Genomic DNA, 55,786 nt, shown 5'->3' on the forward strand with positions numbered 1-55,786 from the left:
ACCAGGACCCGGGATTCGCCCGGCGTCCTGCGTTCAGCCCAGCGCCAGGCGTCGGCCAGAACGGCGCCGACGTCTTCTCCCGCCAGTTCCGGCGTCTCGTCCTCGGCGTAGTCTTCCCAGGCCTGGGTGACGAAGGACTGCTCCAGCCCGTCCAGGGTCCCTCCGCCCCCCAGAGCCTCCGCGAAGGTCCGTTGCAGCGCCTCCGGGCTGGAGGGCTGGGAGGAGGTGCGGAGGTCGCCAGGCATGGGCAGGGTCTCGAAAGGCGCGGCAGGGCCGCCAGGATCTGGACCGGACGCTATCGATCGACTGTTACTGCGGTATCACCAAGACGACGCGTCCCGTCCCTGATGGCTGGATAGGCTGGTCCGTGCGGCCGGGGAAGGCCGGAAACGACAAACGCCGGGTCCTCTTTCGAGAACCCGGCGTCTGATCACCGTTTACTGATCGAGGGGAAGATCAGAAACGGTAGTTCATGCCGATCCGGACGGCATGCAGGCCGAAGCGGCCGTTGGAACGTCGCATGTCCGTACCCGTGGTGTTGGGGGTCAGGACGAAGGGATTGGTTGCGATTGCATTGCCCCGCCCGACGCGGATGTCGAAATCGGGCGCTTCCAGCGAGGTGTAGAGATACTCGCCGGTCACGCTGAGGTTTGGAGCCAGCCTGTATTCAACGCCGCCGCCGGCTTGGTAGCCGTCGGCCTGGTCGTCATCCGTAGTGGCGGTGAAGCTGTTCTGGGTGTTCGACGAGTAGAACTGGTTCGACATCTCGCCGGTCGCGCCGCCTGCCGTGCCGTAGATCAAGGCCGGACCCAAGGCGTAGCCGACCCGGGCGCGCAGGGCGGCCAGGTTCTGCAGCTTGCGCTCGAAGGTGTAGGAGGCCGGCGTGGTCGAATAGGAGGTCACGCTGTCTTCAGCGCCCGCAAAGCCCGAGTATTCCGCCACGGCTCCGACCACGAAAGAGCCGAACTGGAAGTCCCAGCCCGCGCGAATGCCGCCTTCGGAGCCGCTGGCGTCGTCATCACAGCCGGCGGTCGGCACATTGCCGTTGGCCGAGCCGCCGCACGAACCGGCGCTGAAGGCGTCGGCGCCGGCCGTAGTGACGACCGTATCGCCGAAGTTTCCGTCCAGGTTTCGGTCGAACCGGAGACGCTCGTCGTCCTGGTGGTTGGCCTTTGTGGCGCTGCCGTAGACGCCGACATAGGGGCCCGACCAGTCGGGCATGGCGGTCCCGTTCGGCATCCAGCTCTGGGCCATGGCCGGCGCGGCGACACCCGTGAGAAGCAGCGCCGTGGCGGCCGTGGAGATGATTTTGATCATGTTTTTCCGTCCTTGGTCGAACGCGACGCAGAAGCGCGGCGGGGCAACCCTTCCGGCGAGCCTAACGACAGGGACGTCCGCGCGTTCCTCACAGATGCAGTGCGCGCGTGGATTTCAAGGAGGGCGGGGTGCTCACCGAATCGCTGATTCGGCAAAGAAAAAGGCCGTCGGACGGGCGTCCGACGGCCTCTCTTGGACCGGCGCTGGAGGGGGGAACGGGCGCCGGTCGATGCCGCCGCGGCCTTGGGGAGGGGAGGGGGCCGCGACGTCTGGATGGCAGATGGGATCGACGGAACCGGGCCGCAAGGGGTCGGGTTTCAGGGCTCTGCGGCTCCGGCGCGCGGCGGTTTGACGCGGGCCGGACGGCGGGCCGGGGGCTTGTGCGCGGGCTCTGCGTCCTCGTCGGCATAGGGGCGGCCGTCGCCGGACAGCAGGATGGCGATCCACATCGATCCCTTGAACTCGGCCAGGATGGCCATGGCCATGACCGCCAGAGGCGTCGACAGGAACATGCCGACCACGCCCCACATCTTGCCCCACAGGGCCAGGGCCAGAAGAACCGCGACCGGGTCGATGTTCTGGTTTTCGCCCTGCATGCGCGGCTGGATCGCGTTGCCGACCACGAACAGGATCAGCTGCAGCCCCACCAGCAGGATCAGGGCCGGCCAGTAGGTGGGAAACTGGACCAGGGCGAACAGGGGCGGCGCGAGACCGGCGATCGCCCCGCCCAGCACCGGAATGAAGCCGACCACGAAGATCACGAAGGTCCAGAACTCGGCGTTCTGCAGGCCTACCAGACGCATCAGGATCCAGGCGGCGACGCAGATGATGCCCCCGGTCACGGTCTGGACCCACAGATAGCCCTCGACCCCGCTTCGCACGCGTTCGAATACCTCGCTGGCCTCCTGGCGCGCCTCCCGGTTGGGGAACAGATTGACCAGCTTGCGCCGGAAGCCCGTCTGGGCCGCCAGCAGGAAGGCCAGATAGACCATGACGAAGAAGGCGCCGGAGACAACCCCCTGCACCTGGAAGGCCAGGGTGGTCAGGTAGCCGCGGATATCCAGCCCGGCGAACAACTCATGGGCCGTCGGGGGCGTCGCCATGCCGAACAGCCGCCCGCCGTCGGCGATGATAGCGTCGATCCGGGGCCCAATGCCGCTGGACACCCCCGAGGCGTCGGTGAAGAACCCGGCCGCCCCGTTCACGATGAAGGCGATAGAGGCCAGGAAAGCCAGGACCACGACAGCCAGGGCCGCCGTCCCGGCCAGGTGACGAGGCAGACGAGTCCGGTCCTCGATGAACCGCTTCACCCCGTCGATCATGATCAACAGGAAGATCGCCATCGCCAGCGGCGTCAGGATGTCCCGCAGCCAGTAAAGCGCCGCTCCCCCAGCCACCACGGCCAGGGTCACCAGGGCGTTGCGGGCCACAGTCGATGTCGGAACGGCGATCGGTGGTTTCATGACTGGTCTTTTCGGGGGCGTCGCGGCGCCGGTCAATCGCCGATTGGCGCGCGAGCCGGCCACGGCTAAGCATCGGACAAGGAGATTTGCATGACCGACGCCGCCGCCAGCCCCGGCCTGTTCCTGGGCCAATCCTCGAACGGGGCCGCCGATGGGGAGACGCCACAGCGCGAGATCCTGCTGTGGAATCGGGCCAACCGGCACGGTGTGATCGCGGGTGCGACCGGCACCGGCAAGACCGTCACGCTGCAGATCATGGCCCAGGGTTTTTCGGAAATGGGCGTCCCGGTCTTCTGCGCCGACGTGAAGGGAGATCTCTCGGGAATCAGCCAGGTCGGAACCCCGAACGAGAAGCTGCTGGCCCGCGCCGCCGGGATGAACCTGACCCTGGCGCCGAAGGCCGCGCCGACGGTGTTCTGGGATCTGTACGGGCAGAAGGGGCACCCGGTCCGGGCGACCGTATCGGAGATCGGGCCGCTGCTGATGGCGCGGATGCTGGACCTCAATGACGTGCAGGAAGGCGTCCTGACCGTCGCCTTCCACGTCGCCGACAAGGAGGGCCTGCTGCTGCTCGATCTCGACGACCTGAGATCCATGCTGACCTATGTCGCCGAGAACGCCGCCCGCATCGGCCGCGAGGTCGGCAATGTGGCGCCCGCCTCGATCGCCTCGATCCAGCGCGCCCTGCTGCAGCTGGAACAGGACGGCGGCGACGCCTTCTTCGGCGAACCGGCGCTGAAACTGACCGACATGATGCGGACGTCGCTGGACGGCCAAGGACGTGTTTTGGGTCAGGTCAATGTGCTCGACTCGACTCGGCTGATGAACAGCCCGCGCCTGTACGGCGCCTTCCTGCTGTGGCTGATGTCCGAGCTGTTCGAACAACTGCCCGAGATCGGAGACCCCGAGAAACCGCGTCTCGTCTTCTTCTTCGACGAGGCCCACCTGCTGTTCAGGGACGCGCCCAAACCCCTGCTGGAGAAGGTCGAACAGGTCGTGCGCCTGATCCGGTCCAAGGGGGTCGGGGTCTATTTCATCACCCAGAACCCGGCCGACATCCCCGACAGCGTCCTGGCCCAGCTCGGCAACCGCATCCAGCATGCGCTGCGCGCCTACACCCCGTCCGATCAGCGCGGGCTGAAGGCGGCGTCGGACAGTTTCCGGGTCAATCCGGCCTTCGATACGGCCGAGGCCATCCAGGGGCTGGGCACCGGCGAGGCCCTGGTCTCGACGCTGGACGAGAAGGGGGCGCCCCGCGTCGTGGCCCGGACCCTGATCCGGCCGCCGGACAGCCGTCTGGGGCCGGCCACCGATGCCGAACGCGCCGCCGTCATGGCGGCCAGCCCGGTGAAGGGGGTCTATGACACCGTGGCGGACCGCGAGTCCGCCGAGGAAATCCTCGCCGCCCGCCACGCGCAAACGGAGGCCGCAACAGCGCCGGCCGGGAAACCCGCGCCACAGGGTCGGGCTCCGGCGGCTCCGAAGGCGCCGCCTGCGCCCAGGGCGCCGCGCAAATCAAATCGTCAGACTCCGATGGAGGCCCTGACCAAGTCGGTGCTGCGCACGGCGGGATCGACCCTGACCCGGGAACTGCTGCGCGGCATTCTGGGGGGCTTGCGCCGCTAGAGCGTTCGGCGGTCAAGGGGAATGAAAGGAGCGCGGACCTCCAGGTCCGCGCTCCAACGGCGCCGCAACTCACCCGTCGAAAGCTCCAGGCTAGACCATCGAGCCCAGACGGGCGTTGGCGAGATCGGCGATCACGCCGGTGACCTGGGCGCCCGACCCCGTCTGGGACAGGAGTTTGGACAGGTGGGGCGACAGTTTGCGGGTGTCGACCAGCACCATGGCCCAGCCGAGGAACAGCTGGGCCTGGACCGGCCAGCGGGCCAGGACGCGCACATTGCGATGCCGCGCGTCGGCCTCGATGTCCGCCATCAGGGCGGTCAGCGCTTCGGGATCACCCTCCAGCACCTGGACGAAGGTTCCTGCCTGATAGGCCAGGGCGCCGGTGATCCGGCGTCGGCCGTTGTTGCGCACCGAGGTCGCCACGATCTCGGACAGGTCCATAGGACCTTCGGCCGTGCTGACCGCGTCGCTGCGATACACGAGGCGTTCGAGCACGCGCTCCGTGAGGGGCTGCGGCGTGCGAACGGTCGGGGATGTCATGGGAGGATGGCCAGGCGGCGAATCCGCCGCCCATCTAGGCGCTTTTCACCAGAAACCCTAACGGCGCGGGAATTCAGCGGGGCGGCTCAGGGTCTCGGAAGCAGCCGCCACATGCGCAGGGGGTGCCGCACCGCCCCGGCCTCCGCCCCCGCCGCCTCGCCCCGGCCCATGTAGAGATCGGCGCGCACCGGGCCGCGAATGGCCGAGCCGGTGTCCAGCGCCATGACCAGACCGGTGTAGCCATGCCGCGCCCCGACCAGGTTTCCGGCGCCGGCCGAGATCCACACCAGATCGCCATAGGTCCAGCTAGCCGGATCCACCGCGATGGCCCGCCGGGCCTGCAGGGGTACACCGGCCGCGCCCGCCGGATGTCCGCCGTCGTCGGGGTCCAGCGAGAAATAGATGTAGCGGGGGTTCAGGGCCGTGATCGCCCGCGCCTCCGGCCCGCGATGGGCCGCCAGCCAGGCGCGGATCGCCTCGCCTGAGGTTCCGTTCGTCGGCAGGAGGCCGCGCTCCGCCATCGGCCGGGCGATGCCGACGAAGGTCCGGCCGTTGTCGGCGGCATAGGCGGCGCGCGCCTTCGATCCGTCCTCGAACGTCAGATAGCCGGACCCCTGGATCTGGAGGAAGAACAGGTCCTCGGCGCGCATCCAGGCCAGGGGCGGCGAGAGCGTGGGCCCGGCCTCGATCACGGCGCGCTCGTCCAGAACCTGGCCGCGCGACCAGCCGGAGGGGCGGCCGAGAACGGGGGTGTCGAACTCCCGGTCCGCGGTGCGCCGGGCCGGGTACTCCGGAGCGAAATAGGCGGTCAGCAGGGGTGACCGGCCCTCAGCGGGTTGGGCCTCCACGATCCGGAAGCCGTCCTCGAAGAAGGCCCTGGCCATGGAAGGCGTCACCGGGCGTGATGTCTGCTTGATGTGCTGGGATCGCTCGCACTGACGCACGGCAGCCGCCTCACGCGCGACGCGGCAGGTCTCGGCATAGGCCTGGAAGGCGGCGAGGTGGTCTTCATCGGCCCAGCCGGGAAGGCTCTGCGGGCCCGGCAGGCTGGAAACCTGCGGCGGAGCGGTCGGTGTGGGACGCGTCGGCGAGACCGGAGGCTCGGGCCGGGGCGTCGCACACCCCGCCAGGAGCAGGAGCGCGCCCGCCAGTCCGAGCCTCAGGCCGAGTCCCAAGGCGCGGCCGCCCCTAGGCGTTGGCGGGTTCGACGCGGGCGAGGACCCAGTTGGGGTCTGCGGCGCCCAGGGAGCGTTCGAAGGTCCAGTGCTCGGCCGTGCGACGCTCTTCGATGCGGGGCTCGGCCGGAGCGCCCGGAGTCGCCTCGCCCTCGGGCGGAAGGACCCTGGAGCGGATCTCGGCCAGAAACCGGACCTTGGCGACGGCGCGGTCGCCCTCGGCCGAGGCCAGTTCCAGGTCGGCGCGCGGCGCGTGCAGGAATTCGACCTGCTCGGTCTCGCCCCGGGTCTCGCGGGCGGCGATGCCGGTCTCGAACGAGGCGAGGACTGCGGGGGTCAGCAGCGGCTTCAGAGCCGCGCGGTCGCCGGAGGCGTAGCCCCGCACGATGGTTTCATAGGCCTGGCGGGCGCCGTCGATGAACTTGGCCGGATCGAAGGCCGGGTCGCGGGCGCGCAGCGAGGCGGCGGCAGCCAGGGTGGCGGCGTCGAGCGCAGGCACGCGGGCCTGGGCTTCGGGACCCGTCACGCCCGTAGCGGGCAGGGCTGGCGTCTTGGCGTCCTCCTGCGGCTGACGGCCGACCTTCTTGCCCAGCACATTGTAGAGCTGGAACAGGACGACCGCGGCGATCACGGCGAAGATGACGAGCTGGAACTGTACCGGCACGGGGTATCCCTGGGATGGCGTCCTGATCCCGGCCATGAGGGCCGGGCGCGTCGGACAGGACGATTACGGTCTGATATGGGCGTGCGCAAGCCGCGACGCACCCCGGGCGAGTTGTGACATGCCGCCGCTACCCCGCAGCGCGCCCCGAACACGCTCAGGCAGGGAGCCGCCGCACGGCGGTGCGGTCGCGCCCCTGGCAGAGGGAAAGTTGCGGGACGTCCGGGCGAATGCTAGTCGCGGCGCCTCGCTTTTCCGCCATATTGAACGGCTTCGCCTCCATGACCGACGTTTCGCCCCCCGACGCCAACGGCGCCAACCCGACCGAACGCCCCGCCACCCTGGGCTTCCGCATCCTGGCGCAGTACGTCCGCGACCTGTCGTTCGAGAACCCCAAGGCCCCCGACAGCCTGCGCCTCGAGGGCAAGCCCCAGATCGACATGGGCGTCGAGCTCAACGCCCAGGGTCGTCCCGACGGCCTGTTCGAAGTCGACGTCAAGCTGTCGATCAAGGCCTCGACCGACACGATGCCGGTCTTCCAGGTCGAGCTGCTGTACGGCGGCCTGTTCCAGCTCGAAGGCGTGCCGGAAGACGCGATCGAGGCGATGCTGCTGATCGAATGCCCGCGCTATCTGTTCCCCTTCGCCCGTGAGATCGTGGCCGGGGCGACCGCGGACGGCGGCTTCTATCCGCCCTTCATGCTGGATCCGATCGACTTCGCCGGCATCTATGCAGCGCGCCAGCAACAGATCGCCGCCCAGCCGGACGCGACCGGCCAGGCCTGAGGTCAGGCAGCGGGCTCGACGACCTCGAGCCCGTACCCGGCCCACAGCGACTGGTCTTTTAGCGTCGCCAGCAGGAAGGCGCGGTGCGCCTCGGCCTCTTCGGCGTGAATCCGCGGCGTGAGCGGCCGTGATCGTGGCTGATAGCCGCCGGCGGCCGCATGGGCTGCGGCGGCCTGGCTCTCGCGACGGCTGGACAGGTCCAGCACCCGCTCCTTGCCGCCCTTCAGCTCCAGATAGACCTCGGCCAGAAGGCGGGCGTCGATCAGGGCGCCGTGAAACGAGCGATCGGCCAGGCTGACCTTGTAGCGTTTGCACAGGGCGTCCAGCGAGTTGGGCATGCCTGGCCAGCGCTTCTGGGCCAGCTGCAGCGTGTCGATCCAGCGGGCCTCGTGCAGCAGGGCGTGACCGCAGCGACCGCACTCATGATCGATGAAATTGCGGTCGAACTGGGCGTTGTGGGCGATGACCGGGGCCTCGCCGATGAAGGCCATCAGGTCGATGACGATCTCGGCGAATTTCGGCGCGTCCCTGACCTTGTCGTCGGTAATGCCGTGCACCCGGATGGCGTCGGCCGGGATCAGCCGCTCTGGGTTGACCAACCGGTGGAAGGTCCGGCCGGTCGGCAGCAGGTCCTCGATCTCTATACAGCCGACCTCGATCAGCCGGTCGCCCGTTCGGGGGTCGAAGCCGGTGGTTTCGGTGTCGAGAACGATTTCGCGGGACATGCCCTTCTAATGGGGTGTTTCGGCGGCGCCCGAAAGAGTCCGGCGGGGTAGTTTCCAGTCCGGGGCCAGAACGATCCCCACGATTTCGGCGACCCGGGTCCGGGCGGCGTCGAGGCCCCGGCCGGTGTCGATGACGAAGTCGGCGCGACGACGCTTTTCTCCGTCCGGAATCTGACGCGCCAGAATGGCCTCGAACCGCTCCGCCGTCATTCCGGGCCGGGCCAGAACCCGGCGACGCTGGGTGGCTGCGTCGGCGCTGACCACGACGACCGCATCCACGGCCCGGTCGCCGCCGGTCTCGAACAGCAGGGGGATGTCGAGGACGGCCAGCTTCACGCCGGCCGCCCGCGCCGCCTCCAGATCGGTCATGCGGCCGGCGGCGGCGAGCGGGTGGACGAGGGTCTCCAGTCGCCGGAAGGCCGTCTCGTCGCGGCCAAGCGCCTCGGCCAGCCGCCCGCGATCCACGGCTCCGTCAACGACCACGCCCGGAAAGGCCTCGCCGACCGGCTCGACCGCCGCCCCGCCGCGGGCATAGAGGGCGTGAACCGCGTCGTCGGCGTTCCAGATCAGGGCGCCGTGCTCGGCGAACATGGCGGTGGTGGTCGACTTTCCCATGCCGATCGAGCCGGTCAGGCCGAGCACGATCATCCATCCTCCCCCAGCACGGCCAGGGCAACGCGACGAATGTTGATCGGCGCCGGATCGTGGCCGAAAAAGGCGCGGAACGACGGACGCGCTTGCCCGATCAACATCCCCAGGCCGTCGACGACCGTCAGGCCCCGATCGCGAGCGCGCGACAACAGCGGCGTTATCCGGGGCCGGTAGCCCATATCCATGACCACGGCGTAATCGGCCAGTTGCGAGACATCCAGGTCAGAGGGCCCGCTGATAGCGTTGATGACCACAGCGGCTGTCTCCAGATCCGCCGGTTTCGCAATGCGTGCGCCGAGCGTTCCGGCCAGCGCCTCGGCACGTGACACGGTCCGGTTCAGAATGGCGACCTCGGCGCCGGAATCCACCAAGGCCGAGACCGCCGCGCGCGCTGCGCCCCCGGCGCCCACGACAACCACCGGCGCTCCGGCGAGGTGAAGGAGGGGCGCCTGTCCGGCCAGCGCCATCAGCAACCCTTCGCCATCCACGCTGTCCGCCCGGACCTGACCGTTCTCGAAGAGCAGCACATTGGCCGAGCCGGCCCGTGTCGCCACCGGCGTGGCCGTGTCGGCGATCTGCAGCGCACGCTCCTTGAAAGGCGCCGTCACGTTCAGGCCGAGAAACTCGCCCTGCCGTCCCCGGGCGATCACGGCGTCAAAAGCGGACTCATCCACCGCCGGAAATGGCTGGTAGGTAGCGTCCAGGCCAGCGGCGCCGATCCATGCGCCGTGGATCACCGGGCTGAGGGATTGGGTGATCGGCCATCCCGTGAGGCCCGCCCGCATGGTGGTCATGACCTGAGCACTCCCGCCCGCCGCAGTTCTTCCAGAACCGGCCACAACGGCAGGCCCAGCACAGTGAAATAATCGCCTTCGACCGCCTCAAACAGCTGCGACCCCATCCCCTCCAGCCGGTAGGAACCGACGCAGGCCAGCAGGCTGTCGCCCTCGGCCTTCAGATAGGCGTCCAGAAAGGCGTCCGAGAAATTCCGCACGCGCATCGTCGCCGTGTCCTCGCCCGACCAGACCACCTGCCCGTTCCGTGCGAGGGCCGCGCTCGAATGCAGCTCATGCGCCTTGCCCCGCATCGCCTTCAGCCGGTCCCGCGCCGCCTCCAGTGAACCCGCTTTCGACACCAGCCCGCCCTCGAAGGCCAAGGTCTGGTCCGCCCCCAGCACCCAGGCGTCGGCGTCATGGCGCGACACCGCCAAAGCCTTGACCCGCGCCAACTCGACCGCCAGCCCGGCGGCGTCAGCCGGATCATGGGCCGCCTTGACCGCATCCTCGTCCACGTCGGCGACCTGGACCGAGAACGGCACGCCGGCGCCGGTCAGCATCGCCCGCCGGGCCGCGCTTTTCGACGCCAGGATCAGCCTCTCGGTCGTTTCCCCGGTCACCAGGACGCTCCCAGACGGCGGGTGCGGCGTTCGGTCAGCAGGTTCAGGATCGCGGCCGCCGTCTCCTCGACCGAACGGCGGGTCACGTCGATAGTGGGCCAGCCCCGCTTTTCGAAGGCTCGCCTCGCCTTGATCGTCTCCTCGCGCACCGCGTCCGGCTCGACGTAGGACGAGGCATGGGTGGCGTTGAGCCCGTCCAGCCGGTTCCGGCGGATCTGCACCAGCCGGTCGGGTGAGACGGTCAGACCGACAATCAGCGGATTCTTCAATCCGACCAGTCGCTCGCCGTCCTCCTGCCCCGGCACCAGAGGCACGTTCGCCGCGCGGACGCCCCGATGGGCGAGATAGATGCAGGTCGGGGTCTTGGACGTCCGGCTGACCCCCACCAGGACGACGTCGGCGCCCTCCAGCTGCTCGGCCGTGCCCTGACCGTCGTCGTGGGCCATGGCGTAGTCCAGCGCCCCGATCCGGTTGAAATAGTCGTGGTCCAGGGCGTGCTGCGCCCCGACCCGCGTCGACAGGGCCGCGCCGAGATACCGCGACAGAGCTCCGACCAGGGGATCCAGCGCCCCGATATGCGGCATGTCGAGCGCCCGGCAGCCTTCCTCCAGCTGGGCGCGCAGGTCGCGATCGACGATGGTGTGCAGGACGACGCCGGGCGCCGCCGCCACCTCGGCCAGAACTCGCTCCATCTGCTTTTCGGACCGGACAAGCGCATAGATGTGCTCGATCGGGATGACGCCGTCGAACCGGGCCGTGACCGCCTTGGCCATCGCGTTCAGCGTCTCGCCGGTCGAGTCCGAGACCAGATGGACATGGAAATAGGTCGCCAGCCGCGACGACCCCGCGGGCCGCGCCGGGCTCATCGCGGACCCCGCGACGGGCGCGCCGGATTCCGGCGAGGGAAAACCATATCAGAGGGGGTGCGAATGGCGAGGATTCCTGTGGACCGGACTGGGCGCCGCCAACCTCGGTCGGGGCGCCGAAACCTATAGCGCGGGCCTCGTCGCCCGGCGAGCGGGGACAGAGGTGGAGCACACACCTCGTCCGGCAACGGATCATCCCCGCCCCCGGATCCGCCATCGGTTCGACTGGGGAAATGCTTAACGAAAGGTAAACGGCCCCCAATCCCGCCTCAGGCCAAGCGCCCGGCTGGGCCCGGGCCATTAAGGATTCGTTAAGGGTTTTGCCCGGTTTCCACAGGCGCTCAGACAGCCACCGAGCCGTCTTTCCGGGACCCGGGACAAGGCCGTGCGGCGTGGGGACGAGAGCCGATCTGTCCCCGCCGTCCCACGCCCTATCTGCTTCCTCAGATATTTCTAAGATTCTGATCAGGATAAGAGGAAGGCCGTGGGCTTGAGGGGATGCGCTCATCACCGTAGAGCCGGGGTCATGAGCACCACGCCTTCGTTGATCCGGGTCCTGCAGGGTGAGACCCTTGCGCGCCCGCCCGTCTGGTTCATGCGTCAGGCCGGTCGTTACCTGCCCGAATATCGCGCCCTGCGCGCCCAGGCCCCGGACTTCATCGCCTTCTGTCTGAACCCGGAGATGGCTGCCGAGGCGACCATGCAGCCGATGCGCCGGTTCGGTTTCGACGCGGCCATCGTCTTCGCCGACATCCTGCTGATCCCCCAGGTCCTGGGTCAGGACGTCTGGTTCGAGACCGGCGAGGGACCGAAACTGGGTCTCATGCCGTCGCCGGGTCGGATGGCTGAACTGGCCGACGGCGCCGGGGAGTCTCTGCATCAGGTCGGAGAGACCCTCAGCCGGGTTCGGGCCGAGCTGGAGCCGGAGCGGGCCCTGATCGGGTTCGCCGGCGCGCCCTGGACCGTGGCCACCTATATGCTCGACGGCCACCACAATACGATGGGCAAGGGCGAGCGGGCCCAGGCGCGGTCCTACGCCTATTCCGACCCGGACAAGGTCGATGCGGTTCTCGACGTTCTGGTTGAGGCCACCGCCCGCTATCTGAAGATGCAGGCCGACGCCGGCGCGGATGCCCTGAAGATATTCGAGAGCTGGGCCGAGGGCCTGCCGGACGATCTGTTCGAACGGCTGGTGATGCGGCCGCACAAGAAGCTGGTCGCGAGGGTGCGAGAACTGGGCGTCACCGTCCCCCTGATCGGTTTCCCGCGCGGTTCGGCCCTGCATGCCGAACGTTATGCCCGCGAGGTCGATGTCCAGGGCGTGGCGCTCGATACCGCCTGTTCGCTGGAGCGCGGCAGACAGGTGCAGGCGATCAAGCCGATCCAGGGCGCCCTCGATCCCCTGTTGCTCCGCGCCGGTGGTGCGGCTCTGGACCGCAGGGTGGATGAGCTTGTCGAGGCCTGGGGTGCGGGTCCATGGATCTTCAACCTCGGCCACGGGATTCTGCCGGACGTGCCGATCGCCCATGTCGAACAGGTGCTCAGGCGCCTGGGCGCCCAGTGAGGACCGACAAATGACCGGCAGACGGATCGCAGTCGTCCTGTTCAATCTCGGCGGCCCGGACGACGCCGCCTCTGTGCGGCCCTTCCTGTTCAACCTGTTCAACGATTCGGCCATCATCGGCCTGCCCGGGTTCGCGCGGACGCCTCTGGCGAAGCTGATCTCCTCGCGCCGCGAGAAGAGCGCCCAGGCCAATTATGCGATGATGGACGCCGGCGGCGGCTCGCCCCTGAAGGCGGAGACCCGCAAACAGATGGCGGCGCTCGACGCCCGGCTGGCGACCCTTTTGCCCGGCGACGAGGTCAAGAGTTTCGTCGCCATGCGCTACTGGCACCCATTGACCGAGGAAACGGCTGTCGATGTCGCCGCCTTCGGCCCCGATGAAGTGGTGCTGTTGCCCCTCTATCCGCAGTTCTCGACCACGACGACCCAGTCGTCGCTCAAGGCCTGGAAGGCCGCCTATGCGGGCTCGGGCCGGTCACGCGCGATCTGCTGCTATCCCCGTGCCGCCGGCTGGATCGAGGCCCAGGCCAATGGCATCCGGGCCAGACTGGCCGATGCCGCCCGCGATCATCCGGGCCGCCCGATGCGGGTCCTGTTCTCCGCCCACGGCATCCCCGAGAAGCTGGTGGCTCAAGGCGATCCCTATCAGGAACAGATCGAATCGACGGTGTCTGCCGTCGTCAAGGCTGCCGGATTGCAGGACTGGGCCCTGTGCTATCAGAGCAGGGTCGGGCCGATGAAATGGCTGGGCCCCTCGACCCCGGATGCGATCAAACAGGCCGCAGCCGACGGTGTCGGCGTTGTCGTCACCCCGATCGCCTTCGTCTCGGAACACATCGAGACCCTGGTCGAGCTCGACATCGAATACGGCGAATTGGCCCACGAAGCCGGTCTGCATCCCTATCTTCGTGCGCCCGCCGTCGGCGTGGCGGAAACCTTCATCGGCGCCCTGGCCCAGGCCGTGACCGCCAGCCTCGACCGCACCGGCACAGCGCCCTTCGGCCCCGGCTGTCAGGCGCGGTGGAAGGCCTGTCCGTTCCAGACCGAAGCGGCCGTAGCGTGAACCTCTATGATCTCGCGCGCGGCCTGCACATCCTGGCGGTCATCGCCTGGATGGCCGGGATGCTCTTCCTGCCCCGCCTCTACGCCTATGACGCCGAGCAGAACGGCAAGCCCGAGCCGCTGAAGTCCGAGATGCAGACCCTGCTGCGGCTGTGGCAGGCACGACTGCTGCGCATCATCGTCAACCCGGCCATGATCCTGGCCTTCGTGTTCGGCGGCTGGCTCATCTATCTGGACGTCGAGATGCGGGGCTGGGCCTTTCTGGCCGAGCCATGGATGGTGACCAAACTGGCCGGCGTCTTCCTGCTGGCCGGCTGGCACGGCTTCCTGTCGGCCGAACGCAAGCGGATCGCTGCCGGGACCTCGACGAGGGCGGGCCGATTCTGGCGCATGACCAACGAAATCCCCTTCGTGCTGGCCATCATCATGGTCCTGTCGGTGACGACCGAGTGGACCTTCTGAGCCGCGACGCTTGACCCACAGGCCCGGAATGTGGTTCCGCTGACGGTGAGGCGTCGTTCGCGGCGCTGCCCTTCTCTTCGCGACGACCGATCGCTGGCCAACTCGCCGCCTTCGGACCCGACGCTCTCCCACCCGGCCGCAAGGCCTTCGTCATCCTCCGGCCAGCCCGGGGGACCATCCGTCCCCGCCAGACGTCCCTCGACGCCGGGCCGTGACGGCGTGAATCCAGAGCTCCGACATGACCGACGTCCGCGACACCGACCCCACAGCCCCTGAAGCCGAAGCGCTCGAGGGCCTGACGTCTGAAACCGCCGAGGACACCTCGCAGGCGGATGGGGCCAATGACGCCGACGTGGCCGCCGACATCGGCGATGACGCGGAAGAGGACGGCGAACCCGTCGTGCCGTCCGGCCGGATCACGCTCCAGGAGCTGAACGACAAGACCCCGGTCGAGCTGGTCGCCTTCGCTGAACAGTTGGAGATCGAGAACGCGTCCAACCTGCGCAAGCAGGACCTGCTGTTCGCCATCCTCAAGACCCTGGCCGACGAGGAGGTCGAGATCATCGCCTCTGGCACGCTGGAAATGCTGCCCGACGGCTTCGGCTTCCTGCGCTCGCCGGACGCCAATTATCTTCCGGGTCCGGACGATATCTATGTGTCTCCGTCCCAGATTCGCCGCTTCGGCCTGCGCTCGGGCGACACGGTGCACGGCGCCGTGCGCGGCCCCCGCGAGGGCGAACGCTACTTCGCCCTGCTCAAGGTCGACACGATCAACTACGAGGACCCGGAGACGGTCCGCACCAAGGTCAATTTCGACAACCTGACGCCGCTGTATCCCAACGAGCGGCTGATCATGGAAATCCAGGACCCGACCCTGCGCGATCGCTCGGGCCGGGTCATCGACATCGTCGCGCCGCTGGGCAAGGGCCAGCGTTGCCTGATCGTGGCCCCGCCGCGCGTCGGCAAGACCGTGATGCTACAGAACATCGCCAAATCGATCGAGGCCAACCACCCCGAGGTGTCGCTGATCGTTCTGCTGATCGACGAACGCCCCGAGGAAGTCACCGACATGCAGCGGACGGTGAAGGGCGAGGTCGTGGCGTCGACGTTTGACGAGCCGGCCACCCGCCACGTCGCCGTGGCCGAGATGGTGATCGAGAAGGCCAAGCGCCTGGTCGAGCACAAGAAGGACGTCGTCATCCTGCTGGACTCGGTCACCCGTCTGGGCCGGGCCTACAACGCCACCGTCCCGTCGTCGGGCAAGGTCCTGACCGGCGGCGTCGACGCCAACGCCCTGCAGCGGCCCAAGCGGTTCTTCGGCGCGGCGCGGAACGTCGAGGAGGGCGGTTCGCTGACCATCATCGCCACGGCCCTGATCGACACCGGCTCGCGCATGGACGAGGTCATCTTCGAAGAATTCAAGGGCACCGGCAACTCCGAAATCGTCCTGGACCGCAAGGTCGCCGACAAGCGCATCTTCCCGGCCATCGACGTGCTCAAGTCCGGCACCCGCAAGGAAGAGCTGATCACGCCGAAGGACCAGCTGACCAAGACCTATGTGCTGCGGCGGATCCTGAACCCGATGGGCCCGCAGGACGCGATCGAGTTCCTGCTCGACAAGCTGCGTCAGTCCAAGAACAACGCCGACTTCTTCCAGTCGATGAACACCTGATGTGGACCCTAACGCCTCGGACGCGGTCCGAGGCTGCTTGAGGGCCGTTCCTCAAGTAGCCGGACGCCGTGCGTCAGGCGCTAGGAACACCAAGAGTGATGTTTCACGTGAAACAGGGAGACCGTGATGAAGGTGAATGTCGAAGTCGAATGTACGCCGGCGGAGGCGCGCCATTTCCTCGGCTTGCCCGACGTCCAGCCGCTGAACGACCATCTCGTCGCAGAGATGCAAAAGCGGATGGACGCCAACATGTCGGCCATGCAGCCCGAAGAGCTGATGAAGACCTGGACCAGCTTCGGCCTCCAAGCCCAGGACCAGTTCCGTCAGCTCATGCAGGCCGCGGTGACGACGCCGAAGTGAACGAACGTCTCCTCCCCCGTCGGGGGAGGGGGACCACGAAGTGGTGGGGGGGGCAGGCCGCAGACACCGACACCGGGGCGGGCCCCCTCCGTCTCTCCGCTTCGCTTCGAGCCACCTCCCCCAACGGGGGAGGAGAAACACGATGACCGACACCGTCTTCGCTCTCGCCACACCACCCGGCCGAGGCGCCATCGCCATCCTGCGCCTCTCGGGCCCGGCGACGGATCAGGCTCTCCGTGCCCTCGGCGCGCCCGATCTGAAACCGCGCCTCGCCGCCCTGCGCAGTCTGAAACACGGCGGCGCGATCCTCGACCAGGCCCTCGTGCTCCGCTTCCCCGGCCCGAACTCCTACACCGGCGAGGACTGCGCCGAACTCCACCTGCACGGCGGCCGCGCCGTCATCGACGCCGTCTCCACCGCCCTGATCGATCTCGGCCTGCGCCCCGCCGATCCGGGAGAGTTCACCCGCCGCGCCTTCGAGAGCGGCCGCATGGATCTGGCCCAGGCCGAGGCGGTCGCCGACCTGATCGACGCGGAGACCTCGGCCCAGGCGGCCCAGGCTCTGGGTCAGCTCGACGGCGCCCTCAGCCAGACCTACGCCGGTTTCCGCCGCGACCTGCTGACGGCCCTCGCCCTCGTCGAGGCCGAGATCGACTTCCCGGACGAGGACGTACCCGACCATCTGGCCTCATCCGCCGGTCCGGTGCTTGATCGCCTGACCGCCGACCTGAACGGCGCCCTGGCCGACGCCGAACGGGGACGGCGCGTGCGTGAGGGCTATCGCATCGTCCTGATCGGCGAGACCAACGCCGGCAAGTCGGCCCTGTTCAACGCCCTGGTCGAGCGGGAGGCCGCCATCGTCACCCCCATCGCAGGCACGACGCGCGACGTGCTCGACGCCGACCTCGTCATCGGCAGCTATGCCGTGACCCTGTCCGACACCGCTGGCCTGCGCGACAGCGACGACCCGGTCGAGGCCGAGGGCGTCCGTCGCGCCCGCGCCCGCGCGGGGGCCGCAGATCTGCGCCTTTGGGTCCGGGCTCCGGGCGATCCTGAGGGGGACGCCGCCGCCTTCGTCCGGCCTGACGATTTCACCGTCTGGACCAAGGCCGACCTCTCGCCGGCCTCGGGGGAGGGCATCGCCGTCAGCGCAGTGACCGGAGTGGGTCTACGCAAACTCCATGATGCGCTCGCAGCCCGACTCGCGCGGGACCTGTCCGGCGCGGACTTTCCGGCGGTAACCCGCGAACGCCATCGGCGCAGAGTGTCTGAAGCCGCGACGATGGTTCAGGCCGCGCGCAGCCACCTGACGACGGCGCCTGAGTTGGCGGGTGACGATCTGCGCCGGGCCGCTGACGCTCTGGGCCGGGTCACGGGTGCGGTCGGGGTCGAGGAGATCCTCGGCGAAGTTTTCTCGACCTTCTGTATCGGCAAATAGGTTGGCCGCCGGCCGCCCGGCGTGTTTCACGTGAAACACCTCCCGCTCAGGCGGGGAGACGCCACGCGTCGAGCGTTGGCGCCACATGCATGTGTGAGTGGCGTTTTCGGCCCATCTCGCCTATGTCCCGCCCCATGAGCTCCCCCTCTTCCTTCGACGTCATCGTGATCGGCGGCGGCCATGCTGGCTGCGAAGCCGCCGCGGCGTCCGCGCGCGCCGGCGCCCGCACCCTGCTGCTGACCCAGACGCTCGAGACGATCGGCGAGATGAGCTGCAACCCGGCCATTGGCGGCCTGGGCAAGGGCCATCTGGTCCGCGAGATCGACGCCCTCGATGGCCTTATGGGTCGGCTCGGAGACAAGGCCGGCATCCAGTTCCGTCTGCTGAACCGCTCCAAGGGCGCCGCGGTGCGCGGCCCTCGCAGCCAGATCGACCGGCGCCTGTACCGCGAGGCCATGCAGGCCGAGCTGGCCGACTACCCCAACCTGACCCTGATGGCCGGCACGGCGGAGGCCCTGATCCTCGACAGAGACCGGGTCGTCGGCGTTACGACCGGAGAGGGTGTCTCGCTCCGCGCGGGCGCCGTGGTCCTGACGACCGGCACCTTCCTCAACGGCGTCATCCATCGCGGCGACGAGCGGATTCCCGCCGGCCGTCATGGCGAGGCGCCCTCAACGGGTCTTGCCGCCGACCTCTATGGCGCCGGACTGCAGATGGGGCGGCTGAAGACCGGAACGCCTGCACGCCTCGACGGCCGCACCATCGCCTGGGACCGGCTCGAGATGCAGGCGGCCGATGCCGAGCCCGTGCCGTTCAGCTTCCTGACCGACCGGATCGACGTGCCCCAGATCGCCTGCGGCATCACCCATACGACCGAAGAGACCCACGCCATCATCGCCGCCAATCTCGGCGAAAGCGCCGTCTATGGCGGCAAGCTGACCGGGGTCGGTCCGCGCTATTGCCCCTCGATCGAAGACAAGGTGGTCCGCTTCGCCGACAAGACCTCCCACCAGGTCTTCCTGGAGCCCGAGGGCCTGGACGATCCGACCGTCTATCCCAACGGCATCTCCACCTCGGTCTCGCCGGGGACGCAGACCGCCTTCCTGCGCACCATGCCGGGGCTGGAAAAGGTCGAGGTGTTCCGCTTCGGCTATGCGATCGAGTACGATTATGTCGATCCGCGCGAACTGACCCCGGCGCTGGAGGTCAAGCGTCGTCCGGGCCTCTATCTGGCCGGTCAGATCAACGGTACGACCGGGTATGAGGAGGCAGGCGCTCAAGGGTTGATTGCCGGCCTCAACGCCGCCCGCGCCGCCGCCGGATCCCCGGAAATCGTGCTGGGGCGGGACCAGGCCTATATCGGCGTCATGATCGACGATCTGGTCACGCGTGGGGTGACCGAGCCCTACCGGATGTTCACCAGCCGCGCCGAGTACAGGTTGACTCTCCGCGCCGACAACGCCGATCAACGGTTGACCCCGCTCGGCATTGAGGCCGGAATCGTCTCTTCGGAGCGTCGGCGCGCCTTCGGGATCAAGGCCGCGGCCCTGGCCGATGCCACACGGCTCGTTCGCGAGACCCGGTTCACGCCCAACGAGGCCCAGGCCCTCGGCATCGCCGTCAATGCGGACGGCCAGCGCCGATCGATGCGCGATCTGCTGGCCTATCCGGGCGTCGATCTGTCCGCCTTCGCGGCGGCCTACCCCGTCATCGGCGACTGGAGCCCGGCCGTGCGCGAACAGGTCGAGATCGACGCGGGCTATGCCGGCTATCTGGATCGTCAGACCGCCGACGCCGAGGCCCTGCGCCGCGAGGAGGCCCTGATGCTTCCGGCCAACCTCGACTATGCGGCGATCGGCGGCCTTTCGCACGAGGTCCGCGAGAAGCTGTCGCTGGTCCTGCCGCGGACCCTGGGCCAGGCGGGCCGCATCGAGGGCGTGACCCCCGGTGCGCTCACGGCCCTGCTGTCCCATGTAAAAAAAGCGGCGGTCGCCGCCTGATGACTGCCGAGGAATTCCAGAAGGCGACCGGCGCCTGGCCGGAACGGATGGCCGATCTCGAACGGTTTCGGGTCATGCTGACCGAGGCCAACGCGGTCATGAACCTGGTCGGGCCGGACAGTCTGCCTGACTTCTGGAACCGGCACGCCTGGGACTCGGCCCAACTCCTTGATCTCGCTGGTTTCGCGCGGACCTGGGCGGACCTGGGTGCGGGCGCAGGGTTTCCCGGCGTCGTGCTGGCCATCCTCTTGAAGGGGCGGCCGGACGCCCACATCTGGCTGATCGATTCCCTGCAGAAGCGCTGCCGCTTCCTGCAGACCATCGTGGACGAACTGGCCCTGCCGGCGACCGTCGTCTGGGGTCGGGCCGAGGAACAGGCGCTCAAGGTCGATGTCGTCACCGCGCGCGCCGTGGCGCCGATGGAAAAGCTGCTGGGTTATGCACAGCCCTATCTGTCTCGCGGTGCACAAGGTTTGTTTCTCAAGGGAGAGAAGGCCGAGGCGGAGTTGCAGGCGGCCTCCAAGTCCTGGCATGTCGAGGCCGAGCTTTCGGTCTCGCGCAGCGATCCGGGGGGCCGCATCGTTACCGTCCGGAGCCTTCGCCCCCGTGGAAATCAGCAACGTGGTTAGTATGACCAAGTCCGTCCCAGGCTCTGGCCCGAAGAAGGCTCCGCGCGTCCTCGCCGTGTCCAACCAGAAGGGCGGGGTGGGCAAGACGACGACCGCGATCAATCTGGGCACGGCGCTGGCCGCTATTGGCGAGAAGGTGCTGATTGTCGACATGGATCCCCAGGGCAATGCCTCCACGGGTCTGGGCGTTCCACGTGAAACACGCCGGATCACCATCTATGACGTGATCGTCGACGGTCGGTCCGTCCATGATGCGGCCGTACCGACGGCCGTGCCGGGCCTGGACATCATTCCCGCCGACGCCGACATGTCGGGCGTCGAGATCGAGCTCGGCCAGGCCGATCGCCGCTCCTACCGCCTGCGCGACGCGCTCGCGGGACAGGGCGGGGAGGGCCATACCGGGTATGACTATGTGCTGATCGACTGCCCGCCGTCATTGAACCTGTTGACGCTCAACGCCATGGCCGCCGCCGACGGGGTTCTGGTCCCGCTGCAGTGCGAGTTCTTCGCCCTCGAAGGGTTGACGCAGTTGATGAAGACGATCGAGATGGTCCGTCAATCATTGAATCCGACGCTCGAAATCCAGGGTCTGGTCCTGACCATGTATGACCGCCGCAACGCCCTCTCGGGACAGGTGGCTGCGGACGTTCGGAGCCACTTCGGGGACAAGGTCTATGACGCGGTCATCCCCCGGAACGTGCGGGTGTCCGAGGCGCCGTCCTTCGGAAAACCCGTTCTGATCTACGATCTGAAATGCACGGGCAGCCAGGCCTATCTGAAGCTCGCCAAAGAAGTTGTCGGTCGCGAACGCCGCCGCCTCGCCGCCTGATCATCATACGGAATCAAGAGTTTGTCTGAACGTCAAAGAGGTCTGGGCCGCGGCCTGTCCGCCCTGATGGGCGAGTCGATCAATGAGGCTGTGCCGGTCGCGTCGGGCGCAGTTCTGCCGACCGGCGTGCTGTCGGTCCCGATCGAGAGCCTGAAGCCCAACCCTGATCAGCCGCGCAAGCAGTTCACCAAGGCGGACCACGACGAACTGACCCAGTCGATCCGCGACAAGGGCGTGCTGCAGCCGATTCTGGTGCGTCAGCAGCCCGGCGAGGACGGCGTCTGGCAGATTATCGCCGGCGAGCGCCGCTGGCGCGCGGCCCAGGGCGCGCGCCTGACCGAGGTGCCGGTCATCATCCGCGAGATGGACGACCTCGAGGTGCTGGAAGTCGCCATTATCGAGAACGTCCAGCGCGCCGACCTCAACCCGCTGGAGGAGGCCGCGGCCTATGGCGTGTTGATGGAGCGGTTCGGCCGCACCCAGGACGCGGTCGCCGGCATCGTCGGCAAGTCGCGCAGCCATGTGGCCAACACCCTGCGCCTGACGCAGCTGAGCCCCGGCGCCCGCGGGCACGTGCTGGACGGCCGCCTGTCCGCCGGTCACGCCCGCGCCCTGCTGACGGCCAGGGACCCGGATACGCTGGCCGATCAGGTCGTCGCCCAGGGGCTGAACGTCCGCCAGACCGAGGCTCTGGCCCGCAAGTCGCAGGACGAGCAGAAGCCGAAGGCGGGGAAGAGCTCGGCAGACCAGGCGTCCGCATCGCCCGACATCGCCGCCCTGGAACAGGATCTGGCCGATGCCCTGGGCGTCAGGATCGCGCTGGCCGACAGGGGCGGGAAGGGCGAACTGACCCTGTCCTACGCCAGCCTGGAACAGCTGGACGACCTCTGTCGCCGGTTGATGCGCGCCTGACTGCGCGAGCGTGCTAGGGTGGGGTCATGACCGACACGCCTGAAACCGCCTCTGAAGCCCTGAAACGCGTCCTCGCCGCCAAGAAGGCCGCTACGCCCGGCCACGCCGCCATGAACGGCGGCAAGGGCGAGGAACGCGCCGCTGCCGCCAAGAGCGCCGCCCTGGCCAAGCCCGCCTTCCGCAAGGCGTCGAAGCGGGGCTGATTGCGGTCAATGCCGAGCGAACTGCAGTGCGGTTCGTTCGAGGTGATTTCGACTACGCTAGGAATGCGAAATCGGACGATGTCGACGACGATGGCTACAGCCATTGGTGCGGATGACTGCAATTTCGGCAAAGACTGTTGCCTGAACCTCTCCTCCCCGTCCGAAGGATGGGGAGGTGGCAGCGAGCCCTTTGCGAGCTGACGGAGGGGGTGATCGGGTCTTGCCGGGCAAGTACGCGCCAGCCCTCCTCAAAAATCACCTCGCCCTTTCCGTCACGGCGCTGAAGAAGCGCCGCGCCACCTCCCCATTCGCCAAGCGGCGAACAGGGAGGAGACGGATTACAGCCCCAGTCTGCGGGCTCTCGCAGCGATCTCCAGCAGGAGTCGTTCGGCAATCAGATGCTCGGGCATCCCCGTCGTCTTCGTCGCCACATCGGCGGTGTTGACGCTGTCCTGCACGACGTCGAGCTCTTCCAGCCTCCAGGCGCGGGCCTGACGCAGCATCTCGGCCTCCTGTTTCCAGAACACGCCGGCGGCCTTGGCGGCCTCCTTGGCCCCGGCGCCCGAGCCTTGAAGCACATTGATCCGGCGCAGCTTGCCGAGATGGATCGACGCGCAGCGCACCGCCATGACCGCGCTTTCGCCTTCGGCCAGGGCGCGTCTCAGCCCGCCTTGCGCCGGAGCGGGGCGTCCGCCGAAGGCCTGCAGCGCCGCATCGGCGAGCGAAGCGTCCGCTTCCACGCCCAGATGCGCCTCCAGCTCCTCGACATCGATGGTCCGTCCCGATCCCGGACCGACATACAGGGCCAGTCGCTCGATCTCCTGGCGCATCAGCCCGCGCTCGCGGGGCAGGCGGGCGACGAAGGCGGCCAGGGCGTCTGTGGTCAGGCCCACCTTGTCGACGGCGAGAGCTTCGCGCGTCATGCGGGCGATGTCGCCGGCCTCATCCTCGTAGACGGCGATGCCGACCGAACCCTTGCCGGCCTCGGCCGCCTTGCGCAGGGCGGAATCGCGGCCCAGGGCCCCGGCCTCGACCACCAGCATGCAGTCGGGATTGTAGCCGCCGTCGGCATGGATTTTGAGCGCTGCCGCCAGCATCTTGTCGATCGAGGCCTTCTCCGACCCCAGCCGCACGCGGACCAGCCTGCGTCCGCCGATCATCGACAGGGCGGTCAGGGCCTCTTCCAGTCGGGCCTCGTCGCCGTCGATGTCGCTGTCGGTCAGCAGGGTGACGTTGAACGGGTCGTTCAGATCGGGGGTGACGGCCCGGCACAGGATCTCTGCGCGCTCGGCGACGCCGGAGCGGTCCTTGCCGTGGATGACGGCGGCGCGGATCCCGGCGTCCGGCTTCGCCAGGAAGCGGTCGACCTCGGGCCGCTTGGCGAGGATCATGGGGCGAGGATCATGGGGCGGAGAGAGCCCGCATCAGGTCGACCCGGATCAGCCGGGCCAGTTCGGAGGCGGCGCGGTCCTCGCCGTCCTGCTGGGCCGCGATGGCGGCATAGGGCTGGTCGGCGGCGGCGTAGGTGGTGGTGACGGCCTCGGTCCCGGTCAGGGCCGCGCCGCCCGCGACGGGCGTCAGGGTCCAGGCCGCGCGCACGGTCAGCTCATAACGGGTGGCGGTGTCGTCGATCCGGCGGCCCAGCGGACGACGGTTCTGCTGAACGACCGTCTCCAGCCGATACAGGGGCGCGGCGTTGCGGTTCCAGCCGAGAGCGTCCTCCAGCTGCTCGCGCAGGCGGTATCCCAGCCGGTCGTCCTGGGTCGTCACGGCGATCCGGCTCAACGACGGCGATCCGCCCGTATCCCCGTACAGTGGCGTGAATCCGCACCCGGCCAGGAGCAGGGAGGCGGCCGCCAGCGCTGACAGGCTGCGGACCGACATCTAGCCGGCCACCAGGTTGACGATGCGATCGGGCACGACGATCACCTTGCGGATCGATTGCGAGTTGGCTTCCAGATAGGCCTGAACCGCCGGATTGGCGAGCGCCTGGGCCTCGACCGCCCTGGCGTCGGCCCCGCGCGGCATCGTGATCTCGCCGCGGCGCTTGCCGTTGATCTGGATGGGCAGCACGACCTCGTCATCAGCGGCGAGGGCCGGATCGAACACGGGCCAGGGGGCGTCGAGAACCATGCCGGTCTCGCCCAGACGGGTCCAACCCTCCTCGGCGACGTGCGGGGTGAAGGGGGCGACAAGACGGGCCAGGGCCGATAGAGCCTCGCGCCGCGCCCTGCCTGACGCGCCGTCGTGGTCGCGGATCGTGGCCACGAAGGCGTAGAGCTTGGCGATGGCGGAGTTGAAGCGGAAGCCTTCGACGCCTTCGGACACGGCCTTGATGGCCTTGTGTGTTTCCTTGAGCAGCAGGGCGTCGGCGGCCGGATCACCGGCTGTGTCGGCTTCGAAGCTGTCGAACAGGGTCCAGACCCGCTGGACAAAGCGGCTGGCGCCCTCGACGCCGCCGGGGGTCCACTGCACGTCGCGCTCGGGCGGGCTGTCGGACAGGACGAACAGGCGGCCGGCGTCGACGCCGTGCGAATCCAGGATTTCCTGGGGCGCGACGACGTTCTTCTTCGATTTCGACATCTTCTCGACGTCGCCGACGACCACTGGCTGACCCAGTTCGCGATCGACCCAGACGCCGTCGCGCTTCTCGACCTCGTCGGGCGCCAGCCAGTTTCCGTTCCTGGACTTGTAGGTCTCGTGGACCACCATCCCCTGGGTGAACAGGCCGGCGAAGGGCTCCTTCACCGACAGCATGCCGGCGTCGGACAGGGCGCGGGTGATGAACCGGGCGTAGAGCAGGTGCAGGACCGCGTGTTCGACCCCGCCGATATACTGGTCGACGGCCAGCCAGCGATCGGCGGCGTCCTTGTTGATCGGTTCGGCCGCCGTCGGGTCGGTGAAGCGGGCGAAATACCAGCTGGAATCGACGAAGGTGTCGAGCGTGTCGGTCTCGCGCGTCGCGTCCGTGCCGCAGGACGGGCATCTGACGTGTTTCCAGGTCGGGTGGCGGTCCAGCGGATTGCCGGGCACGTCGAAAGTCACGTCGTCGGGCAGGACCACCGGCAGCTGATCGGCGGGAACCTCGACCACGCCGCAGGACGGGCAATGGACCATGGGGATGGGGCAGCCCCAGTAGCGCTGCCGCGAGACGCCCCAGTCGCGCAGGCGATAGATGGTTGCGCCCTTGCCCATGCCGGCCGCCTCGATCCGGGCGATGGCGGCCGCCTTGGCGTCCTCGATCGACAGGCCATCGAGGAAGTCGGAGTGGAACAGGGCGCCCGGGCCCGTATAGGCCTCGGTCTCCACCGCGAAATCATCGCCCGCGCCGTCCGGCTTCACCACGGCCAGGACGGGCAGCAGATATTTGCGGGCGAAATCCAGGTCGCGCTGGTCGTGGGCAGGGCAGCCGAAGATGGCGCCCGTGCCGTATTCCGACAGGATGAAGTTGGCGATCCAGACCGAGACCTCATGCCCGTCGAACGGGTGGACGACCTTCAGGCCGGTGTCCCAGCCGATCTTTTCGGCCTGTTCGATGTCGGCGGTGGAGGTCCCGCCTGCGCGGCACTCGGCGACGAAGGCGGCGACCTTCGGATCGGCCTCGGCCATGGCCCTGGCGATCGGATGGTCGGGCGCGATGCCCATGAAGGAGGCGCCGAACAGGGTGTCGGGGCGGGTGGTGTAGATTTCCAGACCGTCCGGCGAGGCGGCCGGAGCCTCCCCGGCCCATGTCCACGTCATCTGCAGGCCCTTGGACCGGCCGATCCAGTTTTCCTGCATCAGCCGGACCTTGTCGGGCCAGCGGTCGAGGTCCTTGAGCCCGTCGATCAGGTCGTCGGCATAGTCGGTGATGCGCAGGAACCACTGGTTCAGCTTGCGCTTCTCGACCACCGCGCCCGAGCGCCAGCCCTTGCCGTCGATGACCTGTTCATTGGCCAGGACAGTGTTGTCGACGGGGTCCCAGTTGACGACGCCGTCCTTGCGATAGACCAGGCCGCGCCGATACAGTTCCAGGAACCAGGCCTGCTGCTTGCCGTAATATTCCGGGTCGCAGGTGGCGAATTCGCGCGACCAGTCCAGCGACAGGCCCAGCAGCTTCAGCTGGGCGCGCATCGAGGCGATGTTGTCGTAGGTCCAGCCCTTGGGGTGGATGCCGCGCTCCATGGCCGCGTTCTCGGCCGGCATGCCGAAGGCGTCCCAGCCCATCGGGTGCAGGACATCGAAGCCCTGGGCCCGCTTGTGACGCGCCACGACGTCGCCCATCACATAGTTGCGGGCGTGCCCCATGTGGATGTTCCCCGACGGATAGGGAAACATTTCAAGGACATAGTATTTCGGGCGACCCGTATCCCTGGTGACGAAGGCGTCAGCATCGGCCCAGCGCGCCTGCTGGCGCGGCTCTGCGGTCTTGGGGTCGTAACGGGTCGGAGTCGAAGACACGGGAATCCTGAGGGCGAGGGGCGAAGTCCCCCGCGCTCAAGTAGCCCGAAGGGCGGTAGCGCCCAAAAGAAATGAGCGGGCTTTAGCCCGCGTTCGACAGGTTGAGCTGGCGCGCCTTGGTCAGGATCGCGTTTTCCAGGTCGGCCTCGGTCTGGGCGGCCACGGGCGAGGCGGTCCAGTCGCCACCGGCGCTGCGGACTTCCTTGGTCACCGTCACGTTCAGGGCGTCGGCGCGCAGGCGGGTGTCGAGGATGAAGACGGTCGCCTTGAAACGCTCGTTCGGCGTCTGCGGATTGACGTACCAGTCATAGTTCACGACGCCGCCCCACGGATCGGCGGTCAGCAGAGGCATGAAGCTGAGGGTGTCGAGAGTGGCGCGCCACAGATAGGCGTTCACGCCGATGCCGTGCTGCGCTGTCGTGGCGCGAGGAGTCGAGCTTCCGCCCATGAAAGGCAGGCCGCCGCAGGCGGAGAGGAGCAGACCGCCGGTGACAACCAGCGTGGTCGCCAGGACCGTCTTGCCGCGAACAAAACCCATCGAACGTCGTCTCCCTCGGGTGCTGACCCGCCGTGTTCCCGATGCGGGCGGCGGGCGCAAGAGCGCAACGGTCCCGACCGTTCGCCAAGCTCGGCTCTATAACACGCCCAAAAGGGGCGATGACAAGGCAATCCGGACCGGTCCAGCCGTCCGGACGAGACGCTTCGATCCAGATTGGGTCTGTGGAGCGATTCCCCGGCCCGGCGAACACCTTGCCGCCGTCTTCACGTGACGCTTGCGCCACAGGCGGATGCAAGAGTCTGTGGAACCGGGTTGGTTCGGCCTCGTTGCGTTGACCGGGCGGACTACCGGTGTCTAATCGACGGGTCCTCGGTGGAAACACCGGGTTCAGGAACAAGGGTCCGGCGAGAAACGCCGGGTCGAAGGGTTGGAAATGCGTTTCGCTGCAGTCATCGCTGCCTCTGTCGGTCTCGTCGCCCTTCTCGGCGTCGCGGGCGAAGCGTCCGCGCAATCGCGGTCGCGCGCGCCGGCCGTGACCCTGGCCGAAGCGTCCAATGCCCAGCGTTCGACTCCCGCCGCACCGCGTCGCGGCCTGCGCTGGAACGAGAACGGCCGCTGGGGCTTCGACTTCAACCTGAACCAGCCTGTCGGCCGCGAAGCCGAATGGGGCGACGTCGAAGCCGGCGCCTACTATCGCCTGTCGCCGCGCCTGCGCGTCGGCGCCGCCGCCGGCCTGGCCACGCCCGAGCAGGACCCGGCCCGTGCGCCCGAGACCGACCGCCGCGCCCAGCCGCGCGTGCGACTGGAAACCCTGTTCCGCTTCTAGGGCCCGAACGGCCCGGCGATGCCGCCGATCGCCGCCAGTCCGTAGACGCCCGATCCCTGCAATCCGCCTGCATTTCCGGCCGTGATCCCGCCGAGCGCAATGACTCGCGTCCGGCCCTCCGAGGCGCAGGCCAGGGAATTCCGGCCGAGAGCGGGTTTCGCAGAGGACTCCCCGCCCGCCGGGAAGATCGGCGACAGCACCACCGCGTCCAGATCCCGCGCGGCCAGCGCCGCCTCGACCGAATGCACCGCCCCGGTCAGAATCCAGTCCGGCCGCCGCCCCGACAGGGCATAGGCCGCCGGGATCGCCCGTTCCGGCAGATGCAGGCCGTCGGCGCCGACCCGGTCCGCCAGCCCGGCGTCCAGTCCGATCAGCAGGCTCATGCCACGCTCCCGGGTGGCGGTGCGCAGCCGCTCCGCCGTCTCGATCGCGTCCGCCGCGCCGAACGACCGATAGACGACGCCCGATCCCGCCGGCATCCGCGCCGCGATCTCCCAGGGCCTCGGCGTCCGTTCCGGGTCGGTGAACAGCAGCATCGGCGGGACACGCGACCGCCCGCCGCTCCTGACAATGTCGGCGTCGCGGGCTAGAGCCTGAGCCATGGCCCACAATCGGGCTCCGTCTTCCGTCATATCCGGCACGTCCATGGTCGCCTCATCCCCCGCTTCGACGCCCCCGTCTACAGACGACACCTTTGCCGCGCGTCTGGCGACGATCCGGGCGCGCATGGCGGCGGCCACCAGGGCTGCGGGCCGCGATCCGGCCGCGATCACCCTGACCGCCGTGTCCAAGACCCAGCCGGACGAGGCCATCAAGGCCGCCCTCGACTCGGGGCTGCGCGTCTTCGGCGAGAACCGGGTGCAGGAGGCGCAGGGCCGCTGGACCGATCGCCGGTCCGCCCTGCCCGACCTCGAGCTTCGCCTGATCGGCCCCCTCCAGTCCAACAAGGCCGAGGACGCCGTCGCCCTGTTCGACGTCATCGAGACCCTGGACCGGCCGAAACTGATCGGCGCCCTGGCCTCGGCCTCGCAGAAGATCGGCCGCTCACCCCGCCTGCTGGTCCAGATCAACACCGGCGAGGAGGACCAGAAGGCGGGAGTCGCCCCCCGCGACGCCGATGCCCTGATCGCCGCCGCCCGCGCCCAGGGATTGATCGTCGAGGGACTGATGGCCATTCCGCCCGCCGACGAGGAACCGATCCTGCATTTCGCATTGCTGGCCCGGATCGCCGGCCGCAACGGCCTGGGCGTCCTGTCCATGGGGATGAGCGCCGATTACGAGGCCGCGATCCGGCTGGGTGCGACTCACGTGCGGGTCGGATCGGCGTTGTTCGGGGAACGAAACCCGGCTTTCGCGCCCTCTAGTCGCTGATTCCGCGCCAAATTCAGCCGCCGCCTTGGCGTTTGGCTCCAGCCTCGCCATTCTAGACAGATGCCCCCAGCCAAGACCCTGCTCATCATCGACGACGACGACGACCTGCGCGAGGCCCTGGCCGAGCAGCTGGCGCTGCATGAGGAGTTCAAGACCGTCCAGGCCTCGACCGCCACCGAGGGCCTGCGCCTGGGCCGAGAGATCCGCGCCGACCTGATCCTGCTCGACGTCGACCTGCCCGACATGGACGGCCGGGAGGCCTGCCGCCTGTTGCGCAAGGACGGCGTCTCGACCCCCGTCATCATGCTGACCGGGCAGGATTCGGACGCCGACACGGTTCTGGGTCTCGACAGCGGGGCCAACGACTATGTGACCAAGCCTTTCCGCTTCGCCGTTCTTCTGGCCCGCATCCGCGCCCATTTGCGCAGCCACGAACAGTCCGAGGACGCCGTCTTCCAGATTGGCCCCTATTCCTTCCGCCCCGCCGGCAAGATTCTGGTCGATCCCAAGGGCAAGAAGATCCGGCTGACGGAGAAGGAAACCAATATCCTGAAATACCTCTATCGCGCCGGGGCCAAGCCGGTGTCGCGCGAGGAGTTGCTGACCGAGGTCTGGGGCTACAACGCCGGGGTCACGACCCACACCCTGGAGACCCACATCTATCGCCTGCGCCAGAAGATCGAGCCCGAGCCCGGCCAGGCGCGCCTGTTGCTGACCGACGCGGGCGGGTACCGGCTGCAGCCCTAGGCGTCAGCCTCCGACCCGCCACTCCGACAGGGTCTTGCCGTCGGCGGTCTCGAAAGCCACCCGATCCAGCTGAACGGCGCCGATACAGACCGGCCTTTGGTCGGCGGAAGCGGCCCGGCAACGAAGGGCGCGCCCGTCCGCGAAGGCAGCCAGGCGACCTTCCAGCACCAGCCGATAGCCGCCGACCGGCGCGGCCGGAGCCTGGTCGCCCTCGCCGCGCACGGTGAATTCGTAGGCGCGGCCGTTGCGGCGACCCAGTCGGGAGCCGTCTTCCTCGAACACCGCCGCAAGACCGACGGACTGGGGCGACGGCGCCGCCACCGGGCCGCTCGCGAGGGGATCGCCCTCGACGCCCGGACAACCGTCGGCTCGCAGCCATGGCCGGGAAATCCAGAAGCCCTCGGCCGCTTCCCAGCTGTCGGCGCTCCCCGCCAGCAGCGGCGAATCCGTCCAGTCGCCGGGGGCCAGGGTCAGTCTCAGGCTCTCGCGCCGGGGGCCCCACGACCAGGCCGCCAGCCCGTTTCCGGGCGCCGCCTCGACGGGCGGCGGGCTCTCACCCGCGCAGCCGAAGGCCTGGCGGACGACAAACCGTCGTCCGGCCAGAGAGACGTCAGGCGGCCGGCCCGCTGCAAAGGCCGAGGCGGCCGCGTCCATCGCCTGCAACAGTCCGGCGCGATCCAGGGTCGGGGCGGGCGGCACGGGCGGCACGGGCAGTTCAGCCGTTTCGGCCGGCGGGGGCGCGATCGGCGGCGCAGTCACGGCCGTGTCCCGCTGACATCCGGAGAGAAGAAGAGCGGTCGCCACGAGCGCGACGGCCGACGGGCGAAGGAACGCGGTCGCTTCGAGCATGGAGCAAGCCTAGCACGGCTTCGCTGTTTCGGGGTCCAGCGCCTGAAAAAGGTTGACGCAAGCGCCCCGGAGCGGTCTGCACGGGATCATGACCTTCGATCAGATCGCCGCCCTCGCGGTGCTTGTCGGCGTTGTCGGCGTCTTGATCCATGGCAAGCTTCGCGCCGACGTCGTCGCCCTGTCTGCCGCCGCCGTCCTGCTGTTGCTCGGGGTCGTGCGTCCGGTCGAGGTGCAGGGCGCCTTCGCCAGCCCGGCCGTCATCGCCCTCGCCGGTCTGTTCGTCATCGCTTACGCCATCGAGCTGTCGGGGCTTCTGGGCTTGCTGATCCGCCAGGCGACGCAACTGGCGGCGAGGATCGGAGCGAGGGGCATCTGGATCGTCATCGGCCTGTGCGGCGCCGTCGGCGGCTTTCTGAACAACACCCCGGTCGTCGTGCTGGCCGCGCCCGTGATCCGCGACGTCGCCAAGTCCCTGCATCTGTCGCCCAAGCGATTCCTCATGCCCCTCAGCCATGTGACCGTCCTTGGAGGGCTGCTGACGCTGATCGGGACATCGACCAACCTGCTGGTCAATGACATGGCGCGGAACGCGGGCCAGCCGGTCTTCGGCCTGTTCGAGATCACGCCGGTGGGGCTGGTCATCGCCGTGGCCGGGGGGTTCTGGCTCTATTTCGTCGGCGCGCGCCAGCTGGGCCGTGCGGTGGCCGAAGACGAGGCCGAGGCTGCACGGGTCGCGATGATCGAGGAGAGCCGTCGGCGCGCCGAGGCTGAGGCGAAGACCCGCCAGCGCCGTCGGCTCCTGCCCTTCGGCCTGCCGCGCTTCGGGGAAGCCCGCAACCAGCCGGACGGCTCGGGCGACGCCCATCTGGGGGACGTGGCCCTGTACGGGGCGGCGGACCAGCCGTTTCGCCTGAGACCGGCGATGATTTCGCTGGCGATCTTCGCCCTCGTCATCGCGTCTGCGGCGCTGGGCTGGGCGCCCATCGCGGCCTCGGCCTTCGCCGGGGCGGTCGCCCTGATCCTGTGCCGGGTCATCACACCCGAGGAGGCCTATGCCGGGCTGAGACCGGAAATCCTGCTGCTGATCGCGGGGATGGTCGTGGTCGGCACGGCCATCGAGGTCACCGGACTGGCGGCCGCAGGGGCGGACGCCCTGATCCATGTGATCCGTCCGATGGGGCCGCTGGGCGCTCTCATCGTCCTCTACGGCGTGACCCTGTTCGCGACCGAGCTTCTGTCCAACGCAACGGTGGCGGTGCTGATCACCCCGATCGCCGTGGCGCTGGCCGAGAGCCTGGGCGTGGATCCGCGCCCCTTCCTCGTCTGCGTCATGATGGCTGCTTCGGCCGCCTTCGCCACGCCGTTCGGCTATCAGACCAATGTGCTGGTCTTCAACATGGGCGGGTACAGCTACATGGACTTCGTCCGCGTCGGCCTGCCCCTGAACCTGGTGACCTGGGTCGCGGCCATGGTCGCCATCCCGATCTTCTTCCCGTTCTAGAGGCTGGAGGCCGGCGCTAGAGGTCCAGATCCACCGTGATCGGGCAATGGTCGCTGGGCTGGGTCCAGGCGCGGACGGGCTCGTGGATGATCGCGGAGCCGGGCACGACCGACGGCGTCAGCCCCGGGGAGGTCCAGATGTGGTCGAGGCGCAGGCCGCGCTGCGACACACGGAAATCCTGGGCGCGATAGCTCCACCATGAGGCCAGCTTCTGCGGCTCCGGCCAGGCGTCGCGGACCACGTCGCGGAAGCCGCCCGTCGCCTGAAGCCGGTTCAGGGTCTCGACCTCCAGCGGGGTGTGGCTGACGATCTTCGACATATAGCGGTGGTTCCAGACGTCGAACTCGCTCGGGGCGATGTTGAAGTCGCCGCACATCAGCAGTCGCGACGAACGGTCCTGGCGCGCGATCGTCGCGGTCAGCTGTTCGTAGAAATCCATCTTGTGATCGAATTTCGGGTTCAGCGCGCGGTCCGGTACGTCGCCGCCGGCCGGGATGTAGAAATTCTGGATGTCGACGCCGGCGACCCTGGCCGAGACGCAGCGGGCGTGACCCAGTTTGCAGGCCTGGAAGGTGTCCGAATGTTCGATCGGCAGGCGCGAGGCGATGGCGACGCCATGCCAGCCCTTCTGGCCCGCGATCTTCAGGTGCGGCATGCCCATGTCGACGAAGGCGTTCCGCGGGAACTGGTCCTCCAGGCATTTGATCTCCTGCAGGCACAGGACATCGACGTTCGCCTCGGCGACGAACCGCGCGACCTGGCCGATGCGCAGGCGGACGGAGTTGATGTTCCAGGTGGCGACGCGAAGCATGGACCCCGTCTAGCGCAAGCTGGGCCGCGCTCAAGCCGTGAGCGACCGCAAAGTTTTGCCTGAGGTGGGTTGAAGATCCGACCCGGGGGCTCGCGATCGCGCACTGAAAAAGAAAACCCCCGGCGCGGACGCCGGGGGTGAAGGTGTTTCTCTCTCGCCGCCATCGGGAGGGGATGAGGTCCGAAGGCGCAGGAACGGCCGCCGCCGCTCTGTGCTCAAAGTGTCACGCCCTATAGAAATAGTCAAACCCCAAGAGAGGATGGTTGCCTGTGCTCTGCCGAACACGGTTCACGATTCGTGAATCCGTCAGTTACGGCCGGGTCGGCGGGTCGGATCGGTCAGGCGGAACAGGCTGGCGGCCAGGCCCGACGCTGGCGTTAGAGTGGTCAACTGGGTCCGGGTGCGGCCGCCTTGCGCGTCCGTGATGGTCCATTCCTGCAGCCGCAGCGGCGTGCCGGAGAAGGCCAGGATGACCGAGCCTTCATTCGGACGCCCTTCGTCGCGGGCGGTGATGGCGAAGGCGCCCGACTGCATGCGGGTGATGCGGTCGATGCGCACGCCCTGGTCGAGGCGGACATTGCGCGCCAGGAAGGTCGACAGCGGCGTCAGGCCCAGAGGCACCTGGCGGAAGACGTTCAGACGAGGGTCGTAGCGTTTGACGTTGTCGCCGTCCGACACGACCAGCAGGCCCGCCGGATTGGTGTATTCGAACCGCATCTTGCCGGGGCGCTGCAGATAGAAGCGGCCCTCGCGACGCTGGCCTCCCGCGCCGGTCTCGACGAAGTTGCCCTGGGCCGAGGTCAGGTTCTGCAGATAGGTCTGGGCCGTGGCCAGGGTGGCGCGGTCCTCCGCTGACAGCGCCGTCTGGGCGCTGGCGGGCAGGGCGGCCCCCATGCTGGACAGGCCGGCGATGGCGGCGAGGCCGAAGCCTAGGTCTCTGCGGGACAGGGTCATGGTCGTCTTTCTCCCTTCGTCATCCCCCGGCTTGACCGGAGGACGGGATGGTTTTCGAGGCTGCCGTTGTGCCGGTCCAGCGCGGCGCGGCGATGACGGCAGCTAGACCTTATTCAGGCGCCGGGATGAAGCCCTGTTCAGGTCGAAAGGTTCCCGAAAGCCTTCTCCCGCCTCTTTGCGGGGAAGGAGCAAGATCACGCCATCGGCGGCGGACCGGCCAGGATGTCGCGCTTGCCCGCGTGGTTGGCCTGGCTGACGACGCCCTCCTGCTCCATCCGCTCGATCAGTGAGGCGGCGCGGTTGTAGCCGATCTGCAGCCGGCGCTGGACGTAGGAGGTCGAGGCCTTGCGGTCGCGGGTGACCACGGCCACGGCGCGGTCGTAGAGGTCGTCGCCCGACGATGCATTGCCGCCGTCGTCCATGGCGTTGTCCCCATCGCCGTCGGGATCGTCGGTGATCAGGTCGAGATAGTCGGGCTCGGCCTGGGCGCGCAGGTGTTTGCAGACTTCCTCGACCTCCTGGTCCGTCACGAACGGCCCGTGCAGGCGGGTGATGCGGCCGCCGCCGGCCATGTAGAGCATGTCGCCCTGGCCCAGCAGCTGTTCGGCGCCCTGCTCGCCCAGGATGGTGCGGCTGTCGATCTTGGAGGTGACCTGGAAGCTGATCCGGGTCGGGAAATTGGCCTTGATCGTGCCGGTGATGACGTCGACCGACGGGCGCTGTGTCGCCATGATCAGGTGGATGCCGGCGGCGCGGGCCATCTGGGCCAGACGCTGGACCGCGCCCTCGACGTCCTTGCCGGCGACCAGCATCAGGTCGGCCATCTCGTCCATGACCACGACCAGATAGGGCATGGGCTCGGGGCGGATCTTCTCGGACTCGAACACCGGGCGGCCCTGGTCGTCGAAGCCGGTCTGGACCGTGCGTTCGAAATGCTCGCCTTTCGCTTGAGCTTCGCGGGCGCGCTCGTTGTAGCTGGCGACGTTGCGGACGCCGAGCTTGGACATGCGGCGATAGCGGTCCTCCATCTCGCGCACCGTCCATTTCAGGGCGACGACGGCCTTCTTCGGATCGGTGACCACAGGGGCCAGCAGGTGCGGGATGCCGTCATAGACGGACAGCTCCAGCATCTTGGGGTCGATCATGATGAAGCGGCATTCGGCGGGCGAGAGCCGGTACAGGATCGACAGGATCATGGCGTTGACCCCGACCGACTTGCCCGAGCCGGTGGTGCCGGCGATCAGCAGGTGGGGCATGCGGGCCAGATCGGCCACGTAAGGGTCGCCGCCGATGGTCTCGCCCAGGGCCAGCGGCAGGATGTGGGCCGGCTTGCCGTATTCGGACGAGGCCAGCAGGTCCCTCAGATAGACGGTCTCGCGCTTCAGGTTCGGCAGTTCGATGCCGATGGCGTTGCGGTTCGGCACCACCGAGATGCGACAGGCGCGGGCGCTCATCGACCGGGCGATGTCGTCGGACAGGGCGACGACGCGGCCGTGCTTCACGCCGGGCGCGGGGACCAGTTCGTACAGGGTGACGACGGGGCCTGGGCGGATCTGGTCGATCACCCCCTTGACCCCGAACTCGGCGAGGACACCTTCCAGCATCCTGGCGTTCTGTTTCAGGGCCGTCTCGTCGACCATCCCCACGCGGGCCTGGGGCTTGGCCAGCATGCCGAGCGGAGGCAGGTCGAAATCGCCCTCCGGCCGGACGAAGTCGAACACGGCCTGGTCGTCGTCGAGCGTCTTCTTCGAGGATTTGGCGGGCTTGGGCGCGGCGACCTTGATCTCGTTTTCAGCCGTGCGCGGGGCGAGGGCCGGATAGGCCGGAGCCGGGGTGACGGGACCCTGTTCGTCCCAGGGCAGGGGGGCGTCGGGCCCGGCCTCGTCGTCGAGCGGCATTTCCAGTCGGGGTGCGCGACGCGGGGCGCGGGCGGGCGCGGCCTCGACCTCCGTTTCGGGGCGGGTCGGCCGACGGCGGGCGGTTTGAGGCCCGGCAGGTTCGGGCGCCCGGCGCAGGCCCGAGGCCCAGGCGACGCCCTCGGCGAAGTCGCTGAGTCGCAGACCTACGGCATAGCTGCAGGCCCACAGGCCGAAGGCGAGGAAGGCGACGCCGCCGATGATCGCGCCTCCGGGCACGCCGAGGGCCCGGAAGCCTGTGTCGACAAGGCCGATGACCCCGTCACCCCACAGACCGCCGAGACCGGCCGCGAGCGGCCAGGCGGTCGGGGCGGCGAGCGCCGAGAGGGCGGCGGACAGGCTGAGGACCCCGCCCGAGGCGGCGAGGGCCTTGAGCGGCGTGGGCTTGAGGCGTTGCTGGATCGCGTCGCCGATGGCGGCGGCCAGGCCGAAGGCGACGGTCAGGGCGGCCGCCGGCCAGGCGGCGAGGCCCAGCGACTGCATGAACAGATCGGCGAACAGGGCGCCGTTGGCTCCCAGCCAGTTGGTAGGGGCGATCGATGACGCAGCGTTCAGGCTGGGATCGGCGGGGTTCCACGACACCAGGGCGACGACCAGCAGAGTCGCCAGCAGGGCCTGCAGCACGCCACGAAACCGCACCATGAAGGGGGCTTCCCAGATCATGAGAGCGCCCAGAATGGCGCGCTGGCTGATGGCGAGGGCTGCGGACATGCAGGGGCTCCGGACGGACTAGCAGACCAGTGTCGCAGGCTCGGGGTTAAGGGGCTGTTTACCTCGACAGATGGTCTCCTCCCCCCTTCGCCAGGCGGCGAACAGGGAGGAGACATTACGCCCACTGGACGCGCCCGCCGGACGGCGCGACAAGCGGCCATGGCCTCACCCCACACCCACGATGTCATCGTCGCCGGCGCCGGCATGGCAGGGGCGACGTTCGCCCTGGCCGCGGCGCGGGGCGGGCTGAAGGTCGTCCTGATCGATCCTCAACCCTTCCCGGCCCAGCTGGCCCCGACCTTCGACGGGCGATCGACGGCGATTGCATTCTCGACGTTCCGCATGCTGGACGCGCTGGGTCTCGGCGACGGTCTGCGGCCCCATGCCTGCCGCATGGACCGAATTCTGGTGACCGACGGACGCCGTCCGGGCGCGGCGTCGAAGGCCGCCTCCCCGGCCTTCCTGCGCTTCGATGCCGACGAGATCGGCGACGCCAACGGCGGCGAGCCCCTGGGCTATATGGTCGAGAACCGCCGTATCCGGGCGGCCCTGGCCGGGGCGGTGACGGCGACCGACATTGATCTGCGCACGCCCGGTTCCGTGGTCGGGGTCGAACAGACCAACCCTGCCGCGCGCGTGACGCTGGCCGACGGCTCGGTCATCAGCGCCCCGGTCGTGGTCGGCGCCGAGGGGCGAGGGTCGAAGGTGCGCAAGGCGGCCGGGATCGAGACGGTCGGCTGGGGCTATGGTCAGTCCGGCGTGGTGGCGACGGTCCGGCTGGGCCGCGACCACGGCAATGTCGCCCACGAATATTTCCTGCCCGGCGGCCCGTTCGCCATCCTGCCCCTGACCGAACAGCGCGCCAGCCTGGTCTGGACCGAAAGCACGCGGGCGGCCGAGGCGCTGAAGACCTGTTCCGACGAAGCCTTCCAGTCGCACCTGACCCGTCGATTCGGCGATTTCCTCGACGGCGCCACGCCGGAGGGGCCGCGCTTCGTCTATCCGCTGGGGCTGGAGCTGGCGACGAAGCTGACCGCCCCGCGCACGGCCCTGATCGGCGACGCGGCTCACGGGGTGCATCCGGTCGCGGGTCAGGGCCTCAACATGGGTCTGAAGGACGCCGCCGCCCTCGCCGAGGTGCTGATCGAGGCGATGCGGCTGGGCGAGGACATCGGCTCGCCAGTGACGCTGGACCGCTACGCCCGCTGGCGCCGGTTCGACAATGTGGCGCTGGCCGCCGGATTCGACGGCTTCGTGCGGCTGTTCTCCAACGACGTGGCTCCGGTGCGACTGGCGCGGGACCTCGGCATGGCGGCGGTGAACCGTATAGGCCCGCTGCGCCGCGCCTTCATGCGCGAGGCCGGCGGCGCGACAGGCGATCTGCCGAAGCTGCTCAGGGGCGAGCTGGTCTAAAGTCCTCCCCCGTCGGGGGAGGGGGACCACGAAGTGGTGGAGGGGGTCGACCGCAAAGGCCGGTGTCCGGGGTGAGCCCCCTCCGTCACTCCGCTCCGCTGCGTGCCACCTCCCCCGACGGGGGAGGATTTCTAATCGAGCGGCCGCGCCTCTTCCGGCAGCATGATCGGGACGCCGTCGCGGATCGGGAAGGCCAGTTTGGCGCCCCTGGAGATCAGCTCGTTGGCCTCGCGGTCGTAGTCGAGCCGTCCGCGCGTGACCGGGCAGACGAGGACTTCCAGCAGGCGTGGGTCGACCGATGACGGCGTGTGAAAAGCATCGCTCATTTTTTGTAGAGGGCTACCGCTTGCGCCGCGGGCGCTCGCTGCTTGAGCCCGGTCCTTCTGTGGGTCGAGGGGGTTCTGCTTACTGCATCGACGTGGGCGTGTCGCCGTCGCCGGTCTCGGCCGCGTCGATGCGCATCAGGGTGGTCAGGACCTCGACGCGGTCGGCGAGCGCCTGAGATTCCAGCAGGGCCTGTTTCTCCGCAGGTTCGAACGGCAGGGCCATCGACAGGCTGTTGATCAGGGCCTCCTGCGGCGCGGCCTCGGCCGTCTCCCAGTCGATCTCGAGCTGACGCCGCTCGAGATAGTGTTTCAACCCGGCGAGGAAGGCCTCGCGGTCGAACGCCTCGCCGCCGTGGGGGGCGGACAGGTCGGCCTCGAACGGAGCGAAGGCGGCGCGGACTTGGCGATAGGGGGTCTGGGTCGGCAGTTCCGACGCTACCCGGAACCGCGCCACCCCGGTCAGGGTGACCAGATAGCGGCCGTCGGACGTCTCCGCGAAGCTGGTGATCCGTCCGGCGCACCCCACCGCCGAAAGGCTGGGCAACCGCGCCGGCCCGCCGGACGGCTGGATCAGGCCCAGCACCCGGTCGCCCGCCATCGCGTCGTCGATCATGTTCAGGTAGCGCGGCTCGAAGATGTTCAGCGGCAGCTGACCGCGCGGCAGCAGGATGGCCCCCGGCAGCGGAAACACCGGGATCACCTGGGGCAGGTCAACGGCCTTTACATAGCCCTGGGCCATCGAACGTCCTTCAGGAAAACAGAATGGAAGACAGGCGGCGGCGGCCGTCTTTTGAAATGTCGGACGACAGGCCGGCGGCCTCGAACACGACCAGAAGATGCTTCCTGGCCGCCTGGTCGTTCCAATCGCGATCGGCCGACACGATGTCGAGCAAACTGGTCGCTGCGCCCTTCAGGTCGCCTTCGGCCGCCTGGGCCAAGGCCAGGTCGTAGCGGGCCTGATGATCGTTGGGATCGGCCTTCACCCTGGCCTCGATCGCGGCGGTCTCGCCGGTCGGGGCGCTCGACGACAGGGCCAGCTGGGCCCGGACCGTGACGACCGAGGGTTCGGTGGAATCCTGCGGGGCCATGGCGATGGTCTGGCGCGCCTGATCCGCGTCGCCGCCTGCCAGATAGACCCGCGCCATGCCGGCGATGGCCTTCTGGTTTTCCGGCTCCATGGTCAGGACGTGGGCGAAGGCCTGGGCCGCGCCGCCGAAATCATCGAGGCCCAGCGATTCCTCGCCGAGCGACAGCAGTTGTTCGACATCGGTGTTGACGCCTGCGCCGCCCGAGAGCTTCTCGATGAAGGCCTTGATCTGGCTTTCCGGCACCGCGCCCTGGAAGCCGTCGACCGGCTGGCCGTCGACGAAGGCGAAGACGGTCGGGATCGACTGGACCTTCAGCTGGCCAGCATAGGCGGGGTTCTTGTCGACGTCGATCTTGACCAGTTTGACCGCGCCGCCGGCCGCCCGGACCTGTTTTTCCAGGGCGGGGGTCAGGGTCCGGCACGGGCCGCACCAGGTGGCCCAGAAGTCGACAATGACGGGCTGAACCTTCGACTGGGCGATCACGTCGTCCATGAAGCCGGCGTCGGAGCCGTCCTTGATCAGGTCGTCGGTTCCGGAGGTCTGGGGATCGGCAAGGGTCATCGGATCTCTTTGAAGCTCGGGGCTGTAACGCGGTAGGGCTCAGATGGTCGCGGAGGCCGCCTGCGGCAAGTCGCCGGAGGCGTTGCCTGAAAAGTCGATCACCAACGGTTCCCGCCCGATCTCGGCCAGCAAGCGCCGGAACGCGGCCTGGCTCAGAGCCGTGGTCGCCGTATTCGTCAGGGGGTGGAAGTTGACGATATCGGCCTCCCAAAGCCGCTGGTCGATGACGAAGGTCACCCGTCGGTCGACGTCGTTGATGAGCCCCAGGGCCGTCACCGAGCCCGGCCGCACGCCGAGGGTCTCGTGCATCAGGACCTCATTGCCGAACGACACCCGGTCCGAGCCGATGGTCCGGGGCGCGGCCTTCAGGTCGATGACCGTGTCCTGGCGCGCCGAGATCAGCCACAGCCGGCCCTTCTTGTCCTTGAGGAACAGATTCTTGGTGTGGGCGCCGGGCATGGCGGCCTTGATCTCGTGGCCCTCGTCGACGGTGAAGACGGCGGGGTGGTCGTGGGTTGTCTGCTCGATGCCCCGCTCGGCCATCCAGGCGATCAGACTGTCGCGATCATGCAGTGGTTGAGCGGTCATGCTTGGCCGGGCTAGGAGTGATGCACCTCGATACCGCCCGGAGCGTCGCCTTGGAACTGGAATGCTACCCCATGTCGGCCCGGCCGCCGGATCTGGTGCCCGGGCGCCAGTCGCGGAACTGGATGGACGCCTTCGTCAGCCGGCATCCGTATCGCTGCCTGCCCCTGACCATGGCCAACACCACGGGGTGGGAGATCCTGTGTCCCTTCACCTTTACGGCGGAGTGGAACGGCGGGCCGTCGCAGGCCGACATCACCATCACGCCCGAGCGGCCCCAGCCCGAGCTGGATCATTTCGTCACCTCGCACTTCTCGCGCGGGGTCCTGACCATGCACCCCCAGTATCTGTTCCGCACGCCGCCGGGCTGGGGGATGATCTGCGGGGGCTCGCCCAACCACATGAAGGACGGAATCCAGCCCCTGGTCGGACTGATCGAGACCGACTGGCTGCCCTTCCCCTTCACCATGAACTGGCTGTTCACCCGGCCGGGCCGCGTGAAGTTCGAGCGCGGCGAGCCCTTCTGCTTCATCCACCTGGTCGAGCACCGCAAGATGGAGGCGGTCCAGCCGGTGATCCGCACGCTGGAGTCCAACCCGGTGATGAAGGGCCAGTTCGAGGCCTGGAACCGCCAGAGGACGGATTTCAACACCCGCCTCGCCTCCGGCGATCCCGATGCGGCGAAAGAGGCGTGGCAGCGGTTCTACTTCAAGGGCGAGATCCCGGAGGCCCTGGGCACGGCGCCGGACACGCATGCGAACAAGCGCAGGCTGAAGACCCCGCGGGTGGGTTAGGCAGCAAGTCTCCTCCCCTGTCGGCGTAGCTGATGGGGAGGTGGCAGCGAGCCCTTGCGAGCTGACAGAGGGGTTCTGGCCGCATGCAGAAAGAACCCCTCCGTCTCCTCCGCTTCGCTCCGGATCCACCTCCCCCCGCCTGCGGCGCGGGGAGGAGACACGATCACCCAGCCAAAATCGCCTCCAGCCCCTCGCGCCAGGTCGGGTGGGCGGGGCGCCAGCCCAGTTCGGCCTTGGCGCGGGCGTTCGAGATGCGTTTGGAATCGAGATAGAAGCGCCGCATCGCGTCCGACACCGACGGATCGGTCCAGTCGACCTCGGGCGGCTGGGGCAATCCCATGCGCCGCGCGGCGTCAGCCATGACGACATCGACCGGCGAGGGGGCGTCGTCGGTCAGGTTGTAGATCCCGCCGGGCCTGGGCCGGTCCATTGAGGCGAACAGACCGGCGACGGCGTCGTCGACATAGATGCGGTTGAAGACCTGGCCGGGCTTGCGCACGATCCTCGCCGAGCCGTCGCGCAGCCGGTCGACCACCGACCGGCCGGGGCCGTAGATGGCCGGCAGGCGGAACACCTGCACCGTCAGCCCCATGCCGCGCCCGGCGTCCAGCCAGTCCGCCTCGGCCCGGACGCGGCGCGCGCCCTCCAGGCTGGCGGCGTTCAGGGCGTCGTCCTCGAACACCCAGCCGCCGTCGCGATCGCCATAGACGGCTGTCGAGGAGACGTAGCCGATCCAGTCGGGATAGGCTTGCGCCTCGGTCAGGGCGGGCAACAGGGCTTTCGCCCCGGGACAGCCGTGGCCCTCCGGCGGGGCGGTAATCAGGATGGCGGAAGCCTTGCTGACCGCCGTGGCCAGCGCCGCCATGTCCGCAGGATCGACGGCCGCGACGCCGTCGGTCGTCAGCGCAGCCCGGCGTTCCGGGTCGCGCGAGGTCGCCGCCGTTGACAGGCCGCGTTTCGCCGCCTCGGCCAGCACCGCCCGGCCGAGATAGCCGGTGCCGAAAATCAGCAGGGACCCGTGCGCCATTGCAGGGATCAGCCGGCCCGCGCCTTGGCGGGAGTGGGAACAGGCGTCGGCGCGGGTTCCGGCGCGGTGCGCAAGGCCTCGGCCCGCTTGCCGTTCCAGGCGGAGACGCAGGGGATTTTCGACCGATCGGCCCGGTCGGCGTAGCGGCGTGCGATGTCGGTCACGTCCGCCATCAGCCCCTCGGCCAGGGTGATCGGCTTCAGACCCAGGTCCCTGAACTGGTCGTTGGCGACGACCAGTTCGTTCTCGTCGGCCTCCAGACGGGGATTGGCGACATTGTGGACCTCGGCCCCCGTCATCCCGGCGACCATGGCGGCCAGGTCGCGGACCCGGCGGCTCTCGGTCATCTGGTTCAGGATCTTGACCCGTTCGCCCTTCTCCGGCGGGTTCTTCAGGGCCAGTTCGACACAGCGGACGGTGTCCTGGATGTGGATGAAGGCCCGCGTCTGGCCGCCCGTGCCATGCACCGTCAGCGGATAGCCGAGCGCGCCCTGCATCAGGAACCGGTTCAACACCGTGCCGTAGTCGCCGTCATAGTCGAACCGGTTGATCAGCCGCTCGTCCTGTTTCGTCTCTTCGGTCTGGGCGCCCCAGACGATGCCCTGGTGCAGGTCGGTGATCCGGACCCCGTCGTTCTTGGCGTAGAACTGGAACAGCAGGGCGTCCTGGGTCTTGGTCATATGGTAGATCGAGCCCGGGTTCGGCGGGAACAGGATCTCCTGTTCGGTCGGGCCGAAGTCGGTCTGGACCGTGACCTTCAGATAGCCTTCCGGGATGCGCAGCCCGGCGGTGGTGTAGCCATAGACCCCCATGGTCCCCAGATGCGCCAGGTGGACGTCCAGCCCGCTCTCGACGATGGCGGCCAGCAGGTGGTTGGTGGCGTTGATGTTGTTGTCGACGGTGTAGAGCTTGTGCCGCGCCGACTTCATCGAATAGGGGGCGGCCCGCTGTTCGGCGAAATGGACGACGCTGTCGGGCTTTTCGTCCTTGATCAGGGCGACGAGGCGGTCGAATTCCTTGCCGACGGTCATGTTGACAAAGCCGATGTCGCGGCCGCTGACGTCCTTCCATGCGGCGATCCGCTCGCCCATGGTCCGGATGGGGGTCAGGGACTGGACCTCCAGTTCGTTGTCGATGTTCCGGCGGCTGAGGTTGTCGACGACGATCACGTCCCAGCCGCGGGCCGACAGATGCAGCGCCGTGGGCCAGCCGCAGAAGCCGTCCCCGCCCAGAACCAGTACCTTCATCGCGTCTTTTCCTCCGCCCCAACCTTGCCTAGCCGAAGGCGGGGACCGGAGCAAAGCGGAGCTGTTGCCTAAAGCAGGGGCGCGATCGCCGCACGCGCCGCTGCGCCGAGGCTTGCATGCTTCAGCCCATAGGCGACATTGGCCCTCAGCAGCCCCACCGGATCGCCGCAGTCGAAGGTCGTCCCCTCGTATTCCAGCGCGTGGAAGTCCCTGACCTTCATCAGCCGGGCCATGGCGTCGGTCAGCTGGATCTCGCCGCCGGCGCCCGATTGCTGGTCGGCCAGCAGGGGGAAGATGTCGGGCGTCAGCACATAGCGGCCGGAGATGAACAGGTTCGACGGCTCGGACCCCAGCGGCGGCTTCTCGACCATGCCGGTCATCCGGTTCAGGCGCCCGTCCTGCCCATCCAGGGCGACGATGCCGTATTTGTGGGTCTCTCCCTCGGGCGCCGGCTCGACCACGACGATGTTTCCGCCGGTCTGGTCGTGGGCTTCGATCGCCTGTTTCAGGGCCGGGGTCTCCGCCATCATCAGCATGTCGGGCAGGATGACCGCAAACGGTTCGTCGCCGATCAGATCGCGCGCGCAGAAGACCGCGTGGCCCAGACCCAGGGGCGCCATCTGGCGCACGAAGCTCATTTCGCCGGGACGCGGCAGGTCGGCCAGGATCTGGGCCAGGATGTCGTCCTTGCCCTTGGCCTTGAGGATCGCCTCGACCTCGTAGCCATGGTCGAAATAGTCCTCGATCGAGGTCTGACCGCGTCCGACCACGAAGATCATGTGCTCGATGCCGGAGGCGCGCGCCTCCTCGACGATGTGCGACAGCAGGGGGCGGTCGAACACATTGAGCATGTTCTTCGGCGTCGTCTTGGCGGCGGGCAACACCCGCGTGCCCAGACCGGCGACGGGAAGGACGGCCTTGCGGACGCGGGACGACGACGAACTCATGAAAGCTCCCAGACAGCAGCAGGGAGCCTAACGTATGTCGTGCGTGCTCGTCTCCTCCCTGTTCGCCGCTTGGCGAATGCGAGCTGACGGAGGGGTTCTTCGTGCACGGAGAACCCCTCCGTCTCCTTCGCTTCGCTACAGATCCACCTCCCCATCGCTACGCGACGGGGAGGAGAGATCATTCGACCGTCACCGACTTGGCCAGGTTCCGCGGCTGATCCACGTCGGCGCCCTTCACCACGGCCACGTGATAGGCCAGCAGCTGGATCGGGGCGGCCATCACCAGGGCCGAGATCAGCGGATCGCAGGCGGGGGCCGTGACCACCACCCTGGCGCCTGCGGGCGCGTGTTTCGCCCCTTCCGGGTCGGTGATGAAGACCACCTGACCGCCGCGCGCCATGACCTCGCTCATGTTCGAGGCCGATTTTTCGAACCACGAATCATAGGGGGCCAGGATGATGATCGGGGTGGCCTCGTCGACGAGGGCGATCGGGCCGTGCTTCAGCTCGCCGGCGGCATAGCCTTCGGCGTGGATATAGCTGATCTCCTTGAGCTTCAGCGCGCCCTCCAGGGCCAGGGCCGACATCGGGCCGCGCCCGAGGTAGAGGACGTCCCGCGCCTTGGCGATGTCGACGGCGATGTCCTTCAGCGCGTCCTCCAGACCGATGGCCTCGGCGATCAGGCGCGGCGCCTCCAGCAGGACGCTGACCAGACGCTGTTCCTCGACCTCGTCGATCCGGCCGCGCGCCCTGGCCGCGGCGATGGCGATGGCGATCATGACCGAGACCTGGGCGGTGAAAGCCTTGGTCGAGGCGACGCCGATCTCGGGTCCGCAATGGATCGGCCAGACGACGTCGGCCTCGCGGGCAATCGTTGATTCCGTGGCGTTGACGATGGCCGCCGTCTTCATCCCGGCCTGCGCGCAATGACGGAAGGCGGCCAGGGTGTCGGCGGTCTCGCCCGACTGCGACATGGCGATGGCGAGCGCATTGGGCCGCAGCGACGGGTTCCGGTAGCGGAACTCCGAGGCGATCTCGACGTCCACGGGCAGGTCGGCCAGCTGTTCGATCAGGTACCGGCCGATCATTCCGGCGATGTACGACGTGCCGCAGGCGACGATCTGGATCCGGTCGATGGCGGCGAAATCCACGCCCGGCACCGTCGTGCGATCGGTCAGGGTGTCGACATAGGCGGCGATGGTGCGCTGGCACCCCTCCGGCTGGTCATGGATCTCCTTTTCCATGAAGTGCCGGTAATTGCCCTTCTCCATCAGGACGGCGGAGGCGGGAACGATCTTGATCGGCCGCGCGACCTCCGACCCCGAGGCGTCGAAGATACGGGCCCCGCCGTGGGTGGCGATGACGTAGTCGCCGTCTTCCAGATAGGTGATCCTGTTGGTGAACGGCCCCAGGGCCAGGCCGTCGGAGCCGATGAACATCTCTCCGTCGCCGTGACCCACGGCCAGGGGCGGGCCGTTGCGCGCCGCCAGGATGACCTCGTCCTCGCCCGAGATGAGCACGCAAAGGGCAAAGGCGCCCGACAGCCGGTCCAGCGTCGCCTTGAAGGCTTCGAGCGGCGACAGGCCGGTCGCCAGCTCCGAATCCAGCAGGTGGGCGACCACCTCGGTGTCGGTCTGGGACGAGAAGACGCGGCCGGCGGCGATCAGCTCGGCCTTCAGCTCGGCGAAATTCTCGATGATGCCGTTGTGGACGACGGCCACGTGTCCGGCGATGTGCGGGTGGGCGTTGGCCTCGGTCGGGGCCCCGTGAGTGGCCCAGCGGGTGTGGCCGATGCCGGTCGTGGCCACCAGCGGATTCGCCGCCAGCACCTTTTCCAGCTCCTTCAGCTTGCCGGGCGCGCGACGGCGCTCCAGCACCCCGTTGACCTGGGCAGCGATGCCGGCTGAGTCGTAGCCGCGGTATTCCAGCCGCTTCAGGCTTTCGATCAGGCGATCCGAGACCGGCTGGATTCCGACGATGCCGATGATGCCGCACATTCCAGGTCGCTCCAGCCACAGGGTCGTCTACGGCCGAGGATGACGGCCGGGATGGTCTGCTCTAGGACGGCCTTAGGACGCCGACACCTAAAAAGGCGTTTCGGCAGGTTTCGGCGGAGGGCCGCACATGGGCGAGCGCAAATATTTCGGTACGGACGGCATTCGCGGCAAGGCGAACACCAGTCCGATGACGGCCGAGGTCGCCCTGCGCGTCGGTCTGGCGGCGGGCAAGCTGTTCATGTCGGGCGACGACCGTCGCCATCTGGTGGTGATCGGCAAGGACACCCGGCTGTCGGGCTATATGATCGAGCCGGCCCTGGTGGCCGGCTTCGCCTCGGTCGGCATGGACGTCCTGACCTTCGGTCCCCTGCCGACGCCGGGCGTGGCGATGATGACCCGGTCGATGCGGGCCGATCTGGGCGTGATGATTTCCGCCTCGCACAACGACTATGCCGACAACGGCATCAAACTGTTCGGCCCTGACGGCTACAAGCTGTCGGACGAGACCGAGTTGAAGATCGAATCCATGATGGACGACGGCCTCAACGAGGGGCTGGCGGCGTCCGACAGGCTGGGCCGGGTCAAGCGGATCGACGACGCCCAGGCCCGCTATATCGAGATCGCCAAGGCCGCCTTCCCCAAGACCCTGAGCCTGCAGGGCCTGCGTATCGCCATCGATTGCGCCAACGGCGCCGGCTACAAGGTCGCCCCGACCACCCTCTATGAGCTGGGTGCCGAGGTATGTTCGGTCGGCGTCTCGCCCAACGGGACCAACATCAACGCCGACTGCGGCTCGACCTATCCGGCGACGCTGGCGGCGGCGGTCAAACAGTACCGCGCCGACATCGGCATCGCGCTGGACGGCGACGCCGACCGGCTGATCATCTGCGACGAGACCGGCAAGGTCGTCGACGGCGACCAGATCATGGCCCTGATCGGCCGCGACTGGGCCCGGCGCGGCGTGCTCAGGGGCGGCGGCGTGGTCGCTACCGTCATGTCCAACCTCGGCCTCGAGCGCGCCCTGACCGGCGACGGCCTGACGCTGGAGCGGACGAAAGTGGGTGACCGCTACGTCATGGAGCGGATGCGCGAGGGCGGCTTCAACCTCGGCGGCGAACAGTCCGGCCACCTGATCCTGCACGACCACGCCACCACCGGCGACGGCCTGATGGCGGCGCTTCAGGTGCTCGCCGTGCTGGTCGAGAGCGGCAAGCCGATGAGCGAACTGGCCCGACAGTTCGATCCCGTGCCCCAGCTGCTCCAGAACGTGCGCTTCACCGGCGGCAAGCCTTTGGACGACACGAAGGTCAAGGCCGCCATCGCCGAAGGCGAGGCCTCTCTGGCCGGACAGGGCCGCCTGCTGGTCCGCCCCTCCGGCACCGAGAAACTGATCCGCGTCATGGCCGAGGGCGACGACGAGGCCCTGGTGAAACGGGTCGTGGCCGAGGTCGCGGCGGCGGTGAAGGCGGCGGGCTAACCCGATATCACCGGGACTTAAATGATAATTCAGGTCGCTCTGGCATGGCAGATCCCATGCACAGCGCGACCCCTGCCCTGGATGACTCGTCCCTGTTCCTGGCCTGGGACCGGCTGCGGCGTCCGATCTGGATGTTCGACCCGGCGGCCAGCAAGGGGGTGTACGCCAACACATCCGCCCTGGCCCTTTGGGGATCGGAGACACTCGAGGCCTTGCTGGCCCGGGACTTCTCCGACCTGTCGCCCGCCGTCAAGGCGCGGACCGCGCGACTGGTGCAGGTTACGGCGGACGGCGAAACGGTCAGCGAGCGCTGGACCTTCTATCCAAACGGGCAGCCGGTCACGGTCAAGGCGACGATCTCGACCTTCGTGCTCGCCGACGATCGGCCCGTCCTGCTGTTCGAGGCTGCGCCGATCGAGGTCGGGCCGGCCGAGCGGCGCGCCGTCGAGGCGCTGCGCTATGCACCCACCCTCATTTCCCTGTTTGACCAGGAGGGCGGGGCCCTGTTCTGCAACCCCGCTGCCTTCACCGCCTACGGCAGCGAAACCCTTGCCTATGCGGAGCGGTTTGTGCGGCCCGAGGCCGTGGAAAGTCTGCGGACCCGCGCCCTGGAAGGCCACAGCGCCTTCGATGTGTGCGAGATTCGCACCGCACAGGGAATTCGCTGGCACCATCTGGTCCTGACCGCTGTGCCGGACCCGGTGACCGGCGAAATCGGCCTGCTGCTCAGCGAACAGGACGTCACCGCCCGGGTCGAGGCCGAACAGGCCCGCGCCGCCGCCGAACAGAAGGCCGCCATGGCCGAGGCGCGCCAGCAGTTCCTGTCCGACATGTCGCACGAGCTGCGCACGCCGCTGAACGCGATCCTCGGCTTCGCCGAGGTGATGGCGCACGACGCCCTGCCGGAGCGGACGCTGCAACAGGCCGGACGGATCCACGAGGCGGGCCAGCGGCTGCTGACGCTGGTCAATGAGATGATCATCGTGTCGGACCAGGACGTGATGGTCCCGGAAGGGCAAGGGAGCGTCCTGCGGCCGGCCGAAATGCCGCCGGCCGCAACGCCCGCCACGCGCGATCCCGACAGCGGACCAGCGGTCCTCTATGTCGATGACAATGAAAACAACCGCACCCTGGTGGCCACAATTCTGGCGACCCAGGGCATCCGGTGCGAGACCGCCGATGACGGGCTTCAGGGTCTGACGGCGGTCGAACAGGGTGACTTCGACCTGATCCTGATGGACATCGCCATGCCGGTCATGGACGGGGTGGAGGCGTCCCGGCGCATCCGGGCCCTGCCGAGCACCAGGGGTGCGGTCCCGATCATCGCGGTCACCGCCAACACCCTGCCCGAACAACTCGCCACCTATGCCGCTGTGGGCATCGACGACTGTCTGGCCAAGCCGATCAATATGGTCGGGCTGCTGACGGCGGTCTCGGTCTGGGGCGCGGGAAGACCGGACGCCGGCTCGGTCGAGGGCTCGACGGGTGAGGGCGCCCGCCCGGCCTGACCGCGCCCTTCGATCCCCTCCGACCGGACTGAAGGCGTCCTGTGGCAACGGCATGGGCCGCTCCCGGAGGCTCCCGGCGCTCAAGGCCAGTGTTGAATATGGGATCAACCTGCGCGAGGGCGCCTTCCGCTAGATATCTCACCGTGCACCCCGGCGAAGGCCGGGGTCCAGATGGAGAAGACGGTGGCTTGATCAGCGATCCCGGTGCGACATCCCGGCCGCTTTGGTCCTTGATCTGGATCCCGGCCGTCGCCGGGATGCACGGTGAAAGGGGCCGGGATGTCTGTTGGAGTTAGGCCACCAGCGCCAGGACCACATCCTCGATCCGCTTCCTGATATCCGGCACGGCGATCGTCTCCCAGAATGCGGCGCGGGCTGGCGGGCCGAGCACGAACAGTCGTGGATCGGCGTCTCCTTCGGCCGCCAGCACCCGGCCGGAGGCGTCCAGCTCCAGCCCCAGCCGCAACGGATCCAGCCGGGCCCGGCCGTCGATCAGCAGGGGGCCGGTCACGGGATCGGCCTCGGGCGCATGGCCGGGGCCGGTGCAGTCGATCAGCCAGCGGGCGGTCAGCGGTTCCCGGGCCGGGCCCTGACGCGGACGCCAGTCGAGACGGACGCCGTCGGCATCGGCCGTGATCGCCTTTACCCGGCCGGAGACGACGGCGAGCCGACCCTCGGCCAGCAGCCGGTCGATATGGGCGCCGATCTGCGGCGCCAGCCGGTGGCGGTGGACGTCCCACCACGGCCGCAGGTGGCGCACGATCCGGCCGCGCGTGGCGATATCGGCCTCGCCCCACAGGTCGGCGGTGATGGGGCGCAGGCCCTCCATCATCTCGCGCCAGCCCGAGCGGGCCGAAACCTTTCGCGCCTCGGCCAGACGCGCGGACAGCGGACCGTTCAACAGGGCCGGCGATGCCCGTGCAGGCGGATCGGGAAGCTCGCCGTGCGCCCGGGGCAGCAGGCCGCGTCGGGACAGGGCCATCGCCCGCCCGCGCCAGCCGCGTCCCTCCAGCGACAGCAGCATATCGACCATGGTCAGGCCCGTGCCGACGATCAGGATGTCGTCTTCGGCGCCGACGGGATCGAGCGCGCCCGGCGCCCAGGGATCGGAGATGACCGCGCCCGCCTCGCCCGAGGTCGTGCGCGGGGCCGGATTGCCGGTGGTCAGGACGACGGCGTCGGCGGCGATGCGGCGGCCGTCGGACAGGGCGACGCCGCCAGCTTCCAGGCCCGCGACCTCCCCGACCACGCGTTCGATCCGGCCGGGATGGGCGGTCTCGATCTCGGCCAGCCTCGCCTGGACATAGCGGCCGAAGATCATCCGCGGCGCGAACCCCTCCGGGTCGGCATGGTCGGGCGCATTGGTCTCCAGCCAGCGGACGAAATGATCGGGACGGTCGGCCAGGGCGCTCATCCGCGCGGAGCGGACGTTGAGCAGATGCCCTTCGAACGGCGTCGAATAGGCGACGCCCAGACCGAAGTCCGGCGTCCGGTTGATCAGGATGGAGTTGGTCCCGCGTTCGGCCAGCCGCGCCGCGAGCATGGCCCCCGAGAAGCCGCCCCCGACTATGGCGACCCTGTCGATCCGTCCCGTCACGCCGCCTCCCGCCCGTTGCGGCGGTTCTGGACCGCGCCGGGCCGGGGGTCAAACTTCAGGGTCTGCCGCCCAGCTATCAATCACGTGCCAGAAAATGCTCGTGCATCCCCGCGAAGGCGGGGACCCAGGCTTGAGCCGTCTGCCGGACCGGCAGAGTTTCGAACCTCAGCAACGGGGTAGCGATCATGGATTCAAAACCTGGGTCCCCGCCTTCGCGGGGATGCACGGATTTTGGAGGCCATGCCCATCAACGGATCGCCCGAATCCGCCTTGGAAATCAATCGTCGACTCTAACGAGAGGCCTTTTATCCATCACGGCCTGAAACGCCCTTACACTCGTCATCCTCACGTAAAAAACGCTCGGGTCATCCGGACGCTTCGGACGGTGCTTTGAAGTGTGGCCGCGTGCGATCCGGACTCCCCGGACTCGGCGGAGTCTGTTTTTGAGTCCGGACGCGGCGCAAGGGAAAGGAGGCCTCAGATTTCCTGGTTGTAGGCGCCGACCTCGGGGTGGGCGGCGAGGCGGGGCTTCACCTCCTTGTGGAACAGGGCGCGCATATCGTCTTCCGACCGCATCGACTCGACCACCACGACCATCTCCGGCTTGTTCGAGGAGGCGCGGACCAGGACCCACGATCCGTCCTCCAGATGCACCCGCGCGCCGTTGACCGTGATGACCTCGACGATCTTGCGGCCCAGGATCGAGCCGCCCTCGGCTGCCAGTTTCTCGTATTCGGCCACGACCCTGGCCAGGACGTCGTATTTGATCTCGTCGTCGCAGTGGGGCGACATGGTCAGGCTGGTCCAGGCGTCGGGCAGGGACGACTTCAGCTGCGACAGGGTCTTGCCCGGATTGCGGTCCAGCATCTGCAGGACGGCGGCGGCGGCGACCAGTCCGTCGTCGTAGCCACGACCGATCGGGTTCGCGAGGAAGAAGTGGCCCGACTTCTCGAACCCGGCCAGGGCGCCCAGTTCGGCGGTCTTGCGCTTGATGTAGGAGTGGCCGGTCTTCCAGTAGACTGTGGTGGCGCCATTGGCCTTCAGCACCTCGTCGGTCTTGTAGAGGCCGGTCGATTTCACATCGACGACGAAGGTGGCGTTGGCATGCAGGGCCGACAGGTCGCGGGCCAGAAGCAGACCGATCTTGTCGGCGAAGATTTCCTCGCCGGTGTTGTCCACAACGCCGCAGCGGTCGCCGTCGCCGTCGAAGCCCAGGGCGAGGTCGGCGCCGGTCTCCTTCACCCGCGCCGCCATCTGCATCAGCATGGCGTGGTCTTCGGGGTTCGGATTGTATTTGGGGAAGGTATAGTCGAGGTCGCAGTCCATCTCGATGACCTCGCAGCCCATGCGGCGCAGGGCCTCGGGGGCGAAGGCGCCGGCCGTGCCGTTGCCGCAGGCGCAGACCACCTTCAGCGGGCGGCTCAGCCTGATCGAACCGACCACCTCCTGAAGGTAGGGCTCGCGGAAATTCTCGACCCGCTCCAGACGCCCGCCGGGCCGCGCGACGCCGATTCCCTCAAGGACGATCTCCTTGAGCCGGCCGATCTCCTCGGGGCCGAAGGTGACGGGCGGATTGGTGCCCATCTTGACGCCGGTCCAGCCGTTCTCGTTGTGCGAGGCGGTGACCATGGCGACGCAGGGGGCCTCCAGCGCGAACTGGCCGAAATAGGCCATCGGCGACAGGGCCAGACCGATGTCCAGCACCTCCATCCCGCCTTCCAGCAGGCCGATGATCAGGGCGTGCTTCACGGTCGAGGAATAGGAGCGGAAGTCGTGCCCGACGACGATGCGCGGCTGGATGCCGCTCTCGTGGACATAGGTGGCCAGCGCAAGTCCGAGGGCCTGGATGCCGAGCAAGTTTATCTCTTTTTCCAGAATCCAGCGCGCGTCGTATTCCCGGAAGCCTGTCGGCTTGACCAAGGGAATGGTTTCGAATTCGAAGGTGTTCGGAACCAGGTCCTGGCGGGGCTTCAGCATGCGATGTCCTTGAAGGCAGGGGGATTCCGGTCGCGGCGGTATAGACGCAGGGACGCAGGCGGACAACAACGCCCGAGCCCTGATATCGCTGCACTGCGAAGGCCGTGCGACGCCCTCCGGCTTGACCCTCGCGGGACGCCGCCCTACCCCCAAAGGTGAATTTCGGAGAACCCATGTCCCGCCTGATCCTGTTGCGCCACGGCCAGAGCCAATGGAACCTCGAGAACCGTTTCACGGGCTGGGTCGACGTCGACCTGACCGCTGAGGGCGAGGCCCAGGCGCGGCGTGGCGGCGAACTGATCGCCGGGGCGGGGTTCAAGCCCGCCGTGATGTTCACCTCGGTCCTGACGCGGGCGAAACGCACCGGCGCCCTGGCCCTGTCGTCGGCCGGGCTGAAGGCTGTGCCGGTGATCGAGGACTGGCGGCTGAACGAGCGCCATTACGGCGGCCTGACCGGGCTGGACAAGGCCGAGACCGCCCTGAAGCACGGCGAGGACCAGGTGAAGATCTGGCGTCGCAGCTACGACATCCCGCCGCCGCCGCTGGAGGCGGGCAGCGAGTGGGATTTCGCGGGCGATCCCCGCTACGCCGGCCAGGCCATTCCCGACACCGAGAGCCTGAAGACCACGCTCGACCGCGTCCTGCCCTACTGGAACGAAGCCATCGCGCCGCGTCTGAAGGTCGGCGAGGACGTGCTGATCGCCGCCCACGGCAATTCCCTGCGCGCCATCGTCAAACATCTGTTCGACGTGCCCGACGATCGGATCGTCGGGGTCGAGATCCCCACCGGAAATCCGCTGGACATCGACCTGGACGCCGACCTGAAGCCCGTTTCGGCCCGTTATCTGGACGCCGGCCGCGCCACCGCACTCCCGGCGATTTCATGAGCGACGACCCCGCCCGTCGCGGCGTGAGCGACGATGATGTCTTCATGCGCCGGGCCATCGACCTGGCGCTGGACCGGATGGGCGAGACCTGGCCCAATCCGGCGGTGGGTTGTGTCATCGTCAAGGACGGCAGGCTGCTGGCCGAGGCTGCGACGGCCGCGGGGGGACGCCCCCACGCCGAGGAACAGGCCGTGCCGGCTGCCGGCGCCGAGGTCGAGGGCGCGACCGCCTATGTGACGCTGGAGCCCTGCGGGGCCCGGTCGTCGGGTCGGGCGTCCTGCGCCCAGTTCCTCGCCGAGGCGAAGATCGCCCGCGTCGTGGTGGCGGCGCTGGATCCCTCGCCGTTCGCCTCCGGCCGGGGCACCGAACGGCTCCGTCAGGCGGGCCTCGTGGTCGAGACCGGCCTGATGAAGGACGAGGCGGCCGTCCTGTCCGAAGGGTTCCTGCACCGGCTCGAGACCGGGCGGCCGATGGTTCGCATCAGCGCCGACGGCAAGGGTTTCGACGCCCGCTTCGCCGCCTCGGCTCGCGCCGACCTGGTCACCGAGCTGAAGCGGCTGGGCGAGGCCGGCTATACGCGCTTGTGGACCGCCCCCGGCGAACTGGCCGACGCCCTGGCCGAGCAGGGCCTGCTGAGTTCGTAGCGGCCTGACGACCGGCCTGGCCAATTGAGGCCGATAGCGACTGACTCACTGATATTTTGCGGAAAATCAGTGTTTCCGAAAACCTTCCTTAAGCGGACGCGTCCCATCATGTGGCCATGTCAGCGGTTCAGGAAGGCGTCCTTCGACGTCGCATCACCCAGCAGGAAGTCGACGCCGTCTGCGCGCGTCACGACCGCCTGTGGCAGGCGCGCCCCGGCGGCGCGCGGGCAGTATTCGCCTGGATGGACCTGTCTGGCCTCAGCCTGAAGGGTCGCAATCTTGCTGATGCCGACTTCTCCGCCGCCGCGATGATCGGCTGCGACCTGACGGGCTGCAAGCTGGACAACGGATCCTTCTTCGGCGCGGACATGCAGGACGCGATCCTGGTCGAGGCGTCGATGCGCCGCGCGGACCTGCGCGGCGCCTGCCTGCGAGGCGCGGATCTGTCGGGAGCGGACCTGTTCGAGGCGGACCTGCGCGAAGGCACGATCGCCTCGGCGGACCGCAAGGTCGGCTTCCGCGTGCTGGAAGCCAAAGGCCGTGATGTCACCCAGGCCCGGGGCGCCAGTCTGGTCGGCGCCAATTTGCAGCGGTCGCGCCTGTCGGGCATCGCGGCCCAGTCGGCGGACTTCTCCGACGCCATCATGAAGGACTGCAAGCTGGTCCGGGCGAACCTGAAACAGGCTAATTTCCGAGGCGCGGACCTGGCGGGCGCCGACATGTCCGGGGCCGACCTGACCGGCGCGGATCT

The 55,786-nt window shown here is 68.4% G+C and carries 54 protein-coding genes (2 of these 54 running past the window's edge); 24 read left to right on the top strand and 30 right to left on the bottom strand.

What is annotated here, in order from left to right; translation table 11 throughout:
* The 3 genes from ACP7AB_RS03740 to ACP7AB_RS03750 all read right to left on the bottom strand — a co-directional run.
* A protein-coding gene (locus ACP7AB_RS03740; protein WP_425990387.1) for an NAD-glutamate dehydrogenase crosses the window boundary here: on the bottom strand, positions 1-245 show its beginning. The gene continues 4,678 nt to the left of window position 1, outside the view; only the first 245 of its 4,923 coding nucleotides appear in the window; the start codon lies at positions 243-245; the stop codon falls past the left edge of the window.
* Between the two features lie 211 nt (positions 246-456).
* The gene (locus tag ACP7AB_RS03745; RefSeq protein WP_425990385.1) at positions 457-1,317 is read right to left on the bottom strand and encodes an outer membrane protein; all 861 of its coding nucleotides are present in this window, start codon (positions 1,315-1,317) and stop codon (positions 457-459) included.
* A 317-nt stretch (positions 1,318-1,634) separates the two neighbouring features.
* Positions 1,635-2,780 (bottom strand): AI-2E family transporter, encoded by a 1,146-nt coding sequence (locus ACP7AB_RS03750; protein ID WP_425990383.1) that lies wholly within the window; start codon positions 2,778-2,780, stop codon positions 1,635-1,637.
* A gap of 90 nt (positions 2,781-2,870) precedes the next feature.
* Between ACP7AB_RS03750 and ACP7AB_RS03755 the strand changes: the two genes are divergently transcribed.
* Positions 2,871-4,406, top strand: a complete 1,536-nt coding sequence (locus tag ACP7AB_RS03755) for a helicase HerA-like domain-containing protein (RefSeq protein ID WP_425990381.1) — start codon at positions 2,871-2,873, stop codon at positions 4,404-4,406.
* Positions 4,407-4,496: 90 nt separating this feature from the next.
* On the opposite strand, the gene ACP7AB_RS03760 is transcribed toward ACP7AB_RS03755, so the two are convergent.
* From ACP7AB_RS03760 to timA, 3 genes are all read right to left on the bottom strand, one after another.
* Positions 4,497-4,901 (bottom strand): BLUF domain-containing protein, encoded by a 405-nt coding sequence (locus tag ACP7AB_RS03760; protein WP_425990379.1) that lies wholly within the window; start codon positions 4,899-4,901, stop codon positions 4,497-4,499.
* A 131-nt stretch (positions 4,902-5,032) separates the two neighbouring features.
* The gene (locus tag ACP7AB_RS03765) at positions 5,033-6,121 is read right to left on the bottom strand and encodes an MltA domain-containing protein (RefSeq protein ID WP_425990378.1); all 1,089 of its coding nucleotides are present in this window, start codon (positions 6,119-6,121) and stop codon (positions 5,033-5,035) included.
* Between the two features lie 13 nt (positions 6,122-6,134).
* Positions 6,135-6,785, bottom strand: coding sequence for a TIM44-related membrane protein TimA (gene timA, locus ACP7AB_RS03770; protein ID WP_425990376.1), 651 nt, complete (start codon positions 6,783-6,785; stop codon positions 6,135-6,137).
* Between the two features lie 278 nt (positions 6,786-7,063).
* Here timA and secB point away from each other — a divergent pair, with 278 nt between their 5' ends.
* Positions 7,064-7,567 (top strand): protein-export chaperone SecB, encoded by a 504-nt coding sequence (secB, locus tag ACP7AB_RS03775; RefSeq protein ID WP_425990374.1) that lies wholly within the window; start codon positions 7,064-7,066, stop codon positions 7,565-7,567.
* Positions 7,568-7,569: 2 nt separating this feature from the next.
* On the opposite strand, the gene dnaQ is transcribed toward secB, so the two are convergent.
* Genes dnaQ through ACP7AB_RS03800 form a run of 5 tightly spaced genes read right to left on the bottom strand, consistent with a single transcriptional unit; the run spans position 7,570 to position 11,205 of the window.
* The gene (dnaQ, locus tag ACP7AB_RS03780) at positions 7,570-8,292 is read right to left on the bottom strand and encodes a DNA polymerase III subunit epsilon (protein WP_425990372.1); all 723 of its coding nucleotides are present in this window, start codon (positions 8,290-8,292) and stop codon (positions 7,570-7,572) included.
* Between the two features lie 6 nt (positions 8,293-8,298).
* Positions 8,299-8,940 carry a dephospho-CoA kinase gene (gene coaE, locus ACP7AB_RS03785; protein WP_425990370.1) on the bottom strand — a complete coding sequence of 214 codons (642 nt, stop codon included), beginning with the start codon at positions 8,938-8,940 and terminating at the stop codon, positions 8,299-8,301.
* On the bottom strand, positions 8,937-9,737 hold the full coding sequence (locus ACP7AB_RS03790) for a shikimate dehydrogenase family protein (protein WP_425990368.1): 801 nt from the start codon (positions 9,735-9,737) through the stop codon (positions 8,937-8,939). Before ACP7AB_RS03790 ends, coaE begins: the two co-directional genes overlap by 4 nt.
* Entirely contained in the window at positions 9,734-10,279 is a 546-nt protein-coding gene (locus ACP7AB_RS03795; RefSeq protein WP_425990493.1) for a Maf family protein, read from the bottom strand. The genes ACP7AB_RS03790 and ACP7AB_RS03795 overlap by 4 nt, the downstream gene beginning before the upstream one ends.
* Before the next feature lie 56 nt (positions 10,280-10,335).
* On the bottom strand, positions 10,336-11,205 hold the full coding sequence (locus ACP7AB_RS03800; RefSeq protein ID WP_303694798.1) for a pyruvate, water dikinase regulatory protein: 870 nt from the start codon (positions 11,203-11,205) through the stop codon (positions 10,336-10,338).
* 526 nt (positions 11,206-11,731) lie between these two features.
* Here ACP7AB_RS03800 and hemE point away from each other — a divergent pair.
* The 11 genes from hemE (at position 11,732) to ACP7AB_RS03855 (ending at position 22,336) form a co-directional block, all read left to right on the top strand.
* Positions 11,732-12,769: a uroporphyrinogen decarboxylase gene (gene hemE, locus ACP7AB_RS03805; RefSeq protein WP_425990366.1), complete on the top strand. Its 1,038-nt coding sequence runs from the start codon at positions 11,732-11,734 to the stop codon at positions 12,767-12,769.
* A gap of 10 nt (positions 12,770-12,779) precedes the next feature.
* Positions 12,780-13,832: a ferrochelatase gene (hemH, locus tag ACP7AB_RS03810; protein WP_425990364.1), complete on the top strand. Its 1,053-nt coding sequence runs from the start codon at positions 12,780-12,782 to the stop codon at positions 13,830-13,832.
* Positions 13,829-14,293, top strand: a complete 465-nt coding sequence (locus ACP7AB_RS03815) for a CopD family protein (RefSeq protein ID WP_425990363.1) — start codon at positions 13,829-13,831, stop codon at positions 14,291-14,293. The genes hemH and ACP7AB_RS03815 overlap by 4 nt, the downstream gene beginning before the upstream one ends.
* A gap of 238 nt (positions 14,294-14,531) precedes the next feature.
* A complete protein-coding gene (gene rho, locus ACP7AB_RS03820; RefSeq protein ID WP_425990361.1) occupies positions 14,532-15,965 on the top strand; it encodes a transcription termination factor Rho in 1,434 nt (477 codons plus the stop codon).
* A 126-nt stretch (positions 15,966-16,091) separates the two neighbouring features.
* Positions 16,092-16,325 (top strand): DUF6489 family protein, encoded by a 234-nt coding sequence (locus ACP7AB_RS03825; RefSeq protein ID WP_303694792.1) that lies wholly within the window; start codon positions 16,092-16,094, stop codon positions 16,323-16,325.
* A gap of 142 nt (positions 16,326-16,467) precedes the next feature.
* Positions 16,468-17,763, top strand: coding sequence for a tRNA uridine-5-carboxymethylaminomethyl(34) synthesis GTPase MnmE (mnmE, locus tag ACP7AB_RS03830; RefSeq protein WP_425990359.1), 1,296 nt, complete (start codon positions 16,468-16,470; stop codon positions 17,761-17,763).
* 134 nt (positions 17,764-17,897) lie between these two features.
* Complete coding sequence (gene mnmG / locus ACP7AB_RS03835; protein WP_425990357.1) at positions 17,898-19,763, top strand: tRNA uridine-5-carboxymethylaminomethyl(34) synthesis enzyme MnmG; 1,866 nt, start codon at positions 17,898-17,900, stop codon at positions 19,761-19,763.
* Complete coding sequence (rsmG, locus tag ACP7AB_RS03840; protein WP_425990355.1) at positions 19,763-20,392, top strand: 16S rRNA (guanine(527)-N(7))-methyltransferase RsmG; 630 nt, start codon at positions 19,763-19,765, stop codon at positions 20,390-20,392. Before mnmG ends, rsmG begins: the two co-directional genes overlap by 1 nt.
* 1 nt (position 20,393) lies before the next feature.
* Entirely contained in the window at positions 20,394-21,221 is an 828-nt protein-coding gene (locus ACP7AB_RS03845; RefSeq protein WP_426046101.1) for a ParA family protein, read from the top strand.
* A 21-nt stretch (positions 21,222-21,242) separates the two neighbouring features.
* Positions 21,243-22,133 (top strand): ParB/RepB/Spo0J family partition protein, encoded by an 891-nt coding sequence (locus ACP7AB_RS03850; protein WP_425990351.1) that lies wholly within the window; start codon positions 21,243-21,245, stop codon positions 22,131-22,133.
* A gap of 26 nt (positions 22,134-22,159) precedes the next feature.
* Complete coding sequence (locus tag ACP7AB_RS03855) at positions 22,160-22,336, top strand: hypothetical protein (protein WP_425990349.1); 177 nt, start codon at positions 22,160-22,162, stop codon at positions 22,334-22,336.
* 338 nt (positions 22,337-22,674) lie between these two features.
* On the opposite strand, the gene holA is transcribed toward ACP7AB_RS03855, so the two are convergent.
* The 4 genes from holA to ACP7AB_RS03875 all read right to left on the bottom strand — a co-directional run bounded on the left by holA (position 22,675) and on the right by ACP7AB_RS03875 (position 27,314).
* The gene (gene holA, locus ACP7AB_RS03860; RefSeq protein ID WP_425990347.1) at positions 22,675-23,727 is read right to left on the bottom strand and encodes a DNA polymerase III subunit delta; all 1,053 of its coding nucleotides are present in this window, start codon (positions 23,725-23,727) and stop codon (positions 22,675-22,677) included.
* Between the two features lie 10 nt (positions 23,728-23,737).
* Positions 23,738-24,220: an LPS assembly lipoprotein LptE gene (lptE, locus tag ACP7AB_RS03865; protein WP_425990345.1), complete on the bottom strand. Its 483-nt coding sequence runs from the start codon at positions 24,218-24,220 to the stop codon at positions 23,738-23,740.
* The gene (gene leuS / locus ACP7AB_RS03870; protein WP_425990343.1) at positions 24,221-26,776 is read right to left on the bottom strand and encodes a leucine--tRNA ligase; all 2,556 of its coding nucleotides are present in this window, start codon (positions 26,774-26,776) and stop codon (positions 24,221-24,223) included.
* An 82-nt stretch (positions 26,777-26,858) separates the two neighbouring features.
* Complete coding sequence (locus ACP7AB_RS03875) at positions 26,859-27,314, bottom strand: DUF3576 domain-containing protein (RefSeq protein ID WP_425990341.1); 456 nt, start codon at positions 27,312-27,314, stop codon at positions 26,859-26,861.
* A 394-nt stretch (positions 27,315-27,708) separates the two neighbouring features.
* Between ACP7AB_RS03875 and ACP7AB_RS03880 the strand changes: the two genes are divergently transcribed.
* Positions 27,709-28,101, top strand: coding sequence for an NtrZ family periplasmic regulatory protein (locus tag ACP7AB_RS03880; RefSeq protein WP_425990339.1), 393 nt, complete (start codon positions 27,709-27,711; stop codon positions 28,099-28,101).
* On the opposite strand, the gene ACP7AB_RS03885 is transcribed toward ACP7AB_RS03880, so the two are convergent.
* The gene (locus ACP7AB_RS03885; RefSeq protein ID WP_425990337.1) at positions 28,098-28,703 is read right to left on the bottom strand and encodes a thiamine phosphate synthase; all 606 of its coding nucleotides are present in this window, start codon (positions 28,701-28,703) and stop codon (positions 28,098-28,100) included. The genes ACP7AB_RS03880 and ACP7AB_RS03885 overlap by 4 nt on opposite strands.
* Positions 28,704-28,746: 43 nt before the next feature.
* Here ACP7AB_RS03885 and ACP7AB_RS03890 point away from each other — a divergent pair, with 43 nt between their 5' ends.
* Both ACP7AB_RS03890 and ACP7AB_RS03895 read left to right on the top strand, forming a co-directional pair.
* A complete protein-coding gene (locus ACP7AB_RS03890) occupies positions 28,747-29,472 on the top strand; it encodes a YggS family pyridoxal phosphate-dependent enzyme (RefSeq protein ID WP_425990490.1) in 726 nt (241 codons plus the stop codon).
* A gap of 60 nt (positions 29,473-29,532) precedes the next feature.
* Entirely contained in the window at positions 29,533-30,219 is a 687-nt protein-coding gene (locus tag ACP7AB_RS03895; protein ID WP_303694776.1) for a response regulator transcription factor, read from the top strand.
* A gap of 3 nt (positions 30,220-30,222) precedes the next feature.
* Here the strand turns inward: ACP7AB_RS03895 and ACP7AB_RS03900 are convergent, their stop codons facing one another.
* Positions 30,223-30,978: a hypothetical protein gene (locus ACP7AB_RS03900; protein WP_425990335.1), complete on the bottom strand. Its 756-nt coding sequence runs from the start codon at positions 30,976-30,978 to the stop codon at positions 30,223-30,225.
* Positions 30,979-31,156: 178 nt separating this feature from the next.
* On the opposite strand from ACP7AB_RS03900, the gene ACP7AB_RS03905 reads away from it, so the two are divergent.
* Positions 31,157-32,569 carry an SLC13 family permease gene (locus ACP7AB_RS03905; RefSeq protein WP_425990333.1) on the top strand — a complete coding sequence of 471 codons (1,413 nt, stop codon included), beginning with the start codon at positions 31,157-31,159 and terminating at the stop codon, positions 32,567-32,569.
* Positions 32,570-32,585: 16 nt separating this feature from the next.
* On the opposite strand, the gene ACP7AB_RS03910 is transcribed toward ACP7AB_RS03905, so the two are convergent.
* The 3 genes from ACP7AB_RS03910 to ACP7AB_RS03920 form a co-directional block, all read right to left on the bottom strand.
* Positions 32,586-33,380 carry an exodeoxyribonuclease III gene (locus ACP7AB_RS03910; protein WP_425990331.1) on the bottom strand — a complete coding sequence of 265 codons (795 nt, stop codon included), beginning with the start codon at positions 33,378-33,380 and terminating at the stop codon, positions 32,586-32,588.
* A gap of 306 nt (positions 33,381-33,686) precedes the next feature.
* On the bottom strand, positions 33,687-34,334 hold the full coding sequence (locus ACP7AB_RS03915; RefSeq protein WP_425990329.1) for a LolA family protein: 648 nt from the start codon (positions 34,332-34,334) through the stop codon (positions 33,687-33,689).
* Positions 34,335-34,528: 194 nt separating this feature from the next.
* Positions 34,529-36,961: a DNA translocase FtsK 4TM domain-containing protein gene (locus ACP7AB_RS03920; RefSeq protein WP_425990327.1), complete on the bottom strand. Its 2,433-nt coding sequence runs from the start codon at positions 36,959-36,961 to the stop codon at positions 34,529-34,531.
* A 159-nt stretch (positions 36,962-37,120) separates the two neighbouring features.
* Between ACP7AB_RS03920 and ACP7AB_RS03925 the strand changes: the two genes are divergently transcribed.
* Complete coding sequence (locus ACP7AB_RS03925) at positions 37,121-38,374, top strand: UbiH/UbiF/VisC/COQ6 family ubiquinone biosynthesis hydroxylase (protein WP_425990325.1); 1,254 nt, start codon at positions 37,121-37,123, stop codon at positions 38,372-38,374.
* Between the two features lie 131 nt (positions 38,375-38,505).
* Here ACP7AB_RS03925 and ACP7AB_RS03930 read toward each other — a convergent pair whose 3' ends face one another.
* The 4 genes from ACP7AB_RS03930 to ACP7AB_RS03945 all read right to left on the bottom strand — a co-directional run bounded on the left by ACP7AB_RS03930 (position 38,506) and on the right by ACP7AB_RS03945 (position 40,937).
* The gene (locus ACP7AB_RS03930; protein ID WP_425990323.1) at positions 38,506-38,700 is read right to left on the bottom strand and encodes a Trm112 family protein; all 195 of its coding nucleotides are present in this window, start codon (positions 38,698-38,700) and stop codon (positions 38,506-38,508) included.
* 79 nt (positions 38,701-38,779) lie between these two features.
* Positions 38,780-39,439, bottom strand: coding sequence for an LON peptidase substrate-binding domain-containing protein (locus tag ACP7AB_RS03935; RefSeq protein ID WP_425990321.1), 660 nt, complete (start codon positions 39,437-39,439; stop codon positions 38,780-38,782).
* Between the two features lie 10 nt (positions 39,440-39,449).
* Complete coding sequence (trxA, locus tag ACP7AB_RS03940; RefSeq protein ID WP_425990319.1) at positions 39,450-40,349, bottom strand: thioredoxin; 900 nt, start codon at positions 40,347-40,349, stop codon at positions 39,450-39,452.
* A 39-nt stretch (positions 40,350-40,388) separates the two neighbouring features.
* On the bottom strand, positions 40,389-40,937 hold the full coding sequence (locus tag ACP7AB_RS03945; RefSeq protein WP_425990317.1) for a prolyl-tRNA synthetase associated domain-containing protein: 549 nt from the start codon (positions 40,935-40,937) through the stop codon (positions 40,389-40,391).
* 50 nt (positions 40,938-40,987) lie between these two features.
* On the opposite strand from ACP7AB_RS03945, the gene ACP7AB_RS03950 reads away from it, so the two are divergent.
* A complete protein-coding gene (locus ACP7AB_RS03950; protein WP_425990487.1) occupies positions 40,988-41,728 on the top strand; it encodes a DUF6065 family protein in 741 nt (246 codons plus the stop codon).
* A gap of 163 nt (positions 41,729-41,891) precedes the next feature.
* Here ACP7AB_RS03950 and ACP7AB_RS03955 read toward each other — a convergent pair whose 3' ends face one another.
* The 4 genes from ACP7AB_RS03955 to glmS form a co-directional block, all read right to left on the bottom strand.
* Complete coding sequence (locus ACP7AB_RS03955) at positions 41,892-42,755, bottom strand: NAD-dependent epimerase/dehydratase family protein (protein ID WP_425990315.1); 864 nt, start codon at positions 42,753-42,755, stop codon at positions 41,892-41,894.
* Positions 42,756-42,763: 8 nt separating this feature from the next.
* Positions 42,764-44,002 carry an NAD-dependent epimerase/dehydratase family protein gene (locus ACP7AB_RS03960; protein WP_425990313.1) on the bottom strand — a complete coding sequence of 413 codons (1,239 nt, stop codon included), beginning with the start codon at positions 44,000-44,002 and terminating at the stop codon, positions 42,764-42,766.
* 68 nt (positions 44,003-44,070) lie between these two features.
* On the bottom strand, positions 44,071-44,949 hold the full coding sequence (locus tag ACP7AB_RS03965) for a UTP--glucose-1-phosphate uridylyltransferase (protein ID WP_425990312.1): 879 nt from the start codon (positions 44,947-44,949) through the stop codon (positions 44,071-44,073).
* Positions 44,950-45,127: 178 nt separating this feature from the next.
* On the bottom strand, positions 45,128-46,945 hold the full coding sequence (gene glmS / locus ACP7AB_RS03970; protein WP_425990310.1) for a glutamine--fructose-6-phosphate transaminase (isomerizing): 1,818 nt from the start codon (positions 46,943-46,945) through the stop codon (positions 45,128-45,130).
* 127 nt (positions 46,946-47,072) lie between these two features.
* Between glmS and glmM the strand changes: the two genes are divergently transcribed.
* Both glmM and ACP7AB_RS03980 read left to right on the top strand, forming a co-directional pair.
* Positions 47,073-48,422, top strand: coding sequence for a phosphoglucosamine mutase (gene glmM / locus ACP7AB_RS03975; RefSeq protein ID WP_425990308.1), 1,350 nt, complete (start codon positions 47,073-47,075; stop codon positions 48,420-48,422).
* 44 nt (positions 48,423-48,466) lie between these two features.
* Positions 48,467-49,930: a response regulator gene (locus tag ACP7AB_RS03980; RefSeq protein WP_425990306.1), complete on the top strand. Its 1,464-nt coding sequence runs from the start codon at positions 48,467-48,469 to the stop codon at positions 49,928-49,930.
* A 292-nt stretch (positions 49,931-50,222) separates the two neighbouring features.
* Here the strand turns inward: ACP7AB_RS03980 and ACP7AB_RS03985 are convergent, their stop codons facing one another.
* Positions 50,223-51,527 carry an FAD/NAD(P)-binding protein gene (locus tag ACP7AB_RS03985; RefSeq protein ID WP_425990303.1) on the bottom strand — a complete coding sequence of 435 codons (1,305 nt, stop codon included), beginning with the start codon at positions 51,525-51,527 and terminating at the stop codon, positions 50,223-50,225.
* Between the two features lie 477 nt (positions 51,528-52,004).
* Entirely contained in the window at positions 52,005-53,504 is a 1,500-nt protein-coding gene (locus ACP7AB_RS03990; RefSeq protein ID WP_425990301.1) for a phosphomannomutase/phosphoglucomutase, read from the bottom strand.
* Positions 53,505-53,677: 173 nt separating this feature from the next.
* Here ACP7AB_RS03990 and gpmA point away from each other — a divergent pair, with 173 nt between their 5' ends.
* The 3 genes from gpmA to ACP7AB_RS04005 form a co-directional block, all read left to right on the top strand.
* Positions 53,678-54,391, top strand: coding sequence for a 2,3-diphosphoglycerate-dependent phosphoglycerate mutase (gene gpmA, locus ACP7AB_RS03995; RefSeq protein WP_425990300.1), 714 nt, complete (start codon positions 53,678-53,680; stop codon positions 54,389-54,391).
* A complete protein-coding gene (locus ACP7AB_RS04000) occupies positions 54,388-55,035 on the top strand; it encodes a bifunctional diaminohydroxyphosphoribosylaminopyrimidine deaminase/5-amino-6-(5-phosphoribosylamino)uracil reductase RibD (RefSeq protein ID WP_425990298.1) in 648 nt (215 codons plus the stop codon). The genes gpmA and ACP7AB_RS04000 overlap by 4 nt, the downstream gene beginning before the upstream one ends.
* A gap of 116 nt (positions 55,036-55,151) precedes the next feature.
* Positions 55,152-55,786, top strand: the 5' portion of a protein-coding gene (locus ACP7AB_RS04005) for a pentapeptide repeat-containing protein (protein ID WP_425990296.1). Its footprint extends 637 nt past the window's final position; the window shows 635 of its 1,272 coding nt (coding positions 1-635); the start codon lies at positions 55,152-55,154; the stop codon falls past the right edge of the window.

Origin of the sequence: Brevundimonas sp. TWP3-1-2b1 (assembly GCF_049896165.1) — a bacterium.
Taxonomy (GTDB): domain Bacteria; phylum Pseudomonadota; class Alphaproteobacteria; order Caulobacterales; family Caulobacteraceae; genus Brevundimonas; species Brevundimonas subvibrioides_B.

Bases quoted from the DNA above. Each gene is read 5' to 3' on its own strand.
- ACP7AB_RS03745 (WP_425990385.1), bottom strand. From the start codon at position 1,317: ATGATCAAAATCATCTCCACGGCCGCCACGGCGCTGCTTCTCACGGGT.
- ACP7AB_RS03750 (WP_425990383.1), bottom strand. From the start codon at position 2,780: ATGAAACCACCGATCGCCGTTCCGACATCGACTGTGGCCCGCAACGCC.
- ACP7AB_RS03755 (WP_425990381.1), top strand. From the start codon at position 2,871: ATGACCGACGCCGCCGCCAGCCCCGGCCTGTTCCTGGGCCAATCCTCG.
- secB (WP_425990374.1), top strand. From the start codon at position 7,064: ATGACCGACGTTTCGCCCCCCGACGCCAACGGCGCCAACCCGACCGAA.
- dnaQ (WP_425990372.1), bottom strand. From the start codon at position 8,292: ATGTCCCGCGAAATCGTTCTCGACACCGAAACCACCGGCTTCGACCCC.
- coaE (WP_425990370.1), bottom strand. From the start codon at position 8,940: ATGATCGTGCTCGGCCTGACCGGCTCGATCGGCATGGGAAAGTCGACC.
- ACP7AB_RS03790 (WP_425990368.1), bottom strand. From the start codon at position 9,737: ATGACCACCATGCGGGCGGGCCTCACGGGATGGCCGATCACCCAATCC.
- ACP7AB_RS03795 (WP_425990493.1), bottom strand. From the start codon at position 10,279: ATGCTGACCGGCGCCGGCGTGCCGTTCTCGGTCCAGGTCGCCGACGTG.
- ACP7AB_RS03800 (WP_303694798.1), bottom strand. From the start codon at position 11,205: ATGAGCCCGGCGCGGCCCGCGGGGTCGTCGCGGCTGGCGACCTATTTC.
- hemE (WP_425990366.1), top strand. From the start codon at position 11,732: ATGAGCACCACGCCTTCGTTGATCCGGGTCCTGCAGGGTGAGACCCTT.
- hemH (WP_425990364.1), top strand. From the start codon at position 12,780: ATGACCGGCAGACGGATCGCAGTCGTCCTGTTCAATCTCGGCGGCCCG.
- rho (WP_425990361.1), top strand. From the start codon at position 14,532: ATGACCGACGTCCGCGACACCGACCCCACAGCCCCTGAAGCCGAAGCG.
- ACP7AB_RS03825 (WP_303694792.1), top strand. From the start codon at position 16,092: ATGAAGGTGAATGTCGAAGTCGAATGTACGCCGGCGGAGGCGCGCCAT.
- mnmE (WP_425990359.1), top strand. From the start codon at position 16,468: ATGACCGACACCGTCTTCGCTCTCGCCACACCACCCGGCCGAGGCGCC.
- mnmG (WP_425990357.1), top strand. From the start codon at position 17,898: ATGAGCTCCCCCTCTTCCTTCGACGTCATCGTGATCGGCGGCGGCCAT.
- rsmG (WP_425990355.1), top strand. From the start codon at position 19,763: ATGACTGCCGAGGAATTCCAGAAGGCGACCGGCGCCTGGCCGGAACGG.
- ACP7AB_RS03845 (WP_426046101.1), top strand. From the start codon at position 20,394: ATGACCAAGTCCGTCCCAGGCTCTGGCCCGAAGAAGGCTCCGCGCGTC.
- ACP7AB_RS03855 (WP_425990349.1), top strand. From the start codon at position 22,160: ATGACCGACACGCCTGAAACCGCCTCTGAAGCCCTGAAACGCGTCCTC.
- holA (WP_425990347.1), bottom strand. From the start codon at position 23,727: ATGATCCTCGCCAAGCGGCCCGAGGTCGACCGCTTCCTGGCGAAGCCG.
- lptE (WP_425990345.1), bottom strand. From the start codon at position 24,220: ATGTCGGTCCGCAGCCTGTCAGCGCTGGCGGCCGCCTCCCTGCTCCTG.
- ACP7AB_RS03875 (WP_425990341.1), bottom strand. From the start codon at position 27,314: ATGGGTTTTGTTCGCGGCAAGACGGTCCTGGCGACCACGCTGGTTGTC.
- ACP7AB_RS03880 (WP_425990339.1), top strand. From the start codon at position 27,709: ATGCGTTTCGCTGCAGTCATCGCTGCCTCTGTCGGTCTCGTCGCCCTT.
- ACP7AB_RS03885 (WP_425990337.1), bottom strand. From the start codon at position 28,703: ATGGCTCAGGCTCTAGCCCGCGACGCCGACATTGTCAGGAGCGGCGGG.
- ACP7AB_RS03890 (WP_425990490.1), top strand. From the start codon at position 28,747: ATGGTCGCCTCATCCCCCGCTTCGACGCCCCCGTCTACAGACGACACC.
- ACP7AB_RS03895 (WP_303694776.1), top strand. From the start codon at position 29,533: ATGCCCCCAGCCAAGACCCTGCTCATCATCGACGACGACGACGACCTG.
- ACP7AB_RS03905 (WP_425990333.1), top strand. From the start codon at position 31,157: ATGACCTTCGATCAGATCGCCGCCCTCGCGGTGCTTGTCGGCGTTGTC.
- ACP7AB_RS03910 (WP_425990331.1), bottom strand. From the start codon at position 33,380: ATGCTTCGCGTCGCCACCTGGAACATCAACTCCGTCCGCCTGCGCATC.
- ACP7AB_RS03915 (WP_425990329.1), bottom strand. From the start codon at position 34,334: ATGACCCTGTCCCGCAGAGACCTAGGCTTCGGCCTCGCCGCCATCGCC.
- ACP7AB_RS03920 (WP_425990327.1), bottom strand. From the start codon at position 36,961: ATGTCCGCAGCCCTCGCCATCAGCCAGCGCGCCATTCTGGGCGCTCTC.
- ACP7AB_RS03925 (WP_425990325.1), top strand. From the start codon at position 37,121: ATGGCCTCACCCCACACCCACGATGTCATCGTCGCCGGCGCCGGCATG.
- ACP7AB_RS03930 (WP_425990323.1), bottom strand. From the start codon at position 38,700: ATGAGCGATGCTTTTCACACGCCGTCATCGGTCGACCCACGCCTGCTG.
- ACP7AB_RS03935 (WP_425990321.1), bottom strand. From the start codon at position 39,439: ATGGCCCAGGGCTATGTAAAGGCCGTTGACCTGCCCCAGGTGATCCCG.
- trxA (WP_425990319.1), bottom strand. From the start codon at position 40,349: ATGACCCTTGCCGATCCCCAGACCTCCGGAACCGACGACCTGATCAAG.
- ACP7AB_RS03945 (WP_425990317.1), bottom strand. From the start codon at position 40,937: ATGACCGCTCAACCACTGCATGATCGCGACAGTCTGATCGCCTGGATG.
- ACP7AB_RS03955 (WP_425990315.1), bottom strand. From the start codon at position 42,755: ATGGCGCACGGGTCCCTGCTGATTTTCGGCACCGGCTATCTCGGCCGG.
- ACP7AB_RS03960 (WP_425990313.1), bottom strand. From the start codon at position 44,002: ATGAAGGTACTGGTTCTGGGCGGGGACGGCTTCTGCGGCTGGCCCACG.
- ACP7AB_RS03965 (WP_425990312.1), bottom strand. From the start codon at position 44,949: ATGAGTTCGTCGTCGTCCCGCGTCCGCAAGGCCGTCCTTCCCGTCGCC.
- glmS (WP_425990310.1), bottom strand. From the start codon at position 46,945: ATGTGCGGCATCATCGGCATCGTCGGAATCCAGCCGGTCTCGGATCGC.
- glmM (WP_425990308.1), top strand. From the start codon at position 47,073: ATGGGCGAGCGCAAATATTTCGGTACGGACGGCATTCGCGGCAAGGCG.
- ACP7AB_RS03980 (WP_425990306.1), top strand. From the start codon at position 48,467: ATGGCAGATCCCATGCACAGCGCGACCCCTGCCCTGGATGACTCGTCC.
- ACP7AB_RS03990 (WP_425990301.1), bottom strand. From the start codon at position 53,504: ATGCTGAAGCCCCGCCAGGACCTGGTTCCGAACACCTTCGAATTCGAA.
- gpmA (WP_425990300.1), top strand. From the start codon at position 53,678: ATGTCCCGCCTGATCCTGTTGCGCCACGGCCAGAGCCAATGGAACCTC.
- ACP7AB_RS04000 (WP_425990298.1), top strand. From the start codon at position 54,388: ATGAGCGACGACCCCGCCCGTCGCGGCGTGAGCGACGATGATGTCTTC.